Origin of the sequence: Streptomyces sp. NPDC050509 (genome assembly GCF_044457965.1) — a bacterium.
Lineage (GTDB): Bacteria > Actinomycetota > Actinomycetes > Streptomycetales > Streptomycetaceae > Streptomyces.
In genome coordinates, this window is record NZ_JBITHL010000020.1 from 1 (window position 1) to 57,671 (window position 57,671).

The 57,671-nt window shown below is 71.4% G+C and carries 45 protein-coding genes, 1 tRNA gene and 1 rRNA gene; 31 read left to right on the forward strand and 16 right to left on the reverse strand.

Going from position 1 to position 57,671, the window contains the following annotated elements; translation table 11 throughout:
• Both rrf and ACIBJC_RS36715 read left to right on the forward strand, forming a co-directional pair.
• Nucleotides 1–87 (forward strand): 5S ribosomal RNA (rrf, locus tag ACIBJC_RS36710); the annotation flags it as partial.
• Nucleotides 88–229: 142 nt separating this feature from the next.
• Nucleotides 230–302: transfer RNA gene (locus ACIBJC_RS36715), tRNA-Thr, on the forward strand.
• 62 nt (nucleotides 303–364) lie between these two features.
• Here the strand turns inward: ACIBJC_RS36715 and ACIBJC_RS36720 are convergent.
• Nucleotides 365–2,989 (reverse strand): SpoIIE family protein phosphatase, encoded by a 2,625-nt coding sequence (locus ACIBJC_RS36720; RefSeq protein WP_399300472.1) that lies wholly within the window; start codon nucleotides 2,987–2,989, stop codon nucleotides 365–367.
• 424 nt (nucleotides 2,990–3,413) lie between these two features.
• On the opposite strand from ACIBJC_RS36720, the gene ACIBJC_RS36725 reads away from it, so the two are divergent.
• The 10 genes from ACIBJC_RS36725 (at nucleotide 3,414) to ACIBJC_RS36770 (ending at nucleotide 18,396) form a co-directional block, all read left to right on the forward strand.
• Entirely contained in the window at nucleotides 3,414–8,948 is a 5,535-nt protein-coding gene (locus ACIBJC_RS36725; protein WP_399300476.1) for a HAMP domain-containing protein, read from the forward strand.
• A 277-nt stretch (nucleotides 8,949–9,225) separates the two neighbouring features.
• On the forward strand, nucleotides 9,226–9,894 hold the full coding sequence (locus ACIBJC_RS36730; RefSeq protein WP_329822575.1) for a response regulator: 669 nt from the start codon (nucleotides 9,226–9,228) through the stop codon (nucleotides 9,892–9,894).
• Between the two features lie 112 nt (nucleotides 9,895–10,006).
• Complete coding sequence (locus ACIBJC_RS36735) at nucleotides 10,007–12,853, forward strand: DNA translocase FtsK (RefSeq protein WP_399300479.1); 2,847 nt, start codon at nucleotides 10,007–10,009, stop codon at nucleotides 12,851–12,853.
• Nucleotides 12,854–13,153: 300 nt separating this feature from the next.
• On the forward strand, nucleotides 13,154–14,017 hold the full coding sequence (locus tag ACIBJC_RS36740) for a helix-turn-helix domain-containing protein (RefSeq protein WP_399300481.1): 864 nt from the start codon (nucleotides 13,154–13,156) through the stop codon (nucleotides 14,015–14,017).
• A 49-nt stretch (nucleotides 14,018–14,066) separates the two neighbouring features.
• Entirely contained in the window at nucleotides 14,067–15,584 is a 1,518-nt protein-coding gene (rimO, locus tag ACIBJC_RS36745; RefSeq protein WP_399300484.1) for a 30S ribosomal protein S12 methylthiotransferase RimO, read from the forward strand.
• Nucleotides 15,581–16,249, forward strand: a complete 669-nt coding sequence (gene pgsA / locus ACIBJC_RS36750) for a CDP-diacylglycerol--glycerol-3-phosphate 3-phosphatidyltransferase (protein ID WP_329822572.1) — start codon at nucleotides 15,581–15,583, stop codon at nucleotides 16,247–16,249. The genes rimO and pgsA overlap by 4 nt, the downstream gene beginning before the upstream one ends.
• The gene (locus tag ACIBJC_RS36755; protein WP_399300487.1) at nucleotides 16,246–16,779 is read left to right on the forward strand and encodes a CinA family protein; all 534 of its coding nucleotides are present in this window, start codon (nucleotides 16,246–16,248) and stop codon (nucleotides 16,777–16,779) included. Before pgsA ends, ACIBJC_RS36755 begins: the two co-directional genes overlap by 4 nt.
• Nucleotides 16,780–16,888: 109 nt before the next feature.
• A complete protein-coding gene (locus ACIBJC_RS36760) occupies nucleotides 16,889–17,263 on the forward strand; it encodes a helix-turn-helix transcriptional regulator (RefSeq protein WP_329822570.1) in 375 nt (124 codons plus the stop codon).
• Nucleotides 17,264–17,526: 263 nt separating this feature from the next.
• Nucleotides 17,527–17,997 carry a Dps family protein gene (locus ACIBJC_RS36765; protein WP_399300490.1) on the forward strand — a complete coding sequence of 157 codons (471 nt, stop codon included), beginning with the start codon at nucleotides 17,527–17,529 and terminating at the stop codon, nucleotides 17,995–17,997.
• Between the two features lie 105 nt (nucleotides 17,998–18,102).
• A complete protein-coding gene (locus ACIBJC_RS36770; protein WP_399300493.1) occupies nucleotides 18,103–18,396 on the forward strand; it encodes a hypothetical protein in 294 nt (97 codons plus the stop codon).
• On the opposite strand, the gene ACIBJC_RS36775 is transcribed toward ACIBJC_RS36770, so the two are convergent.
• Nucleotides 18,357–19,115 carry an Fpg/Nei family DNA glycosylase gene (locus ACIBJC_RS36775; protein WP_399300496.1) on the reverse strand — a complete coding sequence of 253 codons (759 nt, stop codon included), beginning with the start codon at nucleotides 19,113–19,115 and terminating at the stop codon, nucleotides 18,357–18,359. The two genes, ACIBJC_RS36770 and ACIBJC_RS36775, sit on opposite strands and share 40 nt — an antisense overlap.
• Nucleotides 19,116–19,316: 201 nt before the next feature.
• The gene (locus ACIBJC_RS36780) at nucleotides 19,317–23,939 is read right to left on the reverse strand and encodes an ATP-dependent helicase (protein WP_399300499.1); all 4,623 of its coding nucleotides are present in this window, start codon (nucleotides 23,937–23,939) and stop codon (nucleotides 19,317–19,319) included.
• A 215-nt stretch (nucleotides 23,940–24,154) separates the two neighbouring features.
• Here ACIBJC_RS36780 and ACIBJC_RS36785 point away from each other — a divergent pair, with 215 nt between their 5' ends.
• The 6 genes from ACIBJC_RS36785 (at nucleotide 24,155) to recX (ending at nucleotide 29,100) form a co-directional block, all read left to right on the forward strand.
• Complete coding sequence (locus tag ACIBJC_RS36785; RefSeq protein WP_399300655.1) at nucleotides 24,155–24,943, forward strand: AzlC family ABC transporter permease; 789 nt, start codon at nucleotides 24,155–24,157, stop codon at nucleotides 24,941–24,943.
• Entirely contained in the window at nucleotides 24,940–25,248 is a 309-nt protein-coding gene (locus ACIBJC_RS36790; RefSeq protein WP_399300502.1) for an AzlD domain-containing protein, read from the forward strand. Before ACIBJC_RS36785 ends, ACIBJC_RS36790 begins: the two co-directional genes overlap by 4 nt.
• Before the next feature lie 298 nt (nucleotides 25,249–25,546).
• A complete protein-coding gene (locus ACIBJC_RS36795; RefSeq protein WP_399300505.1) occupies nucleotides 25,547–25,741 on the forward strand; it encodes a DUF3046 domain-containing protein in 195 nt (64 codons plus the stop codon).
• Between the two features lie 235 nt (nucleotides 25,742–25,976).
• Nucleotides 25,977–27,107 (forward strand): AI-2E family transporter, encoded by a 1,131-nt coding sequence (locus ACIBJC_RS36800; RefSeq protein ID WP_399300658.1) that lies wholly within the window; start codon nucleotides 25,977–25,979, stop codon nucleotides 27,105–27,107.
• A gap of 277 nt (nucleotides 27,108–27,384) precedes the next feature.
• A complete protein-coding gene (gene recA / locus ACIBJC_RS36805) occupies nucleotides 27,385–28,509 on the forward strand; it encodes a recombinase RecA (RefSeq protein ID WP_399300507.1) in 1,125 nt (374 codons plus the stop codon).
• 9 nt (nucleotides 28,510–28,518) lie between these two features.
• Nucleotides 28,519–29,100, forward strand: a complete 582-nt coding sequence (gene recX, locus ACIBJC_RS36810; RefSeq protein ID WP_399300510.1) for a recombination regulator RecX — start codon at nucleotides 28,519–28,521, stop codon at nucleotides 29,098–29,100.
• A 201-nt stretch (nucleotides 29,101–29,301) separates the two neighbouring features.
• On the opposite strand, the gene ACIBJC_RS36815 is transcribed toward recX, so the two are convergent.
• The 8 genes from ACIBJC_RS36815 to ACIBJC_RS36850 all read right to left on the reverse strand — a co-directional run bounded on the left by ACIBJC_RS36815 (nucleotide 29,302) and on the right by ACIBJC_RS36850 (nucleotide 35,752).
• On the reverse strand, nucleotides 29,302–29,706 hold the full coding sequence (locus tag ACIBJC_RS36815) for a rhodanese-like domain-containing protein (RefSeq protein ID WP_399300513.1): 405 nt from the start codon (nucleotides 29,704–29,706) through the stop codon (nucleotides 29,302–29,304).
• Nucleotides 29,703–30,323: a cysteine dioxygenase gene (locus tag ACIBJC_RS36820; RefSeq protein WP_399300516.1), complete on the reverse strand. Its 621-nt coding sequence runs from the start codon at nucleotides 30,321–30,323 to the stop codon at nucleotides 29,703–29,705. Before ACIBJC_RS36820 ends, ACIBJC_RS36815 begins: the two co-directional genes overlap by 4 nt.
• Nucleotides 30,324–30,399: 76 nt before the next feature.
• The gene (locus ACIBJC_RS36825) at nucleotides 30,400–30,486 is read right to left on the reverse strand and encodes a putative leader peptide (protein ID WP_311605579.1); all 87 of its coding nucleotides are present in this window, start codon (nucleotides 30,484–30,486) and stop codon (nucleotides 30,400–30,402) included.
• A gap of 32 nt (nucleotides 30,487–30,518) precedes the next feature.
• Nucleotides 30,519–32,195 (reverse strand): FAD-dependent monooxygenase, encoded by a 1,677-nt coding sequence (locus ACIBJC_RS36830; RefSeq protein ID WP_399300518.1) that lies wholly within the window; start codon nucleotides 32,193–32,195, stop codon nucleotides 30,519–30,521.
• 146 nt (nucleotides 32,196–32,341) lie between these two features.
• Nucleotides 32,342–33,235, reverse strand: a complete 894-nt coding sequence (locus tag ACIBJC_RS36835) for an amino acid ABC transporter permease (protein WP_399300521.1) — start codon at nucleotides 33,233–33,235, stop codon at nucleotides 32,342–32,344.
• Entirely contained in the window at nucleotides 33,232–33,906 is a 675-nt protein-coding gene (locus ACIBJC_RS36840; protein ID WP_399300524.1) for an amino acid ABC transporter permease, read from the reverse strand. The genes ACIBJC_RS36835 and ACIBJC_RS36840 overlap by 4 nt, the downstream gene beginning before the upstream one ends.
• Nucleotides 33,907–33,981: 75 nt before the next feature.
• The gene (locus ACIBJC_RS36845) at nucleotides 33,982–34,821 is read right to left on the reverse strand and encodes a glutamate ABC transporter substrate-binding protein (protein ID WP_399300529.1); all 840 of its coding nucleotides are present in this window, start codon (nucleotides 34,819–34,821) and stop codon (nucleotides 33,982–33,984) included.
• A gap of 145 nt (nucleotides 34,822–34,966) precedes the next feature.
• Nucleotides 34,967–35,752, reverse strand: coding sequence for an amino acid ABC transporter ATP-binding protein (locus ACIBJC_RS36850; protein WP_399300532.1), 786 nt, complete (start codon nucleotides 35,750–35,752; stop codon nucleotides 34,967–34,969).
• A gap of 286 nt (nucleotides 35,753–36,038) precedes the next feature.
• Between ACIBJC_RS36850 and ACIBJC_RS36855 the strand changes: the two genes are divergently transcribed.
• Nucleotides 36,039–36,746: a response regulator transcription factor gene (locus tag ACIBJC_RS36855; RefSeq protein WP_329822553.1), complete on the forward strand. Its 708-nt coding sequence runs from the start codon at nucleotides 36,039–36,041 to the stop codon at nucleotides 36,744–36,746.
• 7 nt (nucleotides 36,747–36,753) lie between these two features.
• A complete protein-coding gene (locus tag ACIBJC_RS36860) occupies nucleotides 36,754–38,157 on the forward strand; it encodes an ATP-binding protein (protein ID WP_399300535.1) in 1,404 nt (467 codons plus the stop codon).
• Between the two features lie 81 nt (nucleotides 38,158–38,238).
• Here ACIBJC_RS36860 and ACIBJC_RS36865 read toward each other — a convergent pair whose 3' ends face one another.
• On the reverse strand, nucleotides 38,239–39,240 hold the full coding sequence (locus tag ACIBJC_RS36865) for a TAXI family TRAP transporter solute-binding subunit (RefSeq protein ID WP_399300538.1): 1,002 nt from the start codon (nucleotides 39,238–39,240) through the stop codon (nucleotides 38,239–38,241).
• A gap of 134 nt (nucleotides 39,241–39,374) precedes the next feature.
• Here ACIBJC_RS36865 and miaB point away from each other — a divergent pair, with 134 nt between their 5' ends.
• Both miaB and ACIBJC_RS36875 read left to right on the forward strand, forming a co-directional pair.
• Nucleotides 39,375–40,895 (forward strand): tRNA (N6-isopentenyl adenosine(37)-C2)-methylthiotransferase MiaB, encoded by a 1,521-nt coding sequence (gene miaB / locus ACIBJC_RS36870; RefSeq protein WP_399300541.1) that lies wholly within the window; start codon nucleotides 39,375–39,377, stop codon nucleotides 40,893–40,895.
• Nucleotides 40,896–40,942: 47 nt separating this feature from the next.
• A complete protein-coding gene (locus tag ACIBJC_RS36875) occupies nucleotides 40,943–41,734 on the forward strand; it encodes a hypothetical protein (protein WP_399300544.1) in 792 nt (263 codons plus the stop codon).
• Nucleotides 41,735–41,863: 129 nt separating this feature from the next.
• On the opposite strand, the gene ACIBJC_RS36880 is transcribed toward ACIBJC_RS36875, so the two are convergent.
• Together ACIBJC_RS36880 and ACIBJC_RS36885 are read right to left on the reverse strand one after the other, a co-directional pair.
• Nucleotides 41,864–42,106 carry an antitoxin gene (locus ACIBJC_RS36880; protein ID WP_329822548.1) on the reverse strand — a complete coding sequence of 81 codons (243 nt, stop codon included), beginning with the start codon at nucleotides 42,104–42,106 and terminating at the stop codon, nucleotides 41,864–41,866.
• A 30-nt stretch (nucleotides 42,107–42,136) separates the two neighbouring features.
• Nucleotides 42,137–42,289, reverse strand: coding sequence for a hypothetical protein (locus ACIBJC_RS36885; RefSeq protein WP_399300547.1), 153 nt, complete (start codon nucleotides 42,287–42,289; stop codon nucleotides 42,137–42,139).
• Between the two features lie 222 nt (nucleotides 42,290–42,511).
• On the opposite strand from ACIBJC_RS36885, the gene miaA reads away from it, so the two are divergent.
• The 6 genes from miaA (at nucleotide 42,512) to hflX (ending at nucleotide 50,576) form a co-directional block, all read left to right on the forward strand.
• Nucleotides 42,512–43,450 carry a tRNA (adenosine(37)-N6)-dimethylallyltransferase MiaA gene (miaA, locus tag ACIBJC_RS36890; RefSeq protein ID WP_329822546.1) on the forward strand — a complete coding sequence of 313 codons (939 nt, stop codon included), beginning with the start codon at nucleotides 42,512–42,514 and terminating at the stop codon, nucleotides 43,448–43,450.
• Nucleotides 43,451–43,575: 125 nt separating this feature from the next.
• A complete protein-coding gene (locus tag ACIBJC_RS36895) occupies nucleotides 43,576–44,013 on the forward strand; it encodes a hypothetical protein (RefSeq protein WP_399300661.1) in 438 nt (145 codons plus the stop codon).
• A 90-nt stretch (nucleotides 44,014–44,103) separates the two neighbouring features.
• Nucleotides 44,104–45,018, forward strand: a complete 915-nt coding sequence (dapF, locus tag ACIBJC_RS36900) for a diaminopimelate epimerase (protein ID WP_399300551.1) — start codon at nucleotides 44,104–44,106, stop codon at nucleotides 45,016–45,018.
• A gap of 140 nt (nucleotides 45,019–45,158) precedes the next feature.
• Complete coding sequence (locus ACIBJC_RS36905; protein ID WP_399300554.1) at nucleotides 45,159–47,270, forward strand: RelA/SpoT family protein; 2,112 nt, start codon at nucleotides 45,159–45,161, stop codon at nucleotides 47,268–47,270.
• A gap of 227 nt (nucleotides 47,271–47,497) precedes the next feature.
• Nucleotides 47,498–49,048, forward strand: coding sequence for a M1 family metallopeptidase (locus ACIBJC_RS36910; protein ID WP_399300557.1), 1,551 nt, complete (start codon nucleotides 47,498–47,500; stop codon nucleotides 49,046–49,048).
• A 37-nt stretch (nucleotides 49,049–49,085) separates the two neighbouring features.
• Nucleotides 49,086–50,576 carry a GTPase HflX gene (gene hflX / locus ACIBJC_RS36915; protein ID WP_399300561.1) on the forward strand — a complete coding sequence of 497 codons (1,491 nt, stop codon included), beginning with the start codon at nucleotides 49,086–49,088 and terminating at the stop codon, nucleotides 50,574–50,576.
• Between the two features lie 139 nt (nucleotides 50,577–50,715).
• Here hflX and ACIBJC_RS36920 read toward each other — a convergent pair whose 3' ends face one another.
• Together ACIBJC_RS36920 and ACIBJC_RS36925 are read right to left on the reverse strand one after the other, a co-directional pair.
• The gene (locus ACIBJC_RS36920; RefSeq protein WP_399300564.1) at nucleotides 50,716–51,927 is read right to left on the reverse strand and encodes a trypsin-like serine peptidase; all 1,212 of its coding nucleotides are present in this window, start codon (nucleotides 51,925–51,927) and stop codon (nucleotides 50,716–50,718) included.
• Nucleotides 51,928–52,071: 144 nt separating this feature from the next.
• Nucleotides 52,072–53,298: a trypsin-like serine peptidase gene (locus ACIBJC_RS36925; RefSeq protein WP_399300567.1), complete on the reverse strand. Its 1,227-nt coding sequence runs from the start codon at nucleotides 53,296–53,298 to the stop codon at nucleotides 52,072–52,074.
• A 293-nt stretch (nucleotides 53,299–53,591) separates the two neighbouring features.
• Between ACIBJC_RS36925 and ACIBJC_RS36930 the strand changes: the two genes are divergently transcribed.
• Genes ACIBJC_RS36930 through ACIBJC_RS36940 form a run of 3 tightly spaced genes read left to right on the forward strand, consistent with a single transcriptional unit; the run spans nucleotide 53,592 to nucleotide 57,494 of the window.
• Nucleotides 53,592–54,881 carry an aminotransferase class III-fold pyridoxal phosphate-dependent enzyme gene (locus ACIBJC_RS36930; protein WP_399300664.1) on the forward strand — a complete coding sequence of 430 codons (1,290 nt, stop codon included), beginning with the start codon at nucleotides 53,592–53,594 and terminating at the stop codon, nucleotides 54,879–54,881.
• Between the two features lie 30 nt (nucleotides 54,882–54,911).
• Nucleotides 54,912–56,783, forward strand: a complete 1,872-nt coding sequence (locus tag ACIBJC_RS36935; protein ID WP_399300570.1) for an IucA/IucC family protein — start codon at nucleotides 54,912–54,914, stop codon at nucleotides 56,781–56,783.
• A 45-nt stretch (nucleotides 56,784–56,828) separates the two neighbouring features.
• Complete coding sequence (locus ACIBJC_RS36940) at nucleotides 56,829–57,494, forward strand: GNAT family N-acetyltransferase (protein ID WP_399300573.1); 666 nt, start codon at nucleotides 56,829–56,831, stop codon at nucleotides 57,492–57,494.
• Nucleotides 57,495–57,671 lie beyond the last annotated feature (177 nt).

Here is a 57,671-nt window from a genome sequence, read left to right on the forward strand (position 1 = left end):
GGTTACATTCCGAACCCGGAAGCTAAGCCTCACAGCGCCGATGGTACTGCAGGGGGGACCCTGTGGGAGAGTAGGACGCCGCCGAACAATTATTGTGGGAATGCCCCGCACCTCTGGTGCGGGGCATTTCTGCGTTCCGGGACCGTTCCGTCTGGACGAGGACGCTTCCGGTCGCTTCCGGATGGTCTTGCGCACCTCTGATCATCGGGTATGCTTTATCTCGTTGCTCGCCCCAATAGCTCAGTCGGTAGAGCGTCTCCATGGTAAGGAGAAGGTCTACGGTTCGATTCCGTATTGGGGCTCAGGTAAAGGAAAGGCCCCCGCCATTAGGCGGGGGCCTTTTTGCTGAGCCGGTGCGCGGCTCCTAGGTGGTGTGTGGCTCCGGGACGCGCATCGCGAGGATGGCCATGTCGTCCGAGGCCGGCTCGGCAGCGAAGCGTTCCACCGCACGCAGGACGCGCGCGGCGACCGCGCCGGCCGTGAGGCCCGTACACGTCGTGAGGACGTCGGCGAGGCCGTCGTCGCCCAGCATGCGCGTTCCCTCTCTGCGCTCCGTGACGCCGTCGGTGACGCAGAGCAGGACATCTCCCGGGTCCAGGGTGACCATCTGCTCGTACAGCTCCAGGTCCTCCATGACCCCGAGCAACGGCTGCGGTTCCGCCGCCGGTTCGACCGTGCCGTCCTGACGCAGGCGCAGCGGCAGGGGGTGGCCGGCGCAGACGACCTTGAGGACCGCGCTGCCGTCCTCCTGCGGCCACAGCTCGCCGTAGAGCAGCGTCAGGAACCGGCTGCGGGCACCCTCGTCGAGGATCGCCGCGTTCAGCCGCTCCAGCACCGCGGGGCCGCCGAAGCCCTCGCGGGCCAGCAGGCGCAGGGCGTGGCGGGCCAGGCCGGTCACGGCCGCCGCCTCCGGGCCCGTACCGCAGACGTCGCCGATGGCGAAGCCGTAGGCGCCGTCCCGGATGGGGAACAGGTCGTAGAAGTCGCCACCGACCTCGTTGCCCTCGCCCGCCGCGCGGTAGATGACCTCCACCTCGACGCCGGGGATCTGAGGGAGCCCCGGTGGCAGCAGGCTGCGCTGGAGGGCCTGGCTGATGGCCATGCGCTCCGAGTAGAGGCGCGCGTTGTCCAGTGCCAGGGCCGCCCGGCGGGAGAGGTCCTCGGCCAGTTCCAGGATCTCCTGGCGGAAGTGGTCGTCCGAGGGCTTGCCCAGCGTCAGCATGCCGATGACGCGGTTACGGGCCACGAGCGGCAGGACGACGGTCTCGCCGCCCACAGCCGCCGCCGTCGCCAGTGTCGTGCCGATCCCCAGGGAGAGCGGCGGGCTGTTTCTGCCCATGTCGCGCATGGAGGTGCGCAGCGCCGCCTCGTGGGCGGCTTCCGCCGGGGCGGACCAGATACGGGCACCCGGGGTGGGTACCGGGTCCGGTGGGGCAATCTTGGAGAGCAGGGCCTTGAGGTCGTCGATGCGGTCCTCGTCCTCGTGGAGCACGTACGAGAGGTACGGGTCGGAGGCCTGGTCGGCGATCGTGTAGACGGCGCACCAGGTGGCGAGCGTGGGAACGGTCATCTGGGCCATCAGCGCCAGCGTCTGGTCCCGGTCCAGCGTGCCCGCGAGCAGGTCCGACGCCTCGACGAGGAAGGAGAGCGAGCCGCGGCGCAGGCGTTCCAGCTCGCCCAGACGGGCCGATTCGACGGCCAGGGCGATCCGGTCCGCGGCGAACTGGAGGCGCAGCGCCTCCTCGTTGGTGTAGCGCCCGGCGCCCTCCGCGGCGACGCCCAGGGAGCCGGTGAGCCGGCCCTCGACCTTGAGCGGGACCGTGACGACGGAGCGCATCCCCGTGCCGTTGAGGAGCGGGACGGCGCCCGGGACGGCTGTGAGGTCCTCGTGGACGGCCGGCATCCGCGCCGAGCCGAAGCGCCCCGCACCGGCCTCCACCGGGACACGGGCGAAGCGCTGGCGGGCGGAGGGGAGGCCGGTGGAGGCCCGTACCTCCAACTCCGTCTCGTCGTCCGTGGCGAGGAGGAGGAAGGCCGAGTCGCCGTCGAGCATGTCGCGGGCGCGCTCCACCGTGCGCTGGAGGAGTCCGTCGAGGTCGTCGGGTGCGGGGGAGCCGATGAACACCTCGAAGGGGTCCACGATGCGGCTCTCGGCACCCGCTTCGGTCGCAGGGGCGCGCAGCGGCGTCTGGATCACGGCGCGTTCGTGGTCGCGTACGAGAAGGCAGACCGTGGACGGCTCGCCGTGGGTGTCGCGGACGCGGAGGTGGGAGGCGTAGACGGGGACGACGCGGCCGTCGGCGGCCCGGATGCCGTAACTGCCCTCCCAGCGCGAGAGTTGGAGCGCTTCGACGATGCCCGTGCCGATGCCCGGCGTGTGGGGCCAGGCGGCGATGTCCGTGAGGGGTTTGCCGATGACCTGCTCGTCCGCGTATCCGAAGATGTGCTCGGCGTCCTCGTTCCAGTTGGTGACGGCGCCCGTGCGGTCGATCTGGATGACGGCGACCCGTACCCGCTCGTCGGCCACCGGCAGCAGCTCGGTGGGCAGGACGGGTCCCGCGGAGCGGGTACCCACGGGACGCTGCGGCAGTTCGAGCTGGAACCACACCTGTTTGAAGGTGGGTGAGTACTCGACGCCCCAGCGCGACGCGAGGGCCGCGCAGAGCAGCAGTCCCCTGCCGTTCTCCTGGTCCGCGTTGGCGAAGGCGCGCGAGCTGCCCTGGATGGGGACCTCGCGCTCGGGATAGCGGTCGGCGACCTCGACACGGACGCCCTGCTCCGTACGGAGGCACAGGACATCGGCGGACGTGCCGGCATGGATGACGGCGTTGGTGACCAGCTCGCTGGTGAGAACGACCGCGTCGTCCACGACATCCGCATAACCCCACCCCTGGAGCGTGTCGCGGACAAAGGCACGGGCGGTCGCGACGGACCGCCCTACCGGATCGAAGGTGGCAGCCGCACGCGCGGTGATCACAGCACTCCCCATTGGTGTTTCGTCTCTCCCCAGAGTCCTGTGCCCGTTTCTTGTCGCTTCGATTCGCTTGCCAGGCTAGACGGTCGTCCTGTGCCCCGTGTGACGGAGTCCCGACTCGGTGAAGCTGCTATGGTCCGGCGGCCACGTCTGCCCCCTCGGTGTGGGGGCGGTGGCGGAGGCCGTCCGGTGGGATTCGTGGCCGTAAGGACTTCACGTGACCTTAAGGACTTCGAGTGACCTTGAGGGCGGCTGCGTTACAAGGGCGGTCCTGCCCTTGTAGGCTTCAACGATTTGACGCTCGCGCCGTAACGCCCCAAGGGTTGGTCGCGGCGGTGAGCCGCAGTGAAACACTGGGCAGGCTTTCGGGGACAGCTCGGGCAGTACGGTCAACCCCTGCGGGAGGGACACGGTGGAGTCTGGCACGGCGGCGCGTGGCATGAGCACGCGCGCGAAAGGCGGACGGACCCGCGGCAACGGGACCATCGAGGTGGACGCGGCGGAGCTGAACAGACTGCTGACGGCCTTGGTGTCGATGCGGGACGGCAACTTCCGTAAACGCCTGACGGTCTCCGGGGACGATGTGATGACGGAGATCGCCGCCGTCTTCAACGAGGTCGCCGACCGCAACATCCACCTCACCGGGGAGCTGGCCCGAGTGCGCCGCATGGTCGGGCGCGAGGGGAAGCTCACGGAGCGGCTGGAGACCGGGGCCTGTGAGGGCTCCTGGGCCGCCGCGATCGACGCGTCGAACGCGCTGGTGGACGATCTGGCCCGGCCCGTCTCCGAGGTCGGCCGGGTGCTCTCCGCGGTCGCCGAGGGCGACTTGGAACAGCGCATGGATCTGCGCTCCCACTCCGTGGAGGGGGCGGAGCGTCCGCTGCGGGGCGAGTTCCTGAAGGTGGCCCGTACCGTCAACAACCTGGTCGACCAGCTCTCGGCGTTCACCGACGAGGTGACGCGCGTGGCGCTGGAGGTCGGTACCGAGGGCAAGCTCGGCGGTCAGGCCAAGGTGCGCGGCATGTCGGGTTCCTGGAAGGACCTGACGGACTCCGTCAACACCATGGCGTACCGGCTCACCGCCCAGGTGCGGGACATCGCGCTGGTCACCACGGCGGTCGCCAAGGGCGATCTCTCGCGCAAGGTGACGGTCCATGTGGCCGGCGAGATGCTTCAGCTCAAGAACACCGTCAACACGATGGTGGACCAGCTCTCGTCGTTCTCCTCCGAGGTCACGCGGGTGGCCCGGGAGGTCGGTACGGAGGGGGAGCTGGGCGGTCAGGCGACCGTGCCCGGGGTGGCCGGGGTGTGGAAGGACCTCACCGATTCGGTGAACACGATGGCCGGGAACCTGACCAACCAGGTGCGGGGCATCGCCGAGGTCACCACCGCCGTCGCCAGCGGGGACCTCTCCCAGAAGGTCACGGTGAGCGCGCGCGGCGAGGTGGCCCAGCTCGCCGAGACGATCAACCAGATGACCGAGACGCTCCGTACCTTCGCGGACGAGGTGACCCGGGTGGCGAGCGAGGTCGGCGCCGAGGGGCTGCTGGGCGGCCAGGCGCAGGTGCCGGGCGCGGCGGGTACGTGGAAGGACCTGACGGACTCCGTCAACACGGTGTTCCGCAACCTGACCACCCAGGTGAGGGACATCGCGCAGGTGACGACGGCGGTCGCGAACGGCGATCTGTCCCAGAAGGTCACCGTGGATGTCGCTGGCGAGATGCTGGAGTTGAAGAACACCGTCAACACGATGGTGGGGCAGTTGAAGTCGTTCGGCTCCGAGGTGACACGCGTCGCCCGGGAGGTCGGCGTCGAGGGGCGGCTCGGAGGCCAGGCCGAGGTGCCCGGCGCGGCGGGTACATGGAAGGACCTCACCGACTCCGTCAACACGGCGTTCCGTAACCTCACCGGTCAGGTGAGGGACATCGCGCAGGTGACGACCGCGGTCGCCAATGGGGACCTGACGCAGAAGGTCACGGTCGACGTGGCCGGCGAGATGCTGGAGTTGAAGAACACCGTCAACACGATGGTGGCGCAGCTCTCCTCGTTCGCCGATCAGGTCACGGTGATGGCCCGCGACGTGGGTACGGAGGGCCGCCTCGGCGGACAGGCGCGGGTGGACGGCGTCAGCGGTACGTGGAAGGAGCTGACCGACTCCGTCAACTCCATGGCCGGGAATCTGACCGATCAGGTACGGCAGATCGCCCAGGTGACCACGGCGGTGGCGCGCGGTGATCTGTCGCAGAAGATCGATGTGGACGCCCGGGGCGAGATCCTGGAGCTGAAGAACACGATCAACACGATGGTCGACCAGCTCTCCGCCTTCGCCGACCAGGTGACCAGGGTCGCGCGTGAGGTGGGTACGGACGGACGGCTGGGCGGTCAGGCGCAGGTGCCCGGCGTGGCCGGCGTCTGGCGGGACCTGACGGACTCCGTGAACGGCATGGCGGGGAACCTGACGGCGCAGGTCCGCAACATCGCGGGCGTCGCCACGGCGGTGGCGCGCGGTGACCTGTCGCAGAAGATCGACGTGGACGCGCGCGGCGAGATCCTGGAGCTGAAGAACACCCTCAACACGATGGTGGACCAGCTCTCCAACTTCGCCGAGCAGGTGACGCGGGTGGCCCGCGAGGTGGGTACGGAAGGGATCCTGGGCGGTCAGGCCGAGGTCCAGGGGGTGTCCGGTACGTGGAAGGACCTCACCCAGTCCGTCAACTTCATGGCGAACAACCTCACTTCCCAGGTGCGCAACATCGCCGAGGTGACCACCGCAGTCGCCAAGGGCGATCTGTCGAAGAAGATCACGGTCGACGCGCGGGGCGAGATCCTCGATCTGGTGACGACGGTCAACACGATGGTCGACCAGCTCCTGAACTTCGCCGACGAGGTGACGCGCGTCGCCCGTGAGGTGGGTACGGAGGGCATCCTCGGCGGTCAGGCCCGGGTCCGTGGCGTCACCGGGATCTGGAAGGACCTCAGCGACAACGTCAACACCATGGCCAACAACCTGACCAGTCAGGTGCGGAACATCTCGCGGGTCTCCTCGGCGGTCGCCAACGGCGATCTGACCAAGAAGGTGACGGTGGAGGCGCGTGGCGAGGTCGCGGAGCTGGCCGACACCGTCAACACGATGGTGACGACGCTGTCGTCCTTCGCCGACGAGGTCACGCGCGTGGCGCGCGAGGTGGGCACCGAGGGCGAACTGGGCGGTCAGGCGCGGGTTCCCGGTGTCTCCGGCACCTGGAAGGACCTCACCGAGTCGGTGAACTCGATGGCGTCCAACCTGACGGGCCAGGTGCGTCAGATCGCCACGGTCACCACCGCCATCGCGAGGGGCGATCTCACCAAGAAGATCGACATCGACGCGCGCGGTGAGATCCAGGAACTGAAGAACACCATCAACACCATGGTCGACCAGCTCTCCTCCTTCGCACAGGAGGTGACGCGGGTGGCCCGTGAGGTGGGGACGGACGGTCAGCTCGGCGGTCAGGCGCGGGTACGGGACGTCGACGGCACCTGGCGTGACCTGACGGAGTCGGTCAACGAGATGGCCGGCAATCTGACCCGCCAGGTGCGGGCGATCGCCGCCGTCGCCACCGCGGTGACCCGCGGCGATCTGAACCTCAAGATCGATGTGGACGCGGCGGGCGAGATCCAGGTCCTCCAGGACAACATCAATACGATGATCGCCAACCTGCGGGACACCACCCTCGCCAACGAGGAACAGGACTGGCTGAAGGGCAACCTCGCCCGGATCTCCGGGCTGATGCAGGGCCGCCGCGATCTGGAGGACGTGGCGTCGCTCATCATGAGCGAGCTGACGCCGGTCGTCTCGGCGCAGCACGGCGCGTTCTTCCTGGCGATGCAGACCGGTACGGTGCCGCAGCTCGGCACGGACGTGGGCCGCGACGGTTCGTACGAACTGTGCATGCGCGGCAGTTACGGCTACTCGGCGGGCTCCATGCCCACCGCGTTCCGCCCGGGCGAGACCCTGATCGGGACGGCGGCGGAGGAGAAGCGCACCATCCAGGTCAATGTGCCGCCGGGGTACCTGAAGATCTCGTCCGGGCTCGGGGAGGCGTCCCCGGCGCATGTGATCGTGCTGCCGGTGCTCTTCGAGGGGAAGGTGCTCGGGGTGATCGAGCTGGCGTCGTTCCAGCCGTTCACGCAGATCCAGCGGGACTTCCTCAACCAGATCGCCGAGATGATCGCGACGAGCGTCAACACGATCAGCGTCAACTCGAAGACCGAGGTGCTGCTGAAGCAGTCGCAGGAGCTGACCGAACAGCTCAGGGAGCGCTCGGCGGAGCTGGAGAACCGGCAGAAGGCCCTTCAGGAGTCCAACGCGGAGCTGGAGGACAAGGCCGAGCTGCTGGCGCAGCAGAACCGCGACATCGAGGTGAAGAACACCGAGATCGAGGAGGCGCGGCAGGTGCTGGAGGAGCGGGCCGAGCAGCTCGCCGTCTCCATGCGCTACAAGTCGGAGTTCCTGGCGAACATGTCGCACGAGCTGCGTACGCCGCTCAACTCGCTGCTGATCCTCGCCAAACTGCTCGCGGACAACGCGGAGTCCAACCTCTCGCCGAAGCAGGTGGAGTTCGCCGAGACGATCCACGGGGCGGGCTCCGACCTGCTCCAGCTCATCAACGACATCCTCGACCTGTCGAAGGTCGAGGCGGGCAAGATGGACGTGAGTCCGACCCGTATCGCGCTGGTGCAGCTCGTCGACTACGTGGAGGCTACGTTCCGGCCGCTGACCGCGGAGAAGGGGCTCGACTTCTCCGTACGGGTGTCGCCGGAGCTGCCCGCGACGCTGCACACCGACGAGCAGCGGCTGCTGCAGGTGCTGCGCAACCTGCTGTCGAACGCGGTGAAGTTCACCGACGGCGGCGCGGTGGAACTGGTGATCCGGCCGGCGGGCTCCGACGTGCCGAACGCCATCAGGGAGCAGTTGCTGGAGGCCGGTTCGCTGCGCGAGGTGGAGGGCGATCTGATCGCCTTCTCAGTGACGGACACGGGGATCGGGATCGCGTCGAGCAAGATGCGGGTGATCTTCGAGGCGTTCAAGCAGGCGGACGGCACGACGAGCAGGAAGTACGGCGGTACGGGGCTCGGGCTCTCCATCAGCCGGGAGATCGCGCGGCTGCTGGGCGGTGAGATCCACGCGGCGAGCGAGCCGGGCCGTGGCTCGACCTTCACGCTGTATCTGCCGCTCCACCCGAGCGAACTGCCTCCCCAGGGCTATCCGCAGCTCACGCCCGCGGGCATGCAGCAACTGCCGCCGCTGGCGAACGACGGTACGGGGGAGTCGCTGGGGCAGGCGCGGCTGGAGGCGTCGACGCCAGCGGAGCTGCCCGGCCCCGCGGCGCTGTTCCGGCGCCGCCGCAAGAACGCGGGCGCGCCGGAGGGCGGTTCGCCGCAGCGCGGGGAGACCACGGGCGCCGCGAGTGGGCCCTCAGGGGCCTCTGGAGGGGCGCCTGCGAGGACCGGCGGGGTCGGCGGACCGTCGGGGCGGCGGGAGTTCTGGGGGGCGGGTGCGGCCTCCACAGGCCGTCAGGAGGCTTCCGAGGCTCCGGCGGAGAGCCCTACGTTCTCCTTCTCCGGCGAGAAGGTGCTCATCGTCGACGACGACATCCGCAATGTCTTCGCCTTGACGAGCGTGCTGGAGCAGCACGGTCTGTCGGTCCTGTACGCGGAGAACGGCCGTGAGGGCATCGAAGTGCTGGAGCAGCACGACGACGTGACGATCGTTCTGATGGACATCATGATGCCGGAGATGGACGGTTACGCGACGACGACGGCGATCCGCAGGATGCCGCAGTTCGCCGGTCTGCCCATCATCGCCCTCACGGCGAAGGCCATGAAGGGCGACCGGGAGAAGGCCATCGACTCCGGAGCTTCCGACTATGTCACCAAGCCGGTCGAACCCGATCACTTGCTGTCCGTGATGGAGCAGTGGATGCGCGAGGAGTGAGCGAGGAGCGAATGAATCGGTACGGTGTGCTGACCGGCTGTCTTCGGGGGCGTGTGAGCCGCTGATATTCGGGGAACCTTCTGGTCTCCCGCCGCGTTTCTGCTTCGAGCGCAGTGACATCACGGTGACAGGGTGTGGCGACGGGCGGGGTGCGGCTACCATGACCGGCACAAGGACGGACGGCGTAAGGGAGTCGTCCCCTGGGACGGCGCCCGGTGCATCTCCCGGGTCCGTGAGCAGGGGGCGCCCCATGCCGGGGCGAGGAGGGCGGGCGGCCATGGTGCAGAAGGCCAAGATCCTCCTGGTCGATGACAGGCCGGAGAATCTGCTGGCGTTGGAGGCGATTCTCTCCGCGCTCGATCAGACGCTGGTACGGGCATCGTCAGGGGAGGAAGCGCTCAAAGCGCTGTTGACGGACGACTTCGCGGTCATTCTGCTGGATGTCCAGATGCCGGGGATGGACGGGTTCGAGACCGCTGCCCACATCAAGCGGCGTGAGCGGACCCGCGACATTCCGATCATCTTTCTCACGGCCATCAACCATGGCCCGCACCACACCTTCCGCGGTTACGCGGCGGGCGCGGTGGATTACATCTCGAAGCCGTTCGACCCGTGGGTGCTCCGCGCCAAGGTCTCGGTCTTCGTCGAGCTGTACATGAAGAACTGCCAGCTCAAGGAGCAGGCCGAACTGCTCAGACTGCAGCTCGCCGGAGCGGGCGAGGCGCGTGAGCCCGCCGGGCTGCTGGCCGAACTCTCCGCGCGGCTCGCGGCAGTTGAGGAGCAGGCCGAAGCCCTCTCCAAGCAGCTCGACGACGACGCGGCCGACGCCTCGGCCGTGGCGACCGCCGCGCACCTGGAGCGCAAACTCACCGGGCTGCGGCGGGCGCTCGACGCGCTGGAGCCGGGCACGGGGAGCGGCTCAGCCTCACTCCCGTCGCAGAACTGACGTTCCTCGCCGCCGAAGCCGGTCCATTTTCCTGCGGAGTTGTGGGCGACACGAACGGGTGAAGCGGAAGGCACACGTGTCCCCGGCCGTTCACACCGGTAACCTCACCACCATGGCCTCACGTACGTCCGGCAAGGGTTCCCAGGGCACGGCGGGCGCCGCGAAGCCGCGGGCCGGCCGTACGACCGGTGCCGCGAAAGCGGCGCCCGCCAAGAAGACGGCGGCGAAGAAGACCGCCCCCGCGAAGAAAGCACCGGTCAAGAAGGCCCCCGCCAAGAAGGCGGCGGCCAGGCCGGCGCCCAAGCCCGCCCCGAACCCCACCGGGGGCGTGTTCTGGGTCGTCCGCACCGTCTGGCTCGGCGCCGCGCACGGCGTCGGAGCGATGCTCCGCGGCATAGGACGCGGCGCGAAGGGGCTCGACCCCGCCCACCGCAAGGACGGCGTCGCCCTGCTCCTGCTCGGCCTGGCCCTGGTCGTCGCGGCCGGCACCTGGTCCAATCTGCACGGTCCCGTCGGCGACCTGGTCGAGATGCTGATCACCGGTGCCTTCGGCCGGCTCGATCTCCTCGTACCGATACTGCTCGGGGCCATCGCCGTACGGCTGATCCTCTACCCCGAGAAGCCCGAGGCCAACGGCCGGATCGTCATCGGGCTCTCCGCCCTCGTCATCGGCGTGCTCGGACTCGTCCACATCGCCTGCGGCTCCCCCGCGCGCAGCGACGGCACGGAGGCGATGCACGACGCGGGCGGCCTGATCGGCTGGGCCTCCGCCACCCCGCTGATCTTCACCACGGGCGAGGTCCTGGCCGTCCCGCTGCTCCTGCTGGTGACCGTTTTCGGGCTGCTGGTGGTCACCGCCACCCCCGTCAACGCGATCCCGCGGCGCCTGCGGCTGCTCGGCGTCAAGCTGGGCATCGTCGAACCGCCCTACGAGGCGGAGCACTTCGACAGCGAGTACGACGGGTATCACGGCGACGACGAGCGGTACGACGAGCAGTGGCGCGAGGCGCTGCCCTCCGGCCGGCGGCGCTCCGCCGGGCGCCGGGGCGCGGCGGGGGAGTACGACCCCGACCAGGCCGAGGCGGAGGCGCTCTCCAAGCGGCGCAGGCCGCGCCGGTCCTCCGCGCTCCCGGCCGCGGACCGGGGGATGGACGCCGTGGACGTGGCCGCCGCCGCGGCGGCGGCGCTGGACGGCGCCGTACTCAACGGGATGCCGCCCTCGCCGATCGTCGCCGACCTCACGCAGGGCGTCTCCGTGGACCGCAAGCGGCGCCCCGGGGAGCGCGCGGACGAACCCGAACGGCCCGCGACCCGTCCCGGGGAGCGCGCGGACGCCGCGGAGGAGAGCCCCGCGGCCGTACCGGCGGCGCGCGAGGCCGGGAGGCGGACGCCGGGCGTCGCGGCCGTCGCCGATCTGACCAAGCCCGCGCCCGAGCTGGACAGGCCGCTGCCACCGCGCGCCGAGCAGCTCCAGCTCCGCGGGGACATCACGTACGCGCTGCCCTCGCTGGACCTGCTGGAGCGCGGCGGCCCCGGCAAGACGCGCAGCGCCGCCAACGACGCCGTCGTCGCCTCGCTCAGCAATGTCTTCCAGGAGTTCAAGGTCGACGCGGCCGTCACCGGCTTCACCCGCGGCCCGACGGTCACGCGGTACGAGGTGGAGCTGGGCCCGGCCGTGAAGGTCGAGCGGATCACCGCGCTCACCAAGAACATCGCGTACGCCGTGGCCAGCCCCGATGTACGGATCATCTCGCCGATCCCCGGCAAGTCCGCCGTCGGCATCGAGATCCCGAACACCGACCGCGAGATGGTCAACCTCGGCGACGTCCTGCGCCTCGCGGCCGCCGCCGAGGACGACCATCCGATGCTCGTCGCGCTCGGCAAGGACGTCGAGGGCGGCTACGAGATGGCCAACCTCGCGAAGATGCCGCACCTGCTCGTCGCGGGCGCCACCGGCTCCGGCAAGTCGTCCTGCATCAACTGTCTGATCACCTCGGTGATGGTGCGGGCGACCCCGGAGGACGTGCGGATGGTCCTCGTCGACCCCAAGCGGGTCGAGCTGACCGCGTACGAGGGAATTCCGCACCTGATCACACCGATCATCACCAACCCCAAGCGGGCCGCCGAGGCGCTCCAGTGGGTCGTACGCGAGATGGACCTGCGCTACGACGACCTCGCCGCCTACGGGTTCCGGCACATCGACGACTTCAACAAGGCGGTGCGCGCGGGAACGGTCAAGGTGCCGGAAGGCAGCGAGCGCGAGCTGTCGCCGTATCCGTATCTGCTGGTCATCGTGGACGAGCTGGCGGACCTGATGATGGTCGCGCCGCGTGACGTCGAGGACGCCATCGTCCGGATCACCCAGCTCGCCCGTGCCGCCGGCATCCACCTCGTGCTCGCCACCCAGCGGCCCTCGGTCGACGTCGTCACCGGGCTGATCAAGGCGAACGTACCGTCGCGGCTCGCCTTCGCGACCTCCTCGCTGGCCGACAGCCGGGTCATCCTCGACCAGCCGGGCGCCGAGAAGCTGATCGGCAAGGGTGACGGCCTCTTCCTCCCGATGGGGGCGAACAAGCCGACCCGTATGCAGGGCGCCTTCGTCACCGAGGAGGAGATCCAGGCCGTCGTCCAGCACTGCAAGGACCAGATGGCCCCCGTCTTCCGGGACGACGTCGTGGTCGGGACGCAGAAGAAGAAGGACATCGACGAGGACATCGGTGACGATCTCGACCTGCTCTGCCAGGCGGTCGAACTGGTCGTCTCCACCCAGTTCGGCTCGACCTCGATGCTCCAGCGCAAGCTGCGCGTCGGCTTCGCCAAGGCCGGCCGGCTGATGGACCTGATGGAGTCGCGGAACATCGTCGGACCGAGCGAGGGCTCCAAGGCCCGCGACGTCCTGGTCAAGGCGGACGAACTGGACGGGGTCCTCGCCATCATCCGCGGGGAGTCGGCCCCGTAGGGCCCGCGGGACCGCCCGGTTCCCGTACGACGAGCACACCGGTTGGTCCGGACGCGCGGGAACTCACCCGGACGCGCCCGGACCCGCCGGGATTTCAATCTGATTTCGGGGGAAGCCGAAGGGCAACCGTTTCCCTTGGGTGGACGTCAAGTTGGGGAGGGGAAAGGCATGATGTTCCTCTCGCACGCCGTCCGGCCCTTCTGATGGCGTACAAAGTGCATCCGCCCGGTTGCCCCACCCTTTCGTACCACCCCTAGACTGAGTGTCCAGCAGGTGGCTACACGCTCGAAAGGCGCCCCCGTGTCCATCGGCAACTCTTCCGACGGCAAGTCCCCCGACGCCAACGCCCCCGACGACCGCGTCCCCGATCCCGGCGCTCCCGACGGCAACTCCCCTGAGGAACAACGGCCTTCGATCGGCCGGACACTCCAGCAGGCCCGTATCGCCGCGCACCGCACGGTCGAGGAGTTGAGCGGCTCCACCCGGGTACGCGTCCCCATCGTGCACGCGATCGAGGAGGACGACTTCTCCCGCTGCGGCGGCGACGTGTACGCCCGCGGCCACATCCGTATGCTCGCGCGCGCGGTCGGACTGGACCCCGAGCCCCTCATCGAACAGTTCGACGCCGAGCGCGGTGGGCGCCCCGCGCCCACACCCGCGGCGCCGATGTTCGAGGCGGAGCGGATCCGTCCGGAGCGCCGTCGGCCCAACTGGACCGCCGCCATGGTCGCCGCGATCGTCGCGGTGGTCGGATTCGTCGGCTTCACGGCGCTCGACAGCACGGACAAGAACGCGAAGAGCAACGAGGTCGCCGACGGCCCGACGCCCGACACCAAGCCCAGCCCCACCAAGACCGGCGCCAAGCCGGAACCCTCCGAGAGCGCCATCGCCGCCGCGCCCCGCGACAAGGTGACGGTGAAGCTGTCGGCCATAGACGACAAGAGCTGGATCTCCGCCAAGGCGCACAACGGCAAACTTCTCTTCGACGGAATCCTTCTCAAGGGTGATTCCAAGACCTTCCAGGATGACGAGCAGATCGATCTGATCCTCGGCAACGCCGGTGCGATCGAGCTGTTCGTGAACGGTAAGAAGGTCGCGGACGAGTTCGAGCCCGGCCAGGTCGAGCGGCTCTCGTACACGCAGGGTGACCCCGAGGTCGGCTGACCAACCCTGCACGGTAAGGGCGGGGCCGGGACAAAGTAGTCTTGAGCCCATGCCCGAACGCCGTACCGTCGCCCTTGTCACTCTTGGCTGCGCCCGTAACGAGGTGGACTCGGAGGAGCTCGCAGGCCGCTTGGCCGCGGATGGCTGGGAGCTCGTCCAGGACGCCTCAGGGGCGGATGTCGCCGTCGTCAACACCTGCGGATTCGTCGAGGCCGCCAAGAAGGACTCCGTCGACGCCCTGCTGGAAGCCAATGATCTGAAGGATCAGGGCAGAACCCAGGCCGTCGTCGCCGTCGGCTGCATGGCCGAGCGGTACGGCAAGGAACTCGCCGAGGCCCTGCCCGAGGCGGACGGGGTCCTCGGCTTCGACGACTACGCCGACATCTCCGACCGCCTCCAGACCATCCTCAACGGCGGCATCCACGCCTCCCACACCCCCCGCGACCGCCGCAAGCTGCTGCCCCTCAGCCCCGTCGAGCGCCAGGGCGCCGAGGTCGCGCTCCCCGGCCACGCACAGGGCGTCGCGGAGATCGCGCCGGCCCCCGAGGACCTGCCCGAGGGGGTCGCTCCGGCCTCCGGGCCGCGGGCGCCGCTGCGCAGGCGCCTCGACACCAGCCCCGTCGCCTCCGTCAAGCTCGCGTCCGGCTGCGACCGCCGCTGCTCCTTCTGCGCCATCCCGTCGTTCCGCGGCTCCTTCATCTCGCGCCGCCCCTCCGACGTGCTCGGCGAGACGCGCTGGCTGGCCGAGCAGGGCGTCAAGGAGGTCATGCTGGTCTCCGAGAACAACACGTCGTACGGCAAGGACCTCGGCGACATCCGGCTGCTGGAGACGCTGCTGCCGGAGCTGGCGGCCGTCGACGGCATCGAGCGGGTACGGGTCAGCTACCTCCAGCCCGCCGAGATGCGGCCCGGGCTGATCGACGTCCTGACGTCGACGCCCAAGGTCGCCCCGTACTTCGACCTGTCCTTCCAGCACTCCGCCCCCGACGTGCTGCGCGCGATGCGGCGCTTCGGCGACACCGACCGCTTCCTGGAACTGCTGGAGACCATCCGGGGAAAGGCGCCGCAGGCCGGCGTGCGCTCCAACTTCATCGTGGGCTTCCCCGGTGAGAGCGAGGCGGACTTCGCAGAGCTGGAACGCTTCCTCACCGGCGCGCGCCTCGACGCCATCGGTGTCTTCGGCTACTCGGACGAGGACGGCACCGAGGCCGCCACGTACGGCGACAAGCTGGACGCCGACCTCGTCGCCGAGCGGCTGGCGCACCTCTCCCGGCTGGCCGAGGAGCTGACCGCGCAGCGGGCCGAGGAGCGGCTCGGCGAGAGCCTTCAGGTGCTCGTCGAATCGGTCGACCCGGACGGCGACGGCGACGAGCCCGCCGTGGGCCGCGCGGCCCACCAGGCGCCCGAGACGGACGGCCAGGTGATCTTCACCTCGCGCGAGGGACTGCGCCCCGGCCGTATGGTCGAGGCGAAGGTGGTCGGGACCGAAGGCGTGGACCTGGTCGCCGAGTGCTACGAGCTTCCGGGGGACGACTCACGGATCCCGGGTGAGGAGGCGGCCAGATGACCGGAGTCCCGGCGTCCGCGGCGGGCGGTACCGGCGCGAAGCCGGCGCCCGGCGCCAAGCTGGCGGCGGTGGTGGTCAATCAGGCCAGTCTGTGGAACATCGCCAACATCCTCACCATGGTGCGACTGGTGCTCGTGCCCTGCTTCGTGTACCTGCTGCTCCAGGACGGCGGATACGACCCCGTCTGGCGCGCCTGGGCGTGGGCCGCCTTCGCCGTAGCGATGATCACGGACATCTTCGACGGCCACCTGGCCCGTACGTACAACCTGGTCACCGACTTCGGCAAGATCGCCGACCCGATCGCGGACAAGGCGATCATGGGCGCCGCGCTGCTCTGTCTCTCCGCGCTCGGCGATCTGCCGTGGTGGGTGACGGGCGTCATCCTCTTCCGCGAGCTGGGGATCACCCTGATGCGGTTCTGGGTGATCAGACACGGGGTGATCCCGGCCAGCCGCGGCGGCAAGATGAAGACGCTGACGCAGGGGGTCGCCGTGGGGATGTACGTCCTCGCGCTGACCGGGCCGCTGGCCACGCTGCGGTTCTGGGTGATGGCGGCGGCGGTCGTCCTGACGGTGCTCACGGGGCTCGACTACGTACGGCAGGCGGTCGTCCTGCGACGCCAGGGGCTGGCCGCGGAGCGCGCCGAGGAGGAATCCGCTCGGTGAGCGATACGGCGACCGGGGCGGGGGCCCGTGCCGCGCGGGTGCTGGAGCTGCTGGCCGGCCGCGGCGGGACGCTGGCCGTGGCGGAGTCCCTGACCGGCGGTCTGGTGGCCGCGGAGCTGACCGCCGTCCCCGGGGCCTCCCGGGCCTTCCGCGGGGCCGTGACGGCCTATGCGACGGACCTCAAGCGGGACGTCCTGGGCGTGGACGGGGCCCTGCTCGACGAGCGCGGCGCCGTGGACCCCGAGGTCGCACGGCAGATGGCGGCCGGGGTACGCGGCGCGCTGGGCGCCGACTGGGGCGTCGCGACGACGGGGGTGGCGGGCCCGGAGCCGCAGGACGGGCAGCCGGTCGGAACGGTGTACGTGGCGGTCGCGGGACCGGAAGGCGTCGGGAAAGTGGCCACGCTGCGATTGAACGGCGACCGGGCGGACATCCGTAAAGAGAGTGTACGGAGCGTACTGGGACTGCTCCTCGGCGAACTCTCCGGGAACGGGCGGACACAGGATACGGAAGAGAACGGGGGGATTTGATGTTTACAGCCCTGAGTGAACACGACATCGCTCCCCGCACGGCCGCCGCGCAAGGCGGTACGGTGGGGCGTGAAGGATGCGGCTACGCGGTCCGAGGAGGGAGCCACCGATGATTCTGCTCCGTCGCCTGCTGGGTGACGTGCTGCGTCGGCAGCGCCAGCGCCAGGGCCGTACTCTGCGCGAAGTCTCCTCGTCCGCCCGAGTCTCGCTCGGCTATCTTTCCGAGGTTGAGCGGGGGCAGAAGGAGGCTTCCTCCGAACTGCTCTCCGCGATCTGCGACGCGCTTGACGTACGGATGTCCGAGCTCATGCGCGAAGTGAGCGACGAACTGTCGTTGGCGGAGCTGGCCGCGTCGGCGGCGGCGAACGAGCCGGTGCCCGCGCCAGTACGACCCATGCTCAATTCCGTCTCTGTGACGTCGGTGGCCGGAGTGCCGACGGAGCGGGTGACGATCAAGGCACCCGCGGACGTCGTCGCCGCCTGATGGCGCGGGTTTGAGGTGATGGACCGGGCCCCGGTCGGTAGCGATACCGGCCGGGGCTTCGGCATGTCCGGAGATGACCTCGCTGATCTCCGCGCGGGCAGGAGGCCCGTTGCCGTCAGGCCGCGGCCCCAGGGTCGGCGGGGCGCGGCCCTCGATGGTCCGGATGACCGTTTTGTTCCCCTGTGTCATGGTGGACACGGAGCCTGATGAGGCCGGTGAGGCCCATCGGGCCGGTGGAGTCGACGGAACACTGGAGGGCCCGTATGTCTGTCGTGAAGAGTTCCCTGTCCGAGGAGGACCTGAAGCTGGTCGGTGAGGCGCTGCAAGGCGCGCTCGTGGATCTGGTGGATCTCTCGCTCGTCGCCAAACAGGTGCACTGGAACATCGTCGGGCCGCGCTTCCGCTCCGTACACCTCCAGCTCGACGAAGTCGTCACCACGGCGCGGCAGCACTCGGACACGGTCGCGGAGCGGGCCTCGGCGATCGGTGTGACCCCCGACGGGCGGGCCGCGACGGTGGCGGGGACCAGCGCGATCGGCCCGGTCCCCAACGGCTGGATCAAGGACACGGACGCGGTACGGACCCTGGTGGACGCGCTCGGCGCGGTGGTCACGCGGATGCGTGAGCGCGTCGAGGTGACGGACAAGCCGGATCCGGTGACGCAGGACATTCTGATCCAGGTCACGGCCGATCTTGAGAAGCACGCGTGGATGTTCCAGGCGGAGAGCGCGTAGCGCGCGGCGCACGCCGTGGATGTGCGCCGATGCGCCCTCCCGGCCGGTGATCGTGCGGGTCCAGCGTCGGTCGGCGTCCCGTGACGTCGGCCGGAGGAGGCAGCCATGGCGCGGCGATGGATCCTTCCGCCCGCCGTCGCGCCTGCCGTCGTCCTCGGTGTTCTAGGTGTTCTCGGCGTCCTCGGCGGGGTGTGGTGGTGGGCCGTGCTGCGGCTCGTGCTGGTGCCCGAGCACACCGGGGTGGTGGAGGCCGCGGTGGCGGCGGGCGGCTGGGGGCTGAGCCTGCTGCCGGTGCACGCCGCCGCGCCGCGGGGAAAGCGGGGCCGGGCGGGGAGTCAGGGGCGGGCACCGGCGGACCGTCACGAAGTGGGGCCGGACTGGCAGCGGGGGCACCAGTAGGCGGGGCGTCCGTCCTGGTCGGCCGTACGGATCGGGGTGCCGCAGCGGGGACAGGGCCGGTGGGCGCGGTCGTAGACGTACAGCTTCCTGCGGTTGCCGGGCCGCTCCCGGTTGGCTTCGAGCAGACTCTTGGCCGCCGTCACCAGACGCTCGGGTGAGGGGAGTTCGCCGACCGGAAGCCATGGGGTCGCGCGAACGAGGAAGCAGGTCTCGGACTTGAAGATGTTGCCGATCCCGGCCAGGTTGCGCTGGTCGAGCAGGGCCTCCCCGATGGGGCGGGCGGGGTCGGAGAGCAGACGCCGCAGGGCGACGGCGGGGTCCCAGTCGGGGCCGAGCAGATCGGGGCCGAGATGGCCGACCACCCGGTCCTCGTCGCCGGTACGGAGGAGTTCCAGGACGGGCAGCCGGTAGCCGACGGCGGTGTGCCCGGCCGTGCCGAGGATCGCCCGGATCTGATGCGCCGGGCCGCCGCGCCAGCGCTCATCCGGGGCGTAGACCTGCCACGCGCCGTCCATCCGCAGATGCGAGTGGAGGGTGAGTCCGCCCTCGATCCGGGTGAGCAGGTGCTTTCCGCGCGGGGTGACGTCGAGGACGGTCCTGCCGGTGAGATCGGCGGTCGCGAACCGGGGGACCCGCAGGTCGGAGCGGGTCAGCGCATGCCCGGCGAGGGCGGTGTGCAGGCGCCGGGCGGTCTGCCGGACGGTGTCTCCTTCGGGCATGTCTCCCATGATGCGCGACGGGGCGGGAACGGTCTTGGCGGGCGTTCGGGCGGTGGTTTTCGGGGTCGCCGTGGGGAGAGGCCCCGGGATGGCCCCGATGGGTCCCGGGGAGGGGGCTTGGGGAGGGGGAGGGGGGCGCGGGGAGAGGAGAGGCCGTGGGGAGGGGCCGTGGGGAGGTCCGTAGGGAGGTCCGCCACCCGGTCAGGCGCGCAGGCGCAGGCCTCTGGGGGTGGCGTGGAAGCCCGCCGATTCCAGGGCCCGGCCCAGCGGTGACGTCAGGGCCGGTGTGCCGTTGGCCCGCTCGACCGTGACCGTACCGAGCGCGCCCGCGCGGGCCGCGTCCGCCAGCGCCCCGGCGGCGGCCGCCAGCGCGGGGGCCTGCGGATCCGTGACCCAGGCCAGCAGGGTCTTTCCGCCGCGCTCCATGTAGAGGGTCAGCTCACCGTCGACCAGGACGACCAGGGAGCCGGCCTTGCGCCCCGGTTTGTGGCCCGCGCCGTCCGGCGGCTCCGGCCAGGGCAGCGCGGCCCCGTAGGCGTTGGCGGGATCGGCCGCGGCGAGCACCACGGCACGGGGCGCGGCCTGCTCGGAGGCGCGGTCCCGGGCCGTCGCCGCGGCCCGCAGTCGGTCGACCGCCCCGTCCATCGCGAACTGGGCGGCGCCCAACCCCTCCACGACATAGCCGCGACGGGCCTGACCGCTGTCCTCGAAGGCCGACAGCACGCGGTACGTGGCGGAGAAGCCGCCCGCCACGCCCTCGGCCGCGACCGCGCCCCGGGTCACCACACCGTGACGGTCGAGGAGGGTGCGGGCCAGGGCGTGGGCGCGGTGCGTGGGGTCGGGCTCCGGCTCGGGAAGGAGTGACCAGCGCCCGCTCACGGTCGGCGGGCCCGTACGGGACGCGGGTCTGGCCGCGGCCGTGAGGGTGCCGTACCGGCCGCGGGGCACCGGGCGGCGCGCGCGGTGGGCCGTGGAGCCCGCCGTACGGCCGGAGCCGAGCAGCGAGCGCAGCGGGGCCAGCGTGTCGTTGGTGAGCCGTCCCGACCAGGCCAGGTCCCAGACGGCGTCCGCCAGTTGGGGGTCGGTCGCCTCGGGGTGGGTGGTGGCGCGTACCTGGTCGGCGATCTGCCGGAAGAACAGCCCGTACCCGCCCGAGAGCGTGGTCAGCACCGACGCGTGCAGAGCGGTCTGCTCCAGCGGATGCGGGGCGGGGAGCAGCAGCGGAGCGGCGTCGGCGAGATAGAGCGAGACCCAGCCGTCCTTGCCCGGCAGCGCGCCGGCTCCGGCCCACAGGACCTCGCCCGTGGTGGTCAGTTCGTCCAGGAGCGCCGGGGTGTAGCCGGCGACCCGGGACGGCAGGATCAGCTTCTCCAGCGCGGACGCGGGGACGGGGGCGCCCTGCACCTGCTCGACGGCGCGGGCGAGCCCGTCGATGCCGCGCAGGCTGTCGCCGCTCAGATGCTGCCACTGGGGGAGGAAGGTGGCGAGCGCGGCGGGCGCGACCGGCTCCAGCTCCTGGCGCAGCGCGGCCAGGGAGCGGCGGCGCAGCCTGCGGAGCACCGTGGCGTCGCACCACTCCTGACCGATGCCGGACGGATGGAACTCGCCCTGGACGACCCGGGCGCTCGCGGCGAGACGCTGGAGCGCGCCGTCCGTGACCGCCGTCCCGAGACCGAAGCGCTCCGCCGCCGTGGACGAGGTGAACGGGCCGTGCGTACGGGCGTGGCGGGCGAGCAGATCGCCCAGCGGGTCCTTGACCGGTTCGGTGAACGCCTCGGGGACACCGACCGGCAGCGCCGTGCCCAGGGCGTCCCGCAGCCGGCCGGCGTCCTCGATCGCCGCCCAGTGGTCCGCCCCGGCGATACGGACCTTGATGGCACGACGGGCCGCGGCCAGCTCCTTCGCCCAGGAGACCGGCGCGCCGCGCTCGGCCAGCTCGTCGTCGGTGAGCGGGCCGAGAACCCGCAGCAGGTCGGCGACGCCCTCGGCGTCCTTGACGCGCCGGTCCTCCGTCAGCCACTGGAGCTCCCGCTCCAGCTCCGTGAGGACCTCGGGGTCGAGCAGCTCCCGCAGCTCGGCCTGGCCCAGCAGCTCGGCGAGCAACCGGGAGTCCAGCGACAGGGCGGCGGCCCGCCGCTCGGCGAGGGGCGAGTCGCCCTCGTACAGGAACTGGGCGACGTAGCCGAAGAGCAGGGACCGGGCGAAAGGGGAGGGCTCGGGGGTGGTGACCTCGACGAGCCGGACCCGGCGGGACTCGATGTCGCCCATCAGCTCGGTGAGGCCGGGGACGTCGAAGACGTCCTGAAGGCACTCCCGCACCGCCTCCAGCACGATGGGGAACGAGCCGAACTCGCTCGCCACCTGGAGGAGCTGGGCGGCGCGCTGGCGCTGCTGCCACAGCGGGGTGCGCTTGCCGGGGCTGCGGCGCGGCAGCAGCAGCGCCCGCGCGGCGCACTCCCGGAACCGGGAGGCGAACAGGGCGGAGCCGCCGACCTGTTCCGTGACGATGCCGCGGATCTCGCCCGTGTCGAAGGCGACGTCCGCGGCGCCCAGCGGGGCCTGCTCGCTGTCGAAGGCGGTACCGGCTCGGTCCGGCGGCTCCTCGTCGAGGAGATCCAGGCCCATCAGATCGGCGTCGGGAAGCCGCAGCACGATGCCGTCGTCGGCGTGCATGACCTGCGCGTCCATGCCGTACCGCTCGGAGAGCCTGGCCCCCAGGGCCAGCGCCCACGGAGCGTGCACCTGGGCGCCGAACGGGGAGTGGATCACCACCCGCCAGTCGCCCAGCTCGTCACGGAACCGCTCGACCAGGATCGTCCGGTCGTCGGGGATGTGCCCGCAGGCGCGGCGCTGCTCGTCCAGGTACGACAGCAGATTGCCGGCCGCCCAGTCGTCCAGGCCCGCCGTCATCAGGCGCAGTCGCGCGTCGTCCTCAGGAAGCGAGCCGACCTCGCGCAGGAACGCGCCGACCGCGCGGCCCAGCTCCAGCGGGCGGCCGAGCTGGTCGCCCTTCCAGAAGGGCAGCCGTCCCGGGGCGCCGGGGGCCGGGGTGACCAGGACGCGGTCCCGGGTGATGTCCTCGATCCGCCAGGACGTCGTCCCCAAGGTGAAGACATCGCCCACCCGCGACTCGTACACCATCTCCTCGTCCAGCTCGCCGACCCGGCCGCCGCCCTTCTTGGGGTCGGCTCCGGCGAGGAAGACCCCGAAGAGACCGCGGTCGGGGATCGTGCCGCCGGAAGTGACGGCGAGGCGCTGGGCGCCCGGGCGGCCCGTGACCGTACCCGCGACGCGGTCCCACACCACCCGTGGCCGCAGCTCCGCGAAGGCGTCGGAGGGGTAGCGCCCGGCGAGCATGTCCAGCACGGCGTGGAACGCCGAGTCGGGCAGGGCGGCGAACGGCGCGGCCCGGCGGACCACCGCGAGCAGATCGTCCACCAGCCGGGTGTCCAGCGCGACCATGGCGACAAGCTGCTGGGCCAGCACGTCCAGCGGATTGGCGGGCACGCGCAGCGCCTCGATGGACCCGCCGCGCATCCGCTCCGTGACCACCGCCGCCTGCACCAGATCGCCGCGGTACTTCGGGAAGACGACGCCCGTGGAGACCGCGCCGACCTGATGGCCGGCCCGGCCCACCCGCTGGAGACCGGAGGCGACCGAGGGCGGCGACTCGACCTGGACGACCAGATCCACGGCGCCCATGTCGATGCCCAGCTCCAGACTGGAGGTGGCCACGACGGCGGGCAGCCGGCCCGCCTTGAGATCCTCCTCGACCTGGGAACGCTGCTCCTTGGAGACCGAGCCGTGATGCGCCCGGGCCAGCAGGGGAGGCGCGCCCTTGGCCGCGCCCGACTGGGCCATCACCTCGGCCGGGGAGTGCTCCTCGGGCATCGTCCGCCCCGTCGCGCGTTCGTACGCGATCTCGTTGAGCCGGTTGCACAGCCGCTCGGCCAGGCGGCGGGAGTTGGCGAACACGATCGTGGAGCGGTGGGCCTGGACGAGATCGGCGATCCGCTCCTCCACATGCGGCCAGATCGACGGCTTCTCCCCGCTCTCCGTCTCCGAGGCGGGGGAGCCACCGAGCTCGCCCAGATCCTCGACCGGGACGACGACGGACAGGTCGAACTCCTTGCCGGAGGGCGGCTGGACGATCTCCACCCGGCGCTGCGGCGACAGATAGCGGGCCACTTCCTCCACCGGACGCACCGTCGCGGACAGGCCGATCCGGCGGGCCGGGCGCGGCAGCAGCTCATCGAGCCGCTCCAGGGAGAGGGCGAGGTGGGCCCCGCGCTTCGTCCCGGCCACGGCGTGCACCTCGTCCAGGATCACCGTCTCGACGCCCGCGAGCGCGTCCCGCGCGGAGGACGTGAGCATCAGGAACAGCGACTCGGGGGTGGTGATCAGGATGTCCGGCGGCCTCGTCGCCATCGACCTGCGGTCGGCGGGCGGGGTGTCGCCCGAGCGGATACCGACGCGCACCTGCGGCTCGGGCAGCCCACGCCGTACGGACTCCTGCCGGATCCCCGTGAGCGGGCTGCGCAGATTGCGCTCCACGTCGACCGCGAGCGCCTTCAGCGGCGATACGTACAGCACCCGGCACCGCTTCTTCGCCTCGGCGGGCGGCGGCGAGGCGGCGAGCTCGTCCAGCGCGGCGAGGAAGGCGGCCAGCGTCTTGCCGGAGCCCGTCGGCGCGACCACCAGCACGTCCGACCCCTCCTGGAGGGCGCGCCACGCACCTTCCTGCGCCGCGGTGGGCGCGGAGAAGGCCCCCGTGAACCAGCCGCGGGTCGCGGGGGAGAAGGAGTCGAGCGCGGTGCGTGCCATGCCCCCATCGTGCACCCGCCCACTGACAATCGCCCGGACCTGGGGAAACGGGCCCGGGCCGCGGCAGAGGGGCTGTGGGGATGCGGGGTCGCCGGGCAGCGGGACCGCGGGGCTGTGGGGTGCGAGAACGTACAAGACCTGGGGGTCCCGTACCGCGTAGCGTCTGCGACGTGGCAGAACAGACAGCGTCCGCTTCCGCGGACATACCGGCCGGCATACCGGCGGACGGCCCCGGGGGCAGCACCCCGCGACCCTCGCCCAGTCCCTCCGCCCCGTCCAAACCCGACTCCGCCGTGGTGCGCGACGCCCTCGGCGTCGGCATCGCCGTCGGGCTCTCGGGATTCGCCTTCGGCGTCACCTCGGCGGGCGCGGGGCTCACCGTGGCGCAGACCTGCGCGCTCAGCCTGCTGGTCTTCACCGGCGCCTCGCAGTTCGCGCTCGTCGGCGCGCTCGCGGCCGGCGGGAATCCCCTCACCGCCGCGGCGGGCGCGTTCTTCCTGGGCGTACGCAACGCCTTCTACGGCCTCAGACTCTCCCAGTTGCTGCGGCTGCCGGGCCCCGTACGCCCGTTCGCCGCGCAGTGGGTGATCGACGAGACGGCCGCGGTCGCCCTCGCCCAGCCCACCCGGCGCGCCGCCAGGATCGGCTTCACCGTCACCGGGCTCACGCTCTACACGCTGTGGAACCTGACCACCCTGGCCGGGGCACTGGGCGCGGAGGCCCTCGGCGACACCGATGCGTGGGGGCTCGACGCCGCCGGCCCCGCCGTCTTTCTCGCGCTGCTCGCGCCGATGCTCCGTACCACCACCGAACGCGCCGTCGCGGGCCTCGCCGTCGTCCTGGGGCTCGGGCTGCTGCCGGTGCTGCCCGGTGGGGTCCCGGTGCTCGTCGCGGCGCTCGCCGCCCCCACCGTGCTCTGGCTCCAGGGCCGCGGACTCGGCGCGCGCCGGACGCCCTCCGGCGGGCCGCGGGACACCGGCCGCACGAAGGGAACGGACCGTTGACCGTCTGGATCGCGATCGGCGCGACCGCCGTCGGCTGCTACCTCCTCAAGCTGCTGGGACTGCTCGTCCCCGCGGGCGTGCTGGAGCGCCCGCTCGTCCAGCGGCTGTCCGCCCTGCTGCCCGTCGCCCTGCTCGCCGCACTCACCGCGCAGCAGACCTTCAGCGCGAACGGCGCACTCGTCCTGGACGCCCGGGGCGCGGGAGTCGCCGCGGCGGCCCTCGCGCTGGTGCTGCGCGCCCCGTTCCTGGTGGTCGTCGGCGCCGCGGTGGTCGTCACGGCGGCGGTACGGGCCGTGTCCGGCTGACCGGGCGCGGCCGCGCGCCGCGCGGGCCAGCGGCCCTCTTGCAGGACCACGAAAAACATAACTGTGAGAGTTCTTCTGCGGCCCGGGATGGGTTGCTGTCAGGCTCGGCGCCGATGATCCGGCATGACTCGAAACATAACTGGCGCCCCGTCAGGGGCTGCCGTTCCCCCGAGATGTCTGCCGGACATCGGCGTCGACCTGGCCCACCCGTTGGCTTGATCAGCAGCTTGTCCGCCTTGCGGCGTGACTCATCGGGGGACGGGCCGGGCCGCACTCTGAGGGGCGGGATACTGGGCGCATGCGGTTGACGATTTTCTGGGAGCGGATGGCGGACCACTTCGGCGCCGCCTACGCGGATTCCTTCGCCCGTGACCACGTGATGGCCGAACTGGGCGGCCGTACGGTGCACGAGGCGCTCGACGCGGGCTGGGAGACCAAGGACGTGTGGCGCGCCGTGTGCGACGCCATGGGTGTGCCGGCCGAGAATCGCTGACGCGTGGCCCGTCAGGACCGGGCAGGGATCCGGTGCGAAAGCCCGGACCGCGGGGCCGGTTGTCACAGCCGTAGTCCAGACTGACTCCGTGGCACCGAACGACAGCACCGCCTCGGACGTACAACCCCCGATCCCTCCGCCGGACTCCGCGCGGGAGACCCCGCACGCCGCGTCCTCCGGGACGCCAGCGGGGCCGTCCCCGCGCCCGGCCGTAGCGGACGGCGGGGGCGACCGTATGCCCCGCTGGCTACCGCGTGCCATGGTCCTCGCGCTGGCCCTCGTCGCCTGCTTCCAGCTCGGCATCTGGGCGTTCCATCAGATCTTCGGGCTGCTCATCAATGTGCTGATCGCCTTCTTCCTGGCGCTGGCGGTGGAGCCCGCGGTCAGCCGCATGGCGGACCGCGGGATGCGGCGCGGACTCGCCACTTTCCTCGTCTTCTTCGGGGTGCTGATCGCGAGCGCCGGCTTCGTGGTGATGCTCGGTTCGATACTGGCGAGCCAGATCATCGACATCGTCGACTCCTTCCCCCAGTACCTCGACTCGGTGATCAACTGGATCAACCTGACGTTCCACACCGAGCTGTCCCGGGTCGCCGTCCAGGACAGCCTGCTGCACTCGGACTGGCTCCAGAGGTACGTGCAGAACAGCGCGAGCGGCGTCCTCGACGTCTCCACCACCGTGCTGGGCGGACTGTTCCGGGTTCTGACGATCTTCCTGTTCTCCTTCTACTTCGCCGCCGACGGGCCCCGGCTGCGCCGCGGGCTCTGCTCCGTCCTGCCGCCCGCCCGGCAGGCGGAGGTGCTGCGGGCCTGGGAGATCGCGGTCGTGAAGACCGGCGGATATCTCTACTCGCGCGGACTGATGGCCCTCATCTCCGGTGTCGCGCATTACGTCCTGCTGGAGATCCTGGGCGTTCCGTACGCGCCGGCGCTCGCGATGTGGGTGGGGCTGGTCTCCCAGTTCATCCCGACCATCGGCACGTATCTGGCGGGCGCCCTGCCCATGCTGATCGCCTTCACCGTGGACCCCTGGTACGCGCTGTGGGTCCTCGGCTTCGTCGTGATCTACCAGCAGTTCGAGAACTACATGCTCCAGCCCAAGCTCACCGCCCGGTCCGTGGACATCCACCCGGCGGTGGCCTTCGGCTCGGTCATCGCGGGTACGGCGCTGCTGGGCCCCGTCGGCGCGCTGATCTCGATCCCCGCCGTCGCGACCCTTCAGGCGTTTCTCGGCGCGTACGTGAAGAGGTACGAGGTGATGGACGACCCGCGGGTGAGGGGCGGCCGGCGGCGCCGGGACATCCCGCTGCTGGGGCAGATACGGCGGGTGCTGCGCACGCGGGAGGATGGCCGCGACCGTCCTTAGGCGCACCGCCGTCGCCGTTTCCGGGCGTACCGCGGGCCCGGCGCGTGTCGCTTGACACAAAAATCGAACATCCATTCTCATGGGAGAGCTGCCGGTGTTTCCCCGGCCCGGTCGGCGGTGTTCTGTGGTGGCGTGACGGGGGCGTCGGCCGACGGCCGGCCCGGCCGAGTTGTCCATAGTTGTCCACAGGCGGGGAGGCGTCGGGGACGCGTTGTCAGTGGCAGGGGATAGCGTCGTTGACGTGAAGCGATCGACTCAAGCAAATCGGGTGGAACCCATGGCAGGAACCGACCGCGAGAAGGCGCTCGACGCCGCTCTCGCACAAATTGAACGGCAATTCGGCAAGGGCGCAGTGATGCGCATGGGCGACCGGCCGAACGACCCCATCGAGGTCATCCCCACGGGATCGACCGCGCTCGACGTCGCGCTCGGCGTCGGCGGTCTGCCGCGCGGCCGCGTGGTGGAGGTGTACGGCCCCGAGTCCTCCGGCAAGACGACGCTGACGCTGCACGCCGTGGCGAACGCGCAGCGGCTGGGCGGCGCGGTGGCCTTCGTGGACGCCGAGCACGCCCTCGACCCCGAGTACGCGAAGAAGCTCGGCGTCGACATCGACAATCTGCTCCTCTCCCAGCCGGACAACGGTGAGCAGGCCCTCGAAATCGTGGACATGCTGGTCCGCTCCGGCGCGCTCGACCTCATCGTCATCGACTCCGTCGCGGCGCTGGTGCCCCGTGCGGAGATCGAGGGCGAGATGGGCGACTCGCACGTCGGTCTCCAGGCGCGGCTGATGAGCCAGGCGCTCCGGAAGATCACCAGCGCGCTCAACCAGTCCAAGACCACCGCGATCTTCATCAACCAGCTCCGCGAGAAGATCGGCGTGATGTTCGGCTCACCGGAGACCACGACCGGTGGCCGGGCGCTCAAGTTCTACGCGTCGGTCCGGCTCGACATCCGCCGTATCGAGACACTGAAGGACGGCACCGAGGCCGTCGGCAACCGCACCCGGGTCAAGGTCGTCAAGAACAAGGTCGCGCCGCCCTTCAAGCAGGCCGAGTTCGACATCCTCTACGGCCAGGGCATCAGCCGCGAGGGCGGCCTGATCGACATGGGCGTGGAGCACGGCTTCGTCCGCAAGGCCGGCGCCTGGTACACGTACGAGGGCGACCAGCTCGGCCAGGGCAAGGAGAATTCCCGCAACTTCCTCAAGGACAACCCCGATCTCGCCAATGAGATCGAGAAGAAGATCCTGGAGAAGCTGGGGGTCGGGGTCCAGCCGCAGGCACCGGCGGCCGAGCCGGGCGCGGACGCCGCGGGCGCCCCCGCCTCCGGGGACGAGCCGGTGAAGCCGGTGGCCGCTGCCTCCAAGGCCAGGTCGGCCAAGTCGGCAGCGGCCAAGAGTTAGTTCGTCACCGTGCCTTATGCGAAGAGGCGACGGACCGAAAGGCCGGGCGGCAGCTCCGACTCGTCGAGGGCCGAGCAGGAGCTGCCGCCCCAGGACCCGGCCGAGCGGGCGCGGGCGATCTGTCTGCGCCTGCTCACCGGCACCCCGCGCACCCGCAAGCAGCTCGCGGACGCACTGGAGAAGCGGGAGATCCCGCAGGACATCGCGGAGGAGGTACTCTCCCGCTTCGAGGACGTGGGGCTGATCAACGACGCGGCATTCGCGGATGCCTGGGTGGAGTCACGGCACCACGGCCGCGGCCTGGCCCGGCGGGCGCTCGCGCGGGAGCTGCGGACGAAGGGCGTGGAGCCGGCCCTGATCGACGAGGCGGTCGGGCAGCTCGACTCCGAGCGGGAGGAGGAGACCGCCCGCGAGCTGGTCGCCCGGAAACTCCGGGCCACCCGCGGCCTGGAGCGGGACAGACGTGTGCGCCGGCTCGCGGGGATGCTGGCGCGCAAGGGGTACCCGGAGGGCATGGCGCTCCGGGTGGTCAAGCGGGCGCTGGAGGAGGAGGGCGAGGACACCGAGGGGCTGGACGAGGGCGCGTACTAGGCCGCGTACCAGGCCCTGGTGCCCCTCCCGGCGCCGGCAAGCTCCGACCCGTCGGGGCAGACATGGCCGGTCGCGGCACGTCGCGGCACGGGAACCTGGTCCTCGCCCGGGAACCGGTCATCGCCCGGGTCTGGCCCCGGGCTTGCGGTCGGTCCCGTGTACGGGGATCCCCTGTACGGGCGTGGCGGCGCGCGGGCGCGCTCATCGTGTGACGGGCAGTCCCTCGGCCTTCCACGCCTGGAACCCTCCGACGAGGTCGGTCGCGCGGTGCACTCCCAACTGCCGCAGGGAGGCCGCCGCGAGGCTCGACGCGTACCCCTCGTTGCAGACGACCACGACCCGCAGCTCATGGCTCGTGGCCTCCGGGGCACGGTGGCTGCCCTGCGGGTCGAGCCGCCACTCCAGCTCGTTGCGCTCCACGACCAGCGCCCCCGGGATCAGACCGTCGCGCTCGCGCAGCGCCGCGTACCGGATGTCCACCAGCAGCGCGCCGTCCACCGCGGCCTCGAACGCCTCGCGGGGCTCCAGCCGGTCCAGGTCCGCGCGGACCCGCTCCAGCAGCTCGTCTATACCGACCCGCCCGTTGCTCGTACGCTGCTCGCTCACTGCCACTCCTCGGGCCGCTCGACCTGCTCAAGACGGAGCACCTGGCCCGTGCGGCTGTAGCGCCGCATCAGCGGCAGCGGCGGGTAGTACGCGTGGACGGACACGGCGTGGGAGCCCCCGGACTCGTTGCGCACCTCGTGCACATGATGCCTGCCGAACGCCCGCCCCTCGCCCGCCGTCAACTGCCGTTCGCGGTCGACGCCCTCGGCCAGCTCCAGGGTCTTCCACCCCTCGGTGGGCAGCCGTGCCGCCAGCGAGTCCTCCTTGAGCGTGCCCGAAGCCGTGGCGAAAGCGCCGTGCGAGCCACCGTGGTCGTGCCAGCCGGTGCCCGTGCCGGGTGGCCAGCCGATCAGCCACGCCTCGCTGCCCCCGGGGCCGTCCAGCCGGATCCATGTCCGGCCCTCGGGGTCGAGGGGGAGGGAGGCGATCAGCGCGCTGTCGGCGGCGGTGCCGCGGACGAAGTCCAGCAGTTCGGCGGGGGTGGGGCCGCCGACCGGTGAGGCCGGGGAGACCGGGGCGGCCGGTGAGACCGCGGCGGCCGGTGAGACCGCGGCGGCCGGGACCGACGGGCCGGCCCCGGCGGCGGGCGCGGAGGTGCGTACGGGAAGAAGAGACATGCTGACCGTCCTGAGAGGTTCGCGAAGGTGCCCTGCCGCGGCACGGAGCGGCGGGCGCGGATGGAGAAGCGGCGAATCAACAGGACGGGCGACACACGCAGCCCGCATAGCGGACCAGGTCCATATGGACCCTCCGCCACAGGCGCACATCGGTGTCAGTCACGATTCGGAGTACACCATGTGAGCCCGTGGCGGTCAATTGATGTTCGCGGTGCGGTCAGGGGTTACCGGAGCGTTCGGCTTCGGGACGGAGTGCGCCGTCGGCGTATCGGCGGCGCCCGAAGCCCCGGCACCACCCGAGGGCGCCTGTGGAGCCCCGCCGCGCGCCGCGTCCGCCGCCGCGTAGAGCTCCCGGGGCCGTACCCCGCCGAAGGCGGCCACGAGGTGCCCGTCCGGCCGCACCAGCAGCACACTGTGCGCGGAGGCACCCGGGTAAGCCTCCGTGACCAGCAGCTCCGCCCGTACGGGCAGGGCGGACACCGCGTCGGCCAGCCGCGGCATCACCCCCGCCGTCAGCCAGTGCCGCCGGTCCCAGACCCCGGTGCCCGGTGCGACCAGCACCACCAGCAGCCGCCCCCGGCCCAGCCGCTCGCCGAGGCGCGTGGTCGTGCCGTCCGGCGCCGTCACCCGTACGTCGTCGACCTGTCCGCCGGGGGGCGTGCCCACCGCCGTGTGCGCCTCGGCGTACGGAGGCGCGAGGGGGGAGTGCGGGTAGGAGGGCGGTGCGCCCAGCGGACCGTGCCCGAGGTGCCCGTCGGCGAGCAGCGTGTCGTGCCCGCGGGTCGCGCCCGGCATGTACGTACGCAGTCCACCGCCGCCCCGCAGTATCGGCAGCGACTGGTCGGCCGCGCGCAGCCGGGCGGCCACGGCGGTGCGGCGCTCGGCCTGGTAGCTGTCCAGCAGGGTCTCCGAGGCCCCGTGGTGCCAGTCCTCGGCGATTTTCCAGGCGAGGTTGCCGATGTCGCGCAGCCCCTCGTCGAGCCCCTGGGTGCCGACGGCGCCCAGCAGATGCGCGGCGTCCCCGGCGAGAAAGGCGCGGCCCGCGCGCCAGCGCCGGGCGAGCCGGTGGTGCAGCGTGTAGACGCCCGTGTCGAGCAGTTCGTACGGCGGCGTCTCGCCGCACCAGCCGGCCAGGGTGTCCCGTAAACGCGCCACCAGCGCGTCGGGCGTCACCAGGTCGCCCCGGGAGGGCAGCAGCCAGTCGAGCCGCCACACGTCGCCCGGGAGCGGCCTCGCGGACACCTCCTCGCCCCCGCTCGGCCAGGGCGGCCGGCGGTGCAGCAGCGCCTCGTCCGGCCACGGCAGCTCCGCGCGGAGCGCGGCGACCGCGTGCCGCTCCACCGCCGTACGCCCGGGGAAGCGGATGCCGAGCAGCTTGCGGACCGTGGAGCGGGCACCGTCGCACCCCACGAGATGGCTGCCGCGCCACCAGGTCGCCCCGGGGCCGCGGGTGTGCGCGGTGATCCCGTGACCGTCCTGCTCCAGGGCGTCGAGCCGGCTGCCGGGGACCACCCGGATCAGGCCCTCTTCGGCGATGGAGGCGCGGAGCCCGCGCGCCAGGGCGTGCTGCGGGATGTGCAGCGGGGGCGGCGAGCCGTCACCGGCCCTGCCGAGCGGCAGCTCCCGCATGAGCTGCTTGCGCCGCATCAGGCGCCAGCCGACCCAGTGGGTGCCTTCGTCACCGAGGGTGGTGCAGCCGAGCCGGGCCAGCAGCGCCGCGGTGTCCGGCCGCAGTACGGCGGTCCGCGCGGGGCGCGGGTCGTCCGTGCCGGTGCCCTCGTCCAGCACGACGGACGGGACACCCTGCACGGCGAGGGCCAGCGAGAGCGCGAGCCCGACCGGGCCCGCGCCGACGACGATCACCGGGTCCACGGCGCGACCCTTCGGGCCCGTGCGGTCATACGGTCAAGGGCGGCGGTAGGAGCCCGGTGTGTGATCACAGAACGTATGCAACCTACTGGGGGTGCCCGCGTCAAGCGACGGGCTCAGCGGCGCGCACACCCCCCGTCCCGCTCGCCTCAGGAGACGCCGCCGCCCGGTGTCTTGGCCAGATCCATGTCCTCGGCTCCGAGGACCGCTCCGGTGCTCTTCTTGCCGCGCCGCAGGCGCCGCTCCAGCCACCCGGCGAAACTCGTGAGCGCGAAGTTCAGGGCGATGTAGATCAGGGCGATGCCGACGAGCGCGGCGATGGTGTTCGCGCCGTAGTTCGCGGTGATCGTACGGTTCTGCGAGAGCAGCTCGTTGAAGCCGAGGATCGCGCCACCGATCGCCGTGTCCTTGACGATCACCACGAGCTGGCTGACCAGGGCCGGCAGCATCGCGGTCACGGCCTGCGGCAGCAGGACGTACGACATGGTCTGGCTCTTGCGCATCCCGATCGCCTTCGCGGCGTCGGTCTGGCCGTTCGGCAGCGTGAGGATGCCGGCCCGGACGATCTCGGCGATGACCGAGGAGTTGTAGAGGACCAGACCCGTCACCACGGCGTACAGGGGCCGCAGGTCCGAGGAGACATCGCTGAACTGCACGTACAGCGCGCTGGCGAACACCATCATGATCAGGACCGGCAGGGAGCGGAAGAACTCCACGACCACGCCGACCGGAACGCGGACCCACGCGTGGTCGGAGAGCCGGCCGATGCCGAGCAGCGCGCCGACCGGCAGGGCGATCACGATGGCGAGGGCCGCGGCCTTGAGGGTTTCGCCGAGTCCGGGCAGCAGGTACGTCGTCCAGACCGCGGAGTCCGTGACGAACGGGCTCCATTTCTCGGACGCGAGCTGCTCCTTATCGGCCATCGTGGCCAGCACCCACCAGGCGGCGAGTGCGAAGAGCACCAGGAACACGATCGTGTAGATGATGTTGCGCCGCTTGGCGCGTGCACCCGGGGCGTCGTACAGAACGGACGTGCCACTCATCGCTTCACCGCCACGCGCTTGCTGACCCAGCCCAGGAGCAGGCCGGTCGGGAGGGTGAGAACGACGAAGCCGAAGGCGATCACCGCGAAGACGGCGAAGAGCGCGCTGCTCTCGTTCTCGATCATTGTCTTCATCAGGGCCGAGGCTTCCGCGACCCCGATGGCCGCGGCGATCGTCGTGTTCTTCGTCAGCGCGATCAGCACGTTGGCCAGCGGCGCCACCACGGAGCGGAACGCCTGGGGCAGCACGATCAGCGTGAGCACCTGGACGAAGTTCAGCCCCAGCGCGCGGGCGGCCTCCGCCTGCCCCACGGGCACGGTGTTGATGCCGGAGCGCAGGGACTCGCAGACGAAGGTGCCCGTGTAGGCGACCAGGCCCAGTACGGCGAGCCGGAAGCCGCTGGACTCGAAGTTGTCGCCGCCCAGGTTGATCTGGAGCGTCTGGCCGAGCCCCAGCGAACAGCCGACGAGCACCACGGTCAGCGGGGTGTTACGGACGATATTGACGTAGGCGGTACCGAAAGTACGCATGAGTGGTACGGGACTGACCCGCATCCCTGCCAGCAGCGTTCCCCATATCAGGGAACCCGCTGCGGAATAGAGGGTGAGCTGCACCGTCACCCAGAAGGCGCCGAGCAGGTCGTACTGCCCGGAATCAAGAAAATCGAACACGATGCCCCGCGCTCTCCCCTGGTTTGCTGGTCGGTACGCGCCGCCGGCCCGGCCGGCGGCGCGTCACTGCTTCTCTCAGCTCGTGGCGTCGATCTTCGGGGCGGGCTCGTTCTTGTATTTGGCCGGACCGAAGTTGGCGGTCACGGCCTTCTCCCAGGAACCGTCCGACTCCATCTTGGTGAGCGCGTCGTTGATCTTCTTCTGGAGCTCGGTGTCGCCCTTCTTGAGGCCGATGCCGTAGGGCTCGTCACTGAGCTTGAGGCCCGCGAGCTTGAACTTGCCCTGGTGCTCCTGCTGCGAGGCGTACCCGGCGAGAATGGAGTCGTCCGTGGTCAGGGCGTCAACGGCCTTGTTCTCCAGACCGGTCAGGCACTCGGAGTAGCCGCCGACCGCCATGAGGTCCGCCTTGGGGGCGAGCTTGTCCTTGACGTTCTGCGCCGAGGTGGAGCCGGTGACGGAACAGAGCTTCTTGGAGTTCAGGTCCGCGGCCTTGGTGATGGAACTGTCGTCCGCGCGGACCAGCAGGTCCTGGTGGGCCAGGAAGTAGGGACCCGCGAAGTCGACCCGCTTCTTACGCTCGTCGTTGATCGTGTAGGTCGCGGCGACGAACTTCACGTCACCGTTGGCGATCAGGTTCTCGCGCTCGGCGCTGGGCGACTCTTTCCAGATGATGTTCTTGGCGTCGTAGCCGAGTTCCTTGGCGACATACGTGGCGACGTCGACGTCGAAGCCCGCGTAGGTGCCGTCAGGCTTCTTCAGACCGAGGCCGGGCTGGTCGAACTTGATGCCGATGGTGATCTTGTCGCCGCCGGAACCTCCCGCGCCGTTCTCGTCGCTCTTGCCACCGCAGGCGGTGGCGGTCAGGGAGAGGATCAGTGCGGCGGCCGTGGCCGCGCTTGCCTTGTGGAGCTTCATGCGTGAACTTCCCTCGGGTGAGACGTGAACGAATCAGGTTCTGCCGAACTCGGTAGAGCCGTAGAAGAGCCGTAAGCCGCTAAGAAGAGCCGTGAGCCGTAGAAGGAGCCGGTGGCGCGGATCAGTGGCGCGGATCAGCGGCGGATCAGTGGTGCAGGATCTTCGAGAGGAAGTCCTTGGCACGGTCGCTGCGCGGATTGCTGAAGAACTCGTCGGGCGTGGCCTGTTCGACGATCCGGCCGTCGGCCATGAAGACGACCCGGTTCGCGGCGGAGCGGGCGAAGCCCATCTCGTGCGTGACGACGACCATCGTCATTCCGTCGCGGGCCAGTTGCTGCATGACTTCGAGCACTTCATTGATCATCTCGGGGTCGAGCGCCGAGGTCGGCTCGTCGAAGAGCATGACCTTCGGGTTCATCGCCAGGGCCCGCGCGATGGCGACACGCTGCTGCTGTCCGCCCGAGAGCTGGGCGGGGTACTTGTCGGCCTGCGAACCGACACCCACGCGGTCGAGCAGGGTGCGCGCGGTCGCCTCGGCCTCCTTCTTGTCCGTCCCGCGGACCTTGATCTGGCCCAGCGTGACGTTCTCCAGCACCGTCTTGTGTGCGAAGAGGTTGAACGACTGGAAGACCATGCCGACATCGGCACGTAGCCTCGCCAGTTCCTTGCCCTCGTCGGGCAGGGGCTTGGCGTCGATCGATATGGAACCCGAATCGATCGTTTCCAGGCGGTTGATGGTGCGACACAGTGTGGACTTGCCGGACCCGGAGGGTCCGATGACGACCACGACCTCGCCACGGGCGATGGTCAGGTCGATGTCCTGGAGCACATGCAGCGCGCCGAAGTGCTTGTTCACGTTGCTCAGTACGACCAGGTCGTCCGTCGCCGGCCCGGCGCTCCCGGTGTCCTTGGTCGCTGACACTCCGCTCATCGGCTTTTTGCTCCGTCCTCACTCGGTTGGGGAGGACCCTAGTCACGCACTGCGATCAGCGTCATTACATCTGAGCTGAAATTGAGCATAACGATCCGGCCGCAACCGGACACTCCGTGTCAAGAGGGCGGTGCGGGGAGTACCGGGTGGGTAACGGAAACCTCGGCGTAACGGGAAGGCTCTTGACTGACGCGGCGCCATGGGCGTGGATGCGAGATACGTAGACACCTACATCGGACATGACTCAAGATCCCGACATTCGGGATCACGACCGAAAAGGGGGCCCGTGAGGCTGCTGCTCGTGGAGGACGACGACCATGTCGCCGCCGCCTTGTCCGCCGTGCTCGCGAAGCACGGATTCCAGGTCGTCCATGCGCGCAACGGCGAGGAGGCGCTCCAGGCCGTGCTGCCCGCCGCTGGCAGACCGCCGTTCGCCGTGGTGCTGCTCGACCTCGGACTGCCCGACCAGGACGGCTACCAGGTCTGCGGCAAGATCCGGAAGATCACCTCGACCCCGGTGATCATGGTGACGGCACGGGCCGACGTACGCTCGCGGATCCACGGCCTCAACCTCGGGGCCGACGACTACGTGGTCAAGCCGTACGACACCGGTGAACTCCTCGCCCGTATCCACGCCGTCAGCCGGCGCACCGTGAGCGGGGACGAGCCCGGGCACCCGGAGGAGACGGCCCAGCGGCTCGGACGCCTCACGCTCGAACTGCCCACCCGCCGGGTCACCGTCGACGGAATGCCCGTACAGCTCACCCGCAAGGAGTTCGACCTGCTGGCCCTGCTCGCGCAGCGCCCCGGAGTCGTCTTCGGCCGGGAACAGATCATCAGTGAGGTGTGGCGCACGAGCTGGGAGGGGACAGGGCGCACGCTTGAGGTCCATGTGGCGTCGCTGCGCTCCAAACTCGGCATGCCCGCGCTGATCGAGACCGTGCGAGGAGTCGGCTACCGGCTGGTCGTCCCGGCCCCGCACCCGGGGTCGTAGCGGCCCGGTGAGTACCCGACTTCTGCCGCTGCTGATCATTCTGATGGCGGCCGTGCTCCTCGCCCTGGGGTTCCCGCTCGCCGTCAGCCGCGCCGCCGCGGAGCAGCAGGACGTCGTCATCGACCGGATCGACGACACGACGCGCGTCGCGGCCCTCGCGCAGTTCGTCTCCGAGGGCCGCACCGGTACGGAGGGCCGCGCGGGCAGCCAGGAGCGGCGCGACCTGCTGGAGGAGGAACTGACCCGCTACCACGAGGTGTACGGGATCAGGGTCGGCGTCTTCTACCGCGACGGCGAGGCCATGGCCAGCGCCCCGAAGAGCTGGCGGGTGCCGGCGGCGGGCCCGGGGCGCCAGTCCTTCCAGGAGGCCCTGCTGGGCCGCCGCAGCGGCGACCCCGAGCAGGTCTGGCCCTGGCAGAACGGCCGGCTCATCGTGGACTCGCCGGTCGTACGGGACGGGGACGTCGTCGCCGTCGTGGTGACCGACTCGCCGACCGGCCAGATGCGCTCGCGCACCCTGCGGAGCTGGCTGGTCATCGCGGTGGGCGAGGCGGTGGCCATGCTCATCGCCGTCGGGGCCGCCATCCGGCTGACCGGGTGGGTGCTGCGCCCCGTACGGGTCCTGGACGCCGTCACCCACGACATCGCCACCGGCCGGATGAAGTCGCGCGTCGCCGCGGCGGGCGGCCCGCCGGAACTGCGGCGGCTGGCCGGCTCGTTCAACGAGATGGCCGACAACGTCGAGGACGTACTGGAGCAGCAGCGCGCCTTTGTCGCCGACGCCTCCCACCAGTTGCGCAACCCGCTCTCCGCGCTGCTGCTGCGGATCGAGCTGCTCGCCCTCGAACTGCCCGAGGGGAACGAGGAGATCGCCTCCGTGCGCACCGAGGGCAAGCGGCTGGCCCAGGTCCTCGACGACCTGCTGGACCTGGCGCTGGCCGAGCACACCGCCGCCGATCTGCGGGTCACCGACATCGGGGAGGTGGCCGCCGAGCGGGTCGCTGCCTGGCGGGCGCTGGCCGAGGAAAAGGGCGTACGGCTCACGGAGCACCGCGCGGCGGTGACCGGCTGGGCCGACCCCATCGCGCTTTCCAGCGCTCTGGACGCGGTGATCGACAACGCCCTCAAGTTCACCCCGGCGGGCGAGGAGGTCACGGTCACGGTCGCCCGCAACGGCACGACCTCCACGGTCGTCGTCAACGACGGCGGCCCCGGGCTCACCGACGAGGAGCTGTCCCGGATCGGTGACCGCTTCTGGCGCAGCAACCGCCATCAGAACATCAAGGGTTCGGGGCTCGGCCTCTCCATCACCCGCGCACTGCTCGCGGCGGGCGACGGCACCATCACGTACGCGCACGGCGAGCCGCGCGGTCTGCGGGTCACCGTCAGCGTCCCGAGAACGGCGCCCTGACCGTCGGCGCGACCTGCGGCAGGGCGGCGGAGTCCCCGGCGGCTTCGGCCACGGCCGCCAGGGTTGCGGCCATGACTACGGCTACGGCTTGACCGACTGGTAGTAGCGCCTCGCGCCCTCGTGCAGCTTGAGCGGGTCCGTATAGATGGCGGTCCGCAGATCCACCAACTGGGCGGGGTGCACCTTGTGGCCGATGCGGTCCCGGCTCTTGATCACCGTACGGGTGAAGCCCTCCACCAGATCCGAGTCGATCCGGTCGCTGGTGACGAGCAGATTCGCCACCGCGACCGTGGGGACGGGGGTCGTGTTCCGTATCTCGCCGTACGCGTCGGCGGGTATCTCGGCCGAGCGGTAGTAGCGCGAGGAGGCCCCGCCCGAGGTGTGCAACTTCTCGACCAGCGCGGCGTCCAGCGGGACCAGCCTTATGTCGTAGCGCGCGGACAGCTCCTGCACGGCGGTGGTGGGCAGCCCGCCCGACCAGAAGAAGGCGTCCAGATTCCCCGCTTCGAGCAGACCCGGCATGGTGTCTATCCCGGCCAGGACCGGACTGACGTCCTTCTCGGGATCGAGCCCGCCGGCTGCCAGGATCCGCTCCGCGAGCAGCCGGACCCCCGATCCCTCCTGGCCCACGCCCACCTTCTTCCCCCGCAGGTCCGCGACGGAGCTGATGTCGGCGCTCTTGGCGGCGATGAGCTGTACGTAGTCGTCGTAGAGCCGGGCGCAGCCGCGCAGCCCGTCCGCACCGGGGCTGCCGTCCTTCCGGTACTTGGCGACGGCGTCGGCGGTGGCGATCGTGAAGTCGGCCTCGCCCGTCGCCACCCGTGCCAGATTCTGCTGGGAGCCCTCGCTGTCCCGCAGATCGACCGACACATGGGGCAGGTCGCGTGCCAGATCCTCCTTGAGCAGCGTCCCGTACCGCTGGTACACCCCGGTGGTCACCCCCGTGCTGAAGGTGACCGAACCGCTCGGCGACGTCGTACCGATCGGCGCCAGCCACCACACGAGGAGTCCGAGCACGACCAGCCCGGCGGCGGCGCCCCGCAGGGCACGGCCACGGCTGAGACGGAACGGAAGGGTGAGCATGGGCCGATCCTGTCAGGTCACTCCCCGTGATGGCCAGGCCTTGTCCAGGACTCGCCACCCACCTCCGCGCGGGCCCGCCCGGGAGGCCGGAGCACGGCGGCAGGAGGCCGCACGGGAGCACCTACCCTTGAGGGATGACCAGCAGCGGCGACCGGAGTCAGGCAGTGGGCGGTACGAGAAGTTACGAGGTACGCACCTATGGGTGCCAGATGAATGTCCACGACTCCGAACGGCTGTCCGGCCTCCTGGAGGGCGCGGGGTACGTCCGGGCGCCCGAGGGCTCCGACGGTGACGCCGACGTCGTCGTCTTCAACACCTGCGCCGTCCGCGAGAACGCCGACAACAAGCTGTACGGCAACCTCGGCCGGCTCGCGCCGATGAAGACCAGGCGCCCGGGCATGCAGATCGCCGTCGGCGGCTGTCTGGCACAGAAGGACCGCGACACCATCGTGCGGCGCGCCCCGTGGGTCGACGTGGTCTTCGGCACCCACAACATCGGCAAGCTGCCGGTCCTCCTGGAGCGCGCCCGCGTCCAGGAGGAGGCGCAGGTCGAGATCGCCGAGTCGCTGGAGGCGTTCCCCTCCACGCTGCCCACGCGGCGCGAGTCCGCGTACGCCGCGTGGGTCTCCATCTCGGTCGGCTGCAACAACACCTGTACCTTCTGCATCGTCCCCGCGCTGCGCGGCAAGGAGAAGGACCGCCGACCCGGCGACATCCTGGCCGAGATCGAGGCGCTGGTCGCCGAGGGCGTCTCCGAGATCACGCTGCTGGGCCAGAACGTCAACGCGTACGGCTCCGACATCGGTGACCGGGAGGCGTTCTCCAAGCTGCTGCGCGCCTGCGGCGCGATCGAGGGCCTGGAGCGCGTCCGCTTCACCTCGCCCCACCCGCGCGACTTCACGGACGACGTGATCGCGGCGATGGCCGAGACGCCGAACGTGATGCCGCAGCTCCACATGCCGCTCCAGTCCGGCTCGGACACGATCCTGAAGGCGATGCGCCGCTCGTACCGGCAGGACCGCTACCTCGGCATCATCGACAAGGTGCGCGCCGCCATCCCGCACGCCGCGATCTCCACCGACATCATCGTGGGCTTCCCCGGCGAGACCGAGGAGGACTTCGAGCAGACCATGCGCGTGGTGCGCGAGGCGCGCTTCGCGCAGGCGTTCACCTTCCAGTACTCCAAGCGTCCCGGCACCCCGGCCGCCGAGATGGACGGACAGATTCCCAAGGCGGTCGTCCAGGAGCGCTACATGCGGCTGTCCGCCCTCCAGGAGGAGATCTCCTGGGCGGAGAACAAGAAGCAGGTCGGCCGGACGCTGGAGATCATGGTCGCGGAGGGCGAGGGGCGCAAGGACGGCGCCACGCACCGGCTCTCGGGGCGCGCGGCCGACAATCGGCTCGTCCACTTCACCAAGCCGGACGAAGAGGTACGTCCCGGCGACGTGGTGACCGTCGCGATCACCTACGCCGCCCCGCACCACCTGCTCGCCGAAGGGCCGACGACGCGGGTACGGCGCACCCGCGCCGGCGACGCGTGGGAGAAGCGGAACACCGCCGAGGCGGCGAAGCCCGCCGGAGTCCTGCTGGGCCTGCCCACGGTCGGTGTCCCGGCCCCGCTCCCCGCCGTCACGGGCGGCTGCGCACCCGCCTGAGCGGAGCGGGACGTACGACCTGGTCGTTACTGGTTAGGCTGCTGATCATGCTCGTCTCCGCTGCCGTATGCCCGAGTCCGCCGCTGCTGGTGCCCGCTGTGGCGGCCGGCGCCGCGCCCGAACTCGACGGGGCGCGCGCCGCCTGCGCCGACGCCCTGGGTGTGCTCGCCGCCGCCCGGCCCGACCGGCTGGTGGTCGTCGGACCGGCGGAAGCTGGGGCCGGGGGAGCGGGTGCCGGGGGAGCGGGAGCCCACGCGCAGGGCGCCGTGGGGTCGTTCCGCGGCTTCGGCGTGGAGGTGGACGTCGTCCTCGGCGCGGCCGGGCCGCGCGGCGCGGGGACGGCCGACTCCGCGAAGGCCGACTCCGCGCCGGAAGGCGCCGGACACCGCTCCGGGCCCGCGCTGCCCGCCTCCCTCGCAGTCGCGGCGTGGCTGCTGGATCACGTGCGCTGGTCCGCCGCCCCCGTGTCGGGGCTGGCCGTGGACGGCACGCTCGCCACCGACCGGTGCGTCCTGGCCGGACGGGAGATCGCGGCGGGGGCCGACCGGGTGGCGCTGCTGGTGATGGGCGACGCCAGCGCGTGCCGCACGCTCAAGGCGCCCGGCTATCTGGACGACCGGGCGGACGGCTTCGACGCCGCGGTGGCCGCCGCGCTGGCCGCGGCGGACGGGGCGGCGCTGACGGCGCTCGACGTGGGGCTGGCGTCCGAACTCAAGGCGGCCGGGCGGGCACCCTGGCAGGTACTCGCGGGCGCGGCCGAGGGCGCGGGCCTGGGGGGCGCGCTGCTGTACGAGGAAGCGCCGTACGGCGTCGGGTACCTCGTGGCGACCTGGTCGTAGGGTCCGCGGCGCCGTAGTCGCAGGGTCCCGCGGCGTCGTGGAAGAGACGCGCAAAGAAGAACAAGAACGGGTACGGGGCGGTACGGGGCGTCAAGGCCCCGTACCGCCCCGTACCCGTGCGGCTGGAGATCAGGAAGCGGGCGGCGGCGGGGGAGTGCCGTCGTCCTTGTGGGCGAGCTTGCCAAGGGCGTCCTTGGCCTTGCCCGTACCCGTGTCGATCTTGTCGCTGTACTTGCCCTTGGTCTTCTCGTCGACCGTGCGGGCGGCCTTGTCCAGCCCGTGCTCGATCTTGTCCCCGTGCTGCTGCGCGAGGTCGGCGACCTTTTCCTTGGCCGGACCGATCTTGGCCTTCAATGAATCCAGGAAGCCCATGGGCCACCTTCCCTCGGAGGAGACAACAGCCTACTGGCGGGTGCTCTTTCCTGCCTCGTTGTCCGCCGCCGCCTCCGCCGACTGCTGCTTCGGGATCTCCACTCCCTCGGCGGCGACGGCCTCCGTCCGGTCGTTCCCGGTCGGCCCGGCCTCGGCGGTGCCGGTCTCCTTCGTCCCGGACAAAGTCCTGGACCTCCTGCTGAACCATGAAAAAACACCCATATCTGCTCCATATCGTACGCGCGGGGACGAAGATCCGCGCCGTTCTGATCCACCCGTCGCGCGGCTCAGGGGCGCCGGTCCCGGAAACCCGTGGCCGTAACCTCGCAACAGGCAACGACCCCCGGCGGTGCCCCGTCACGTAACTCGTTCGGGCAGGGGCCCCTTGTTTGCGAGACTGGGGCAGTGAGAAGCGCACCTACCGCACCGCGGGTCATCGCCGTCGTCGGTCCTACCGCGGCCGGCAAGTCCGATCTGGGCGTTCACCTCGCCCGGCAACTGGGCGGTGAGGTCGTCAACGCCGACTCCATGCAGCTCTACCGGGGGATGGACATCGGCACCGCCAAGCTGACGACCGAGGAGCGCGCCGGAGTGCCGCACCACCTCCTGGACATCTGGGAGGTCACCCAGGCGGCGAGTGTCGCCGAGTACCAGCGGTTCGCGAGAGCGGCGATCGACCGGCTGCTCGCCGAGGGCCGTACGCCCGTCCTGGTGGGTGGCTCCGGGCTGTACGTACGCGCGGCCATCGACGCCCTCGACTTCCCCGGCACCGACCCCGAGGTGCGCGCCCGGCTGGAGGCCGAGCTGACGCTCCGTGGCTCCGGCGCGCTGCACGCCCGGCTGTCCGCCGCCGACCCCCCGGCGGGCCGCGCAATCCTGCCCAGCAACGGCCGCCGCATCGTCCGCGCGCTGGAAGTGATCGAGATCACCGGCAAGCCCTTCACGGCCAATCTGCCGGGCCACGACTCCGTGTACGACACGCTCCAGATCGGCGTCGACGTCGCCCGCCCCGAGCTGGACGCGCGGATCGCGCGCCGGGTCGACCGGATGTGGGACGAGGGTCTGGTGGACGAGGTGCGCGCCCTGGAGGCGCGCGGACTGCGCGAGGGGCGCACCGCCTCCCGCGCCCTCGGCTACCAGCAGGTGCTCGCGGCGCTCGCCGCCGAGTGCACCGAGACGGAGGCGCGCGCGGAGACCGTACGCGCCACCAAACGCTTCGCGCGCCGCCAGGACTCGTGGTTCCGCCGCGACTCACGGGTGCACTGGCTGGGCGGCGGAACGGAGCACCGGGAAGAACTCCCGCACCGGGCGCTCGCGTTGGTCGAACGGGCGGTCACAGCCTGATCACGTGATGGCATCGGGACGCTCCGCGCGTCCGTGCGGTCCTTCCGGGCGTGCCATCATCGAGCAACGGTCGACCATCGGGCATCGATCGACCAGTGGAGTCCGACTTGGGAGGGCGCGTGGCGATGGAGGCCGGCCCTCGCGACAGAGAACCCACGTCCTCGGAGACGTCGGAGGACGGCCCGAGGCTGAGTCCTGACGGTCCGGAAGAAGAGACCGGGACCGACGAGGTCCAGGTCGAACTCCGGCCCCAGCGCAGGCTGCGGATCTGGCAGCTCGCCCCCATCGTGATGCTCGCCGCCGTCGGATCGCTCATGTTCGCCTTCCCCCTCGCCTTCGGCACCGGGGACGGCGGGGCGGTCGTCGCCATGCTCGGACTGCTGATCAGTTGCTGCGCCGCGGGCGCCGGCATGATGGCCGCGCGCCGCGTCGGTCACACCTGGCCGGGGCTGCCGAGCCGGTCGTCGGGGGAGCGCCCCGACTGGCGCGTCCTCGCCCTGTACGTCACCGTGGGTGCCGCCCTGGTCGCCCTCGCCGTCTGGCGGGTCGCCCGACTGCGCTGACCCGGGCTCCCGGACCCCGCACCGAGCTCCCGGACCCCGCGCCGGCCGTCCCGGACGGCGATGTCCGACCCGGCTCGTACGATGGTTTCCGTGAGCACTCCGCAGACCGCCGCCTCGCAGGCCGCCCCCATCGCCTTCCTCAAGGGACACGGGACGGAGAACGACTTCGTGATCGTTCCCGACCCGGAGAACGCCCTGGAGCTGCCGCCCCGCGCGGTGGCCGCCCTCTGCGACCGCCGGGCCGGCATCGGCGGCGACGGACTGCTCCATGTCGTACGGTCCGCGGCGCACCCCGAGGCGCGCGCCCTGGCCGCCGAGGCCGAGTGGTTCATGGACTACCGCAACGCCGACGGCTCGATCGCCGAGATGTGCGGCAACGGGGTGCGGGTCTTCGCCCGCTACCTCCAGCGCGCCGGACACGCCGAGGCGGGCGATCTGACCGTCGCCACCCGCGGCGGCGTCAAGAAGGTGCACCTCGCCGAGGACGGCTCGGAGGGCGGGGCCGGTGACATCACGGTCCACATGGGGCGCGCCGTGCTCCCCGCCGCGCAGGCGGCGGTCACGGTCGGCGGCCGGGAATGGCCCGCCCTCAACGTCAACATGGGCAACCCGCACGCGGTCGCGTTCGTCGAGGACCTGGCGCACGCGGGGAACCTGTTCACCGCGCCGCCGGTCAGCCCCGCGTCCGTCTACCCGGACGGGGTGAACGTCGAATTCGTCGTCGACCGCGGCCCCCGCCATGTCGCGTTCCGTGTCCATGAACGCGGTTCCGGCGAGACCCGCTCCTGCGGTACGGGCGCCTGCGCCGTGGCCGTCGCCGCCGCTCGCAGGGACGGCGCGGACCCGGCGGTGACCGGCGAGCCCGTCACGTACACCGTGGATCTCCCCGGCGGGCGGCTCCTCGTCACGGAGCGCCCGGACGGCGGGATCGAGATGACGGGGCCCGCCGTCATCGTCGCGGAGGGTCACATCGACCCGGTCTGGCTCGAATCCGCCTTCGGTTAAATCTTCGCTCGGATGGGTGATCCGTTTCACGTCGGGCGGGACCGGGACTGCCGCACGCGACGGGGTCGATAGCATCAAGCACCGGCCCGGAGGGCGTCCCCGCCCTCTCCCCGCCGGTCGAAGCTGCCCGGAGGTGCCCCATGAGCGCAGAGGCAACCAGCCCTGGTGCCCACAGCCGCAGACGCGGTCTTCCCCGGATCGACCTCCGCAGGCTCGGCCGGGCCGCCTTACTCGGCCCCGCCACCAGGGACCGGCTGCCGGCCGCCATCGGCCATGTCGCGGAGGCGCACCGCGCGCACCACCCGGACGCCGACCTCGCCGTACTGCACAAGGCGTACGTCCTGGCCGAGGCCTCGCACCGCGGGCAGTACCGCAAGAGCGGCGAGCCGTACATCACGCATCCGCTCGCCGTGACCCTGATCCTGGCCGAACTCGGCGCCGAGACCACCACCTTGACCGCCTCCCTCCTCCACGACACCGTGGAGGACACCGACGTGACGCTCGATCAGGTCCGCAGGGAGTTCGGCGACGAGGTCTGCTATCTGGTCGACGGCGTGACCAAGCTGGAGAAGGTCGACTACGGGGCGGCGGCCGAGCCCGAGACCTTCCGCAAGATGCTCGTCGCCACCGGCAACGATGTCCGGGTGATGTCGATCAAGCTGGCGGACCGGCTGCACAACATGCGCACCCTCGGGGTGATGCGCCCCGAGAAACAGGCCCGGATCGCCAAGGTCACCCGCGACGTGCTCATCCCCCTCGCGGAACGCCTCGGTGTCCAGGCGCTCAAGACCGAGCTGGAGGACCTGGTCTTCGCCATCCTCCATCCCGAGGAGTACGCGCACACCCGCGCCCTGATCGCGGACAACGCCACCGCGGGGGACGCCCTCGCGGCCATCTCCGAGGACGTCAGGCGTGTGCTGCGCGAGGCGGGCATCACCGCGGAAGTCCTGGTGCGGCCCCGGCACTTCGTCTCCGTGCACCGGTCCGGGCTGAAACGCGGCGAGCTGCGCGGCACGGACTTCGGCAGGCTGCTGGTGCTGGTCACCGAGGACGCCGACTGCTATGCGGTCCTCGGCGAGCTGCACACCTGCTTCACCCCGGTGATCTCCGAGTTCAAGGACTTCATCGCGGCGCCCAAGTTCAACCTGTACCAGTCGCTGCACACGGCGGTCGCGGGCCCGGACGGCGCCGTCGCCGAAGTCCTCATCCGTACGCACCGGATGCACAAGGTCGCCGAGGCCGGGGTCGTCGCCCTCGGCAACCCGTACGCGTCCGTCGACGCGGTGGGGGCCCAGGACGGTACGGAGCGTGCCCCGGCCGCGGACCCCCAGGACGGCGAGCGCGCCGACCCGACCAGGCCCGGCTGGCTCTCCCGCCTCCTGGAGTGGCAGGAGGCCACCACCGACTCGGACGCCTTCTGGACGACGCTCCGCGCGGACCTGGCCCAGGACGCCGAGATCACCGTCTTCCGCGCCGAGGGCGGCATGCTCGGCCTGCCGGCCGGGGCGACCTGTGTGGACGCCGCGTACGCGCAGCACGGCGAGGCGGCGCACGGCTGCCTCGGGGCGCGCGTCAACGGCCGTCTGGCGCCGCTCTCCACGGTCCTGCGGGACGGCGACACGGTCCAGTTGCTGCTGGCCCAGGACGCCGCCTCGGGGCCCTCGCCGCAGTGGCTCGACCACGCCCGTACCCCCGCAGCCCGGATCGCGATCACCGGCTGGCTGGCGGCCCACCCCGAGGCGGTGGGGACGCCCGACGCAGCGCCCCGCGCGGCGCTCGCCGTCACCGCCGACCGGCGGGGCGGCACCAACGCGGTGGTGGACCTGCCGGGCGCCACCGTACGGCTGGCCGGCTGTTGCACGCCCGTACCGCCCGACGCGGTGACCGCCTTCTCCGTACGCGGCGGCGTGGTCACCGTCCACCGGCAGGAGTGCCGCGCCGTGGACCGGATGCGGGCGCTGGACCGGCGCCCGATCCCGGTGAGCTGGGGCGACGCGCCGGAGTGCCGGGTGACGCTGTACGCCGAATCGTTCGGGCGGCCCCGGTTGCTCGCCGAGCTCACGGACGCCATCGCCACGGCGGGCGCGGCGATCGTGTCGGCCACGGTGGAGCCGCCCAGCGAGCAGCGCGTACGGCACACGTACACGCTGGAGCTGCCGGACGCGGCGGGCCTGCCCGGTCTGATGCGCGCCATGCGCGACGTACCGGGCGTGTACGACGTCAGCCGCGCCCAGCACCCGGCGACCGCCTGAGAGCGTGCGGAACCGGGCCGGGACGCCTGCCGTGAACGCACTTCTCCAAGGCATGCGTTCACGACGGGCCCCTCCTACGGCTCTGCGGGCCCCTTCAGGGACTCACCCACCGTCAACTTCGTGCGACGGGGCATCCGGCGGCGGCGTCCGCGCGCGAGCTGCCCCTTTCGAGTGGGAGCGGCGCGCGCCGTCGCCGCGCGCCGGGCAGCCGCTGATAGCCGTGGTCCATGCTGTCCACGCTGTTCACCTCCAGCCGACTGCGCGCCGCTCTGCTGGCCGCCGCCTCGGCCACCCTCGTCGCCGCGACCCTGCCCCCGCCCGAGCCGCTCGGCATCGGGGATCCGCTCTTCCCGTACCTGGGCAACCCCGGTTACGACGTCCGCACCTACGATCTCGCCTTCACCTACAGCGGTGACAACAGCAAGCCCCTGGACGCGATCACCAAGATCGACGCGACAGCGACCCGGCGCCTGGACCGGATCAACCTCGACTTCACCCACGGCGAGGTCCGCTCCGTCGAGGTCGACGGCGAGACGGCGGAGTTCGCGACGGCCGGGGAGGACCTGGTGATCACGCCGGCCGAGGAGGTCGGCGAGGGCGAACGGATGAGGATCACCGTCCGCCACACCAGCGACCCGTCCGGAGAGGGCGGCGGCTGGCTGCGGACCACCGACGGGCTGGCGATGGCCAACCAGGCGGACGCCGGCCACCGCGTCTTCCCCGGCAACGACCATCCCGCCGACAAGGCGTACTTCACCTTCCGGATCACGGTGCCCAAGCGGCTGACCGCGGTCGCCAACGGTCTTCGCGTGGCGAAGGCCGTGGCCGGCCGGCGCACCACCTTCGTCTACCGCACCCAGCACCCCATGGCGACGGAGCTGGCACAGGTCTCCATCGGTGACTCGGCCGTCGTGCACCGCGAGGGACCCGGCGGTCTCCCCGTACGCGACGTGGTGCCCGCCGCCGACCGCGACCTGCTGGAACCCTGGCTCAAGAAGACCCCCGACCAGATCCGGTGGATGGAGCGGCAGGTCGGGACGTACCCCTTCGAGACGTACGGTCTGCTGATCGCCGGCGCCGACACCGGCTTCGAACTGGAGACGCAGACCCTCTCGCTCTTCGAACGCTCCCTGTTCACCAGCTCCGCCTTCTCCGACTGGTACGTCGACTCGGTCATGGTCCACGAACTGGCCCACCAGTGGTTCGGGGACAGCGTCAGCCCGCGCACCTGGTCGGACCTCTGGCTCAACGAGGGACACGCCACCTGGTACGAGGCCCGGTACGCGCAGGAGCACGCCGGCAAGACGCTGGAGACCCGGATGCGGGACGCCTACCGGCGGTCCGACGGCTGGCGGGCGGACGGCGGCCCCCCGGCGGCCCCGAAGCCGCCGACGCCGGGCGATCAGATCAGTCTCTTCCGGCCGATCGTCTACGACGGCAGCGCCCTCGTCCTGTACGCGCTGCGCCAGGAGATCGGGGAGGACGCCTTCGGGCGGCTGGAGCGCGACTGGGTACGGATCCACCGGGACGGGACGGCGACCACGGCGGACTTCACCGCGCTGGCGTCCGAGGTCGCGGGGCGTGACCTGTCCGCGTTCTTCACGGCGTGGCTGTACGGGCGGACGACCCCGCCGATGCCCGGCCACCCCGACTGGCGCAGCAACCCGCCCAAGGCCGCGAAGAGCCGGGAAACCGGAGTGACGGCCGGGCCGAACCGTGCCACCATCGACGAGTCGGCGACGCGGCCGGGAATCAATCCGGGCCGTCACGCGTTGTGACTGACGTAACGGACATCTCTTTCGACGTAAGGATCCAATGACCTCCTCTTCCTCCCCTTCCCAGGACACGCAGAACTTCGCGGACTCCCGCACGGAAAGCCTTCGGGCCGATGCCCTGATGGAAGAGGACGTCGCCTGGAGCCACGAGATCGACGGAGAGCGGGACGGCGATCAGTTCGACCGCTCGGAGCGGGCCGCGCTGCGACGTGTAGCGGGTCTCTCCACGGAGCTCGAAGACGTCACCGAGGTCGAGTACCGGCAGTTGCGCCTGGAGCGCGTCGTACTGGTCGGTGTCTGGACCTCGGGGACGATGCAGGACGCGGAGAACTCCCTCGCGGAGCTGGCCGCCCTCGCCGAGACGGCGGGCGCGCTCGTGCTCGACGGGGTGTTCCAGCGCCGCGACAAGCCCGACTCCGCGACGTACATCGGCTCCGGCAAGGCCCAGGAGCTGCGGGACATCGTGGAGGAGAGCGGCGCCGACACCGTCGTCTGCGACGGTGAGCTGAGCCCCGGCCAGCTCATCCACCTCGAAGACGTCGTCAAGGTCAAGGTCGTCGACCGTACGGCGCTGATCCTGGACATCTTCGCCCAGCACGCCAAGTCCCGTGAGGGCAAGGCACAGGTCGCGCTCGCGCAGATGCAGTACATGCTGCCGAGACTGCGCGGCTGGGGCCAGTCGCTGTCCCGGCAGATGGGCGGCGGCGGCGGTGGCGGTATGGCCACCCGTGGTCCCGGTGAGACCAAGATCGAGACGGACCGGCGGCGGATCCGCGAGAAGATGGCGAAGATGCGCCGGGAGATCGCGGAGATGAAGACCGGCCGCGAGATCAAGCGGCAGGAGCGCCGCCGCAACAAGGTGCCTTCGGTGGCCATCGCCGGATACACCAACGCGGGCAAGTCGTCCCTGCTCAACCGGCTCACCGGCGCGGGTGTCCTGGTGGAGAACGCGCTGTTCGCCACCCTCGACCCGACCGTCCGGCGGGCCGAGACCCCGAGCGGGCGGCTCTACACGCTGGCCGACACGGTCGGCTTCGTCCGCCATCTGCCGCACCACCTGGTCGAGGCGTTCCGTTCCACGATGGAGGAGGTCGGTGACTCCGACCTGATCCTGCACGTGGTGGACGGCTCGCACCCGGTGCCGGAGGAGCAGCTCGCCGCCGTGCGCGAGGTGATCCGTGAGGTCGGCGCGGTGGACGTACGCGAGATCGTCGTGATCAACAAGGCGGACGCGGCCGATCCGCTGGTCCTCCAGCGGCTGCTGCGCACGGAGCGGGACGCGATCGCCGTCTCCGCGCGTACGGGCGAGGGCATCGCGGAACTGCTCGCGCTGATCGACGCGGAGCTGCCCCGGCCCCAGGTCGAGGCCGAGGTGCTGCTGCCTTACACGCAGGGCGCCCTGGTCTCGCGGGTGCACGCCGAGGGCGAGGTGCTCTCCGAGGAGCACACGCCCGAGGGCACGCTGCTCAAGGCGCGGGTCCATGAGGAGCTGGCCGCCGCGCTCGCTCCGTACGTCCCGGTGGCCCACTGACGCGTACACCGTCCGTACACGGACGGTGTACGGACACGGACGGTGTACGTGCACGGCCCTGCCGGCCGGCCCATGGCGGAGGCCCGCCCCCTCATCGGGGGCGGGCCTCCGTCGTGCGCGGGAGCGGACGTCCGGTCCGTCAGCGTCCGCCGAACCTGTCGCTCATCGCGGTGTAGATCTGCTCGGCGCCCGCGCCCAGCCGGGGCCCCGCCAGCCACCCCGAGGTGACCGGGCCGATCGAGGTGTTGGAGACCAGGACGAGCTTCCCGCCGGGCTGCGTGGCGAACCAGCCGCCGCCCGAGGAGCCCCCGGTCATGGTGCAGCCGATCCGCCACATCGTCGGCGTACCGGGGCTGACGGAGAGCCGGCCCGGCTTGTCGACGCACTTGTGCATCAGCAGCCCGTCGTACGGTGCCGCGGCCGGGTAGCCCCACGCGCCCATGCCGGCGATGTTCGCCGCCTCGGGGAGGTCGAAGTCCACGTCCAGGGCGGTGCCCACGGTCTCCTCCAGGGACTTGCCGCCCTTCTCCGGCTCGACGTGCATCACGGCGTAGTCGTACGCGGCGCCCGCGCCACCCGTCGGACCACCGCCATCGATCCACTCGCCCGAGGTGGAGACCCAGTCCGCCCAGTAGACGCCGTACGGGGCGATCTCCTGGGACGAGGCCCGGTCGAGCGCCGCCGCGGACTTGCCGAGGTCGTTGTAGGCGGGCACGAAGGCGATGTTGCGGTACCAGCCGCCGGTCCCGCCCGCGTGCACGCAGTGGCCCGCGGTCCACACCAGGTTGGACCTGCCGGGGTTCGCGGGGTCCTTGACCACGGTCGCGGAGCAGACCATCGAGCCCTCGGGAGCGTCGAAGAAGACCTTCCCGACGGCCGCCGCGTTCTTGTGGTAGGGCGTCTTCTCCGCCACCGCGCGCACCGGGCTCGGCTCCGGGTCGGTGACGTCCCGGTCGCCGGAGATGTCCTGGGTGGCGAGGGTCTTCGTCGGTGACGTGGCCTTCTGCATCCGCTCGGGCTTCCACAGCCCGTCGATCACCGGGTTGACGAAGTCCTTGGCCTCACTGAGCCACTTCTTCCTGTCCCAGTCCTTCCACCCGCCGTCCTTCCACTTCTCCGGATCGACGCCGTGCTTCTTGAGCGCGTCGGCCAGGTCCGCGGGGATCGCCGGGGCGTCCCCGTCGCTGCCGGAGGCGGGATCGGCCGCGGCGGAGCCGGACGAGGCGGCGGCCCCGGCGGTCTTGGCGTCCTTGTCGTCGCCTGTACTGTCGCCGCCACCGCAGCCGGTGGCGGTCAGGGCGAGCGCCGCGGCCACACAGGTGGCCGTCAGCAGTGGTCGTACGGATCGCATGGAGCAGTTCCCCCTGGGTACGGATGGTCTGACATGAGCTTGTCATGTCTGGAGTCGGTGTTCACCGCGGGCCCCGGACCGGCCCACGGCCCTGTCCGGGTACGGCGGCGGGCGCGCCCCACGAGGAGGCGCGCCCGCGCCGGTTCACCGGGTCGCGAACTTCTTGCTGACGCCGTCGAAGACGCCCTTGGCCACGTCGCCGAGGCGCGGCCCCGCCAGCCACCCCGCGGTGACCGGGCCGATGGAGGTGTTGGAGACCAGGGCGGGCTTGCCGTCCTGACCGGCCGCGACCCAGCCGCCGCCCGACGAACCACCGGTCATGGTGCAGCCCACGCGATACATCGTCGGATCGTCCGCCGCCAGTGACAGCCGGCCCGGCTCGTCCTCGCACTGGAAGAGCTTCTGGCCGTCGTACGGCGGCGCCGCCGGATAACCGGTCGCCGTCATGGCGGCGATGTCCGGGGTCGCCGGGGCGTTGAACTCCACCGGCAGCGCCGAACCGACCGTCTCCTGCAGGGACGTGCCGGTACCGCCCTTCTCCGGCGTGACATGGATCACCGCGAAGTCGTACGGCGCGCCCTGCCCGCCGGTCGGTCCGCCCTGGGCGATCCACTGCGCGGAGGTCTGCGCCCAGTCGGCCCACCACACCCCGTGCGGAGCGATCCGCTCCTTGGACGCGGTCTCCAACTCGGCCGTCGACAGCGCGCTGTTGTTGTACGAGGGCACGAACGCGATGTTCCGGTACCAGCCGCCGCTCTTGCCGGAGTGCACGCAGTGACCGGCCGTCCAGACCATGTTGGACTTGCCCGGGTTCGCCGGGTCCTCGACCACGGTCGCCGAGCAGACCATCGAGCCCTCGGGCCCGTCGAAGAACAACTTGCCCGCCTGCGCCGCGTTCTCGCCGTACGGCGCGCTCACCGCCCGCGCGGTCACCGGCGCCGGCTCCGGGTCGGTGACGCCCGTGTCCCCGGAGATGTCCTGGTCGTCCACGGACTTCTCCGGCGGCTTGTCCGCGTCGCGCATCCGGTCCGGGTCCCAGAGGCCCTCGATGATCGGGTTGACGAAGTCCTTGGCCTCACGCAGCCATGTCTCGCGGTCCCAGTTCTTCCACTCACCGCCCCGCCACTTGTCCATGTCGATCCCGTGCTCCTTGAGCCGGTCCTTGAGATCGTCAGGAATCGTGATCTTGCCGTCGGAGGCGGCCGTGGCCGACTCGCTCGCCTGCGCCGCGGCCTGGTCCTCCTCGGGGCCGCAGGCCGTGGCCGTCAGCGCGAGGGCCACGGCGATCGACGCGGCGGCGAGAGCGGGGGAGGTTCTGCGCCGCGAGCTCCTTCCGCGGCGTGCGGCGAGCGTCGGACGTATGGATCGCATGGAGATATCCCCCCGGTACTTCTGGACAGTTCTGAACAAAGGAGCACATGTGGCGCACCCGGCGACGGTGACCGGAGCCGGGACGCGCCCCCACTATGCCGGTGCCGTTGGGGACGGCGTCGGGCAGGGCCGCGGTTCCCCGGCCCAAGGATCTTCCCGCTGCCCGTGATCCCGGGCGCGGCACGTCGTTGGTACGTACGACGGGCCCGGCCGGCGGTGCGCCGTCGAACATTCGGTGAGCGGGCGCCGTACTGACGGAGGACCGAACGATGCCTACGGGAGGACCGATCGCTGTGGCCCTGACCGAACCAGCTCCGGCGGCGCCGACCGTCGCCCACGCGGGCCTCCTGCGGCGCCAGACCCCGCGCGAGACGTCGGCCCGTACCTACGCGCGCTCCCTGCCCGTCGTTCCCGTACGCGCCCGGGGGCTGACGATCGAGGGAGCCGACGGCAGACGGTATCTGGACTGCCTGTCCGGGGCGGGCACCCTCGCCCTCGGACACAACCACCCGGTCGTCCTGGAGGCCATCAGGAAGGTCCTGGACTCCGGCGCCCCGCTGCACGTCCCCGACCTGGCCACCCCCGTCAAGGACGCCTTCACCGCCGAGCTCCTCGCCACGCTCCCGGCCGGGTTCGCCGCCGGCGCCCGGGTCCGGTTCTGCGGTCCCACGGCCGCCGACGCCGTCGGGAGCGCGCTCGCCCTGGCCCGTGCCGCCACCGGCCGCGACGGAGCGCTCACCTTCACCGGGACCGACCACGACGCGTGGACGGCGGAGCTGTTCGACGCCCGGGGCGGGCCGGCCGCCCCCGCCGCGATGCTCCTCGAACCGGTCCAGGACGAGGGCGGGGTCATCCCGGCGCCCGACGCGTGGCTGCGCGGGATGCGCCGGATCACGGCGGACCGCTCCATTCCGCTCATCGTCGACGAGACGCGGACGGGGGTGGGGCGGACCGGCGCGTTCTGGGCCGTGGAACACAGCGGGATCACCCCCGACGCCATGGTGATGTCCCAGGCGATCGGCGGCTCCCTCCCGCTGGCCGTGATCGTCCACCACGCGGACCTGGACGCCCCGTTGCCCGACGGCCGGACGGACGCCTTCCGCGGCAACCAGCTCGCGATGGCGGCGGGCGCGGCCACACTCGCGTACGTCCGGCAGCACCGGCTCGCCGAGCGCGCCGCGCACCTCGGGGCGCACCTGCGGGGACAGCTCGCGGAGTTGACCGCCCACCACCCCCGCGTCGGCGCCGTACGCGGACGTGGTCTCATGATCGGTGTGGAACTCGTCGCCCCGGCAGCCGGCGATCCTGCCCCGTCGGCCCCCGCACTCGCGGCCACCGTCCAGCAGGAGTGTCTCCGTCGCGGCCTCATCGTCGGACTCGGCGGGCGCGAGGCGTCAGTGGTACGGCTGCTCCCACCGCTCACCCTCACCGACGAACAGGCCGACGCGGTCCTCGACCGCTTCGCCGACGCGCTCGACGCCGCGCTCGCCACGGCCGAACTCCCCGCGCCCCGCGAAGAAGCAGCCGCGCGCCGCGGCGCGACCGCCGGGCCCCGCCGAAAAGAGACCGGTCCGCCCCGCTGACCCCGACCCCTCCTCACAAGGAAGCCCTCCGTGAACACCACTCCCTCACCCGACACGCCCGAGGCCGACGGCCCTCCCACCACCGCGGAGTCGGTCACGGTGCCACGGCAGGCCGCGGGGGGACCCGACGGGCGACTCACCGGCCCCGCCGCCCCGTCGGGCCCCGCCGAGGCCGTCGCGCACACCGACCACCTCGACCACCCCGACCCGCAGAAGGCCGCCGACGCGGCGGCCACCGAGAACCTGCTGCGCTGCTGGGTCCGGGAGACCGGACTGACCCGCCCCGACGGTACGGTGCTGCGCGTCCCGCTCGACGCCAGCGGCACCGCCCTCCTCGTCCCCGTACGCCACTGGTCCGCGACGGGCTGGCACCGCTTCGGGATGCCCTTCCTGGAAGGCGGCCCACAGGACGCCCCCGCCGCCGAGGCCGTCACCGTGGCCGCGCTCCTCGGCCGCGAGTCGGGCCGCTACCAGGGCGCCGACCTGGTGGGCCGGGTCGCCAACTCGCTCGGCCACACCGCCGAGTTCCTGGCCGACCGGCGCGCACGCCCCGAGGCAGCCGACGGCGCCGACCCGTTCCTCACCGCCGAGCAGTCCCTGCTCCTCGGACACCCCCTGCACCCCACGCCCAAGAGCAGGGAAGGGCTCTCCGAGGCCGAAGCCCGCCTCTACTCACCGGAGATGCGCGGCTCCTTCCCGCTCCACTGGATGGCCGTCGACCGCTCCGTCCTCGCCACCGACTCGGCCTGGACCGAACAGGGCCGGGTCCTGCCCGCCGACGTGCTCACGGCCCGCCTTCTCGGGGACCACCCCTTCCCCGACAACACCGTCGCCCTGCCCCTGCACCCCTGGCAGGCCCGGGACCTGACCCACCGTCCGGCCGTACGACAGCTCCTCGACGCCGGCCTCCTGCACGACCTCGGGCCCCAGGGCGCCCCCTGGCACCCCACCTCCTCCATCCGTACGGTGCACCGCCCCGGCGCCCCCGCCATGCTCAAGCTCTCCCTCGGCGTACGCATCACCAACTCCCGCCGGGAGAACCTCCGCAAGGAACTCCACCGCGGCGTCGAGGTCCACCGGCTGCTGCGCAGCGGCCTCGGCAAGGAGTGGGGGGCCGCGCACCCCGGCTTCGACATCGTCCGTGACCCCGCCTGGCTCGCCGTGGACACCACGGAGGGCGAACCCGTCACCGGACTCGACGTCATGCTGCGCCACAACCCGTTCGGACCGGCGGACGACGCCGTGTGCATCGCGGGACTGACCGCGCCGCGCCCGTACCCCGGCCACACCGGGATGTACTCGCGGCTGGCCGAGATCGTCTCCGGGCTCGCGGCCCGCACCGGCCGCCCGGAGGGTGCCGTCGCCGCCGAGTGGTTCCTGCGCTACCTGGACCAGGTCGTACGCCCAGTGCTCTGGCTGGACGGTACGGCCGGGATCGCCCTGGAGGCGCACCAGCAGAACACGCTGGTCCTCCTCGACCCGGCGGGCTGGCCCGTCGGCGGGCGCTACCGCGACAACCAGGGCTACTACTTCCGCGAGTCCCACCGCGCCGCGCTGGAGCGCAGGCTCCCCGGCATCGGAACGGTCAGCGACACCTTCGTCTCCGACGCTGTCACCGACGAACGCTTCGCCTACTACCTCGGCATCAACAACGTCCTCGGGCTGATCGGCGCGTTCGGTGCCCAGGGCCTCGCCGACGAGCGCGTGCTCATCGCGGCCTTCCGGCGCTTCCTGGCCGGTGCGGCGGACCTCGGCTCGTCCCTGCCCGGCCTGCTCCTGGAGAGCGACACCCTGCGCTGCAAGGCCAATCTGCTCACCCGGCTGCACGGCCTGGACGAACTCGTCGGCCCGGTGGACACCCAGTCCGTCTACGTCACCCTCACCAACCCTCTGCGTGAGTGAAGGAACATGAAGAACCGTCAGAACTGCTGAGAGGAGAGCGCCACTGTGCCTTCCACCGAAGCGAGCACCGACACCGGAACCGGCCCCGGGTCACCCACGCGCGGGGCCGTGCCCCCGCCGTCCGGCGACACCCCCACCGGTGATCTGCTCGACGCCCCGGCGGAGTGGGGCTCCACCGCCACCGCCGCCGGGGTCTTCCAACTCGTCCCGGTCTCCGTGGAGCGCGACCTCGCCCTGGTCAGCGGGTGGATGAACGATCCGGCAGTCGCCGCGTTCTGGCACCTCGCGGGCCCGGACGCCGTCACCGAAGCCCATGTGCGGCCCCAGGTCGACGGCGACGGACGCACGATCCCCTTCCTCGGCGTGCTCGACGGGGTCCCCATGAGCTACTGGGAGCTGTACCGCGCCGACCTCGACCCCCTCGCGCGCCACTACCCCGCGCGCCCCCACGACACCGGGATCCATCTGCTGCTCGGCGGGGGCGCGAACCGTGGGCGCGGGGTCGGCACCACTCTGCTGCGGGCCGTCGCGGACCTGGTCCTCGACCACCGGCCCCGGTGCGCACGGGTCGTCGCCGAACCCGATCTGCGCAACACCCCCTCCGTCTCCGCTTTTCTCAGCGCCGGCTTCCGCTTCGCCGCGGAGGTCGACCTGCCCGACAAACGGGCCGCGCTCATGGTCCGTGACCGGGCACTGCGCGACCTCCTGTGATCGATCCGCCGCCCCCTCGGCACCGCGCGCCCCGTACACCCCGTACACCCCGCACATCCCGTATGTCCCGTCCGGCCCGCTCGCGCGGACCACCCCGCACGCCCCGTACGTCCCGCTCCACACCCATAGGTTCCCTCCCGAGGAGTCCTCGTGCCGACCTCCCCTGCTTCGCCCGCA

Excerpts from the sequence above, each read along its gene's own strand:
- ACIBJC_RS36820 (WP_399300516.1), bottom strand. The coding sequence starts at position 30,323 with ATGTCTCTTCTTCCCGTACGCACCTCCGCGCCCGCCGCCGGGGCCGGC.
- ACIBJC_RS36880 (WP_329822548.1), bottom strand. The coding sequence starts at position 42,106 with ATGGGCTTCCTGGATTCATTGAAGGCCAAGATCGGTCCGGCCAAGGAA.
- ACIBJC_RS36910 (WP_399300557.1), top strand. The coding sequence starts at position 47,498 with ATGCTGTCCACGCTGTTCACCTCCAGCCGACTGCGCGCCGCTCTGCTG.
- ACIBJC_RS36775 (WP_399300496.1), bottom strand. The coding sequence starts at position 19,115 with ATGCCCGAAGGAGACACCGTCCGGCAGACCGCCCGGCGCCTGCACACC.
- ACIBJC_RS36770 (WP_399300493.1), top strand. The coding sequence starts at position 18,103 with ATGGCGCGGCGATGGATCCTTCCGCCCGCCGTCGCGCCTGCCGTCGTC.
- ACIBJC_RS36760 (WP_329822570.1), top strand. The coding sequence starts at position 16,889 with ATGATTCTGCTCCGTCGCCTGCTGGGTGACGTGCTGCGTCGGCAGCGC.
- ACIBJC_RS36765 (WP_399300490.1), top strand. The coding sequence starts at position 17,527 with ATGTCTGTCGTGAAGAGTTCCCTGTCCGAGGAGGACCTGAAGCTGGTC.
- ACIBJC_RS36720 (WP_399300472.1), bottom strand. The coding sequence starts at position 2,989 with ATGGGGAGTGCTGTGATCACCGCGCGTGCGGCTGCCACCTTCGATCCG.
- ACIBJC_RS36920 (WP_399300564.1), bottom strand. The coding sequence starts at position 51,927 with ATGCGATCCGTACGACCACTGCTGACGGCCACCTGTGTGGCCGCGGCG.
- ACIBJC_RS36780 (WP_399300499.1), bottom strand. The coding sequence starts at position 23,939 with ATGGCACGCACCGCGCTCGACTCCTTCTCCCCCGCGACCCGCGGCTGG.
- rimO (WP_399300484.1), top strand. The coding sequence starts at position 14,067 with ATGCCCGAACGCCGTACCGTCGCCCTTGTCACTCTTGGCTGCGCCCGT.
- ACIBJC_RS36850 (WP_399300532.1), bottom strand. The coding sequence starts at position 35,752 with ATGAGCGGAGTGTCAGCGACCAAGGACACCGGGAGCGCCGGGCCGGCG.
- ACIBJC_RS36735 (WP_399300479.1), top strand. The coding sequence starts at position 10,007 with ATGGCCTCACGTACGTCCGGCAAGGGTTCCCAGGGCACGGCGGGCGCC.
- ACIBJC_RS36835 (WP_399300521.1), bottom strand. The coding sequence starts at position 33,235 with ATGAGTGGCACGTCCGTTCTGTACGACGCCCCGGGTGCACGCGCCAAG.
- ACIBJC_RS36865 (WP_399300538.1), bottom strand. The coding sequence starts at position 39,240 with ATGCTCACCCTTCCGTTCCGTCTCAGCCGTGGCCGTGCCCTGCGGGGC.
- ACIBJC_RS36725 (WP_399300476.1), top strand. The coding sequence starts at position 3,414 with ATGAGCACGCGCGCGAAAGGCGGACGGACCCGCGGCAACGGGACCATC.
- ACIBJC_RS36925 (WP_399300567.1), bottom strand. The coding sequence starts at position 53,298 with ATGCGATCCATACGTCCGACGCTCGCCGCACGCCGCGGAAGGAGCTCG.
- ACIBJC_RS36875 (WP_399300544.1), top strand. The coding sequence starts at position 40,943 with ATGCTCGTCTCCGCTGCCGTATGCCCGAGTCCGCCGCTGCTGGTGCCC.
- miaB (WP_399300541.1), top strand. The coding sequence starts at position 39,375 with ATGACCAGCAGCGGCGACCGGAGTCAGGCAGTGGGCGGTACGAGAAGT.
- ACIBJC_RS36800 (WP_399300658.1), top strand. The coding sequence starts at position 25,977 with ATGCCCCGCTGGCTACCGCGTGCCATGGTCCTCGCGCTGGCCCTCGTC.
- recA (WP_399300507.1), top strand. The coding sequence starts at position 27,385 with ATGGCAGGAACCGACCGCGAGAAGGCGCTCGACGCCGCTCTCGCACAA.
- ACIBJC_RS36895 (WP_399300661.1), top strand. The coding sequence starts at position 43,576 with ATGGAGGCCGGCCCTCGCGACAGAGAACCCACGTCCTCGGAGACGTCG.
- ACIBJC_RS36845 (WP_399300529.1), bottom strand. The coding sequence starts at position 34,821 with ATGAAGCTCCACAAGGCAAGCGCGGCCACGGCCGCCGCACTGATCCTC.
- pgsA (WP_329822572.1), top strand. The coding sequence starts at position 15,581 with ATGACCGGAGTCCCGGCGTCCGCGGCGGGCGGTACCGGCGCGAAGCCG.
- ACIBJC_RS36730 (WP_329822575.1), top strand. The coding sequence starts at position 9,226 with ATGGTGCAGAAGGCCAAGATCCTCCTGGTCGATGACAGGCCGGAGAAT.
- hflX (WP_399300561.1), top strand. The coding sequence starts at position 49,086 with ATGACCTCCTCTTCCTCCCCTTCCCAGGACACGCAGAACTTCGCGGAC.
- ACIBJC_RS36905 (WP_399300554.1), top strand. The coding sequence starts at position 45,159 with ATGAGCGCAGAGGCAACCAGCCCTGGTGCCCACAGCCGCAGACGCGGT.
- ACIBJC_RS36795 (WP_399300505.1), top strand. The coding sequence starts at position 25,547 with ATGCGGTTGACGATTTTCTGGGAGCGGATGGCGGACCACTTCGGCGCC.